The sequence below is a fragment of the Mesorhizobium sp. Mes31 genome (genome assembly GCF_024519675.1).
In the GTDB taxonomy this organism is placed as follows: Bacteria; Pseudomonadota; Alphaproteobacteria; order Rhizobiales; family Rhizobiaceae; genus Mesorhizobium.
In genome coordinates this window covers 217,460-273,668 of the sequence record NZ_JALJRL010000007.1, presented here as the reverse complement: position 1 = coordinate 273,668, position 56,209 = coordinate 217,460, and the positions used below count along the sequence as shown (strand labels likewise).

The 56,209-nt window shown below is 64.1% G+C and carries 61 protein-coding genes (2 of these 61 cut by a window edge); 42 read left to right on the top strand and 19 right to left on the bottom strand.

Annotated features, from left to right (window positions below; genetic code table 11):
* From NR193_RS14915 to NR193_RS14880, 8 genes are all read right to left on the bottom strand, one after another.
* Positions 1-80: the 5' portion of a Tex family protein gene (locus NR193_RS14915; RefSeq protein WP_256751610.1), read on the bottom strand. 2,245 nt of this gene lie to the left of the window's left edge; 80 of the gene's 2,325 nt are visible here — the first part of the coding sequence; the start codon lies at positions 78-80; the stop codon falls past the left edge of the window.
* Positions 81-206: 126 nt separating this feature from the next.
* Positions 207-1,388 (bottom strand): serine hydrolase, encoded by a 1,182-nt coding sequence (locus NR193_RS14910; protein ID WP_256751563.1) that lies wholly within the window; start codon positions 1,386-1,388, stop codon positions 207-209.
* Between the two features lie 32 nt (positions 1,389-1,420).
* Positions 1,421-2,617: a serine hydrolase gene (locus tag NR193_RS14905; RefSeq protein ID WP_256751562.1), complete on the bottom strand. Its 1,197-nt coding sequence runs from the start codon at positions 2,615-2,617 to the stop codon at positions 1,421-1,423.
* A gap of 68 nt (positions 2,618-2,685) precedes the next feature.
* Entirely contained in the window at positions 2,686-3,720 is a 1,035-nt protein-coding gene (locus NR193_RS14900) for an extracellular solute-binding protein (protein ID WP_256751561.1), read from the bottom strand.
* A 23-nt stretch (positions 3,721-3,743) separates the two neighbouring features.
* Complete coding sequence (locus tag NR193_RS14895) at positions 3,744-4,544, bottom strand: ABC transporter permease (RefSeq protein ID WP_256751560.1); 801 nt, start codon at positions 4,542-4,544, stop codon at positions 3,744-3,746.
* Positions 4,537-5,457, bottom strand: a complete 921-nt coding sequence (locus tag NR193_RS14890) for an ABC transporter permease (RefSeq protein ID WP_256751559.1) — start codon at positions 5,455-5,457, stop codon at positions 4,537-4,539. Before NR193_RS14890 ends, NR193_RS14895 begins: the two co-directional genes overlap by 8 nt.
* 2 nt (positions 5,458-5,459) lie before the next feature.
* Positions 5,460-6,560 (bottom strand): ABC transporter ATP-binding protein, encoded by a 1,101-nt coding sequence (locus NR193_RS14885; protein ID WP_256751558.1) that lies wholly within the window; start codon positions 6,558-6,560, stop codon positions 5,460-5,462.
* A 141-nt stretch (positions 6,561-6,701) separates the two neighbouring features.
* Positions 6,702-8,381, bottom strand: a complete 1,680-nt coding sequence (locus NR193_RS14880) for an amidohydrolase (protein WP_256751557.1) — start codon at positions 8,379-8,381, stop codon at positions 6,702-6,704.
* 90 nt (positions 8,382-8,471) lie between these two features.
* On the opposite strand from NR193_RS14880, the gene NR193_RS14875 reads away from it, so the two are divergent.
* A complete protein-coding gene (locus tag NR193_RS14875) occupies positions 8,472-9,290 on the top strand; it encodes a TetR/AcrR family transcriptional regulator (RefSeq protein WP_256751556.1) in 819 nt (272 codons plus the stop codon).
* A gap of 23 nt (positions 9,291-9,313) precedes the next feature.
* Positions 9,314-10,345, top strand: coding sequence for a histone deacetylase family protein (locus tag NR193_RS14870; protein ID WP_256751555.1), 1,032 nt, complete (start codon positions 9,314-9,316; stop codon positions 10,343-10,345).
* A 36-nt stretch (positions 10,346-10,381) separates the two neighbouring features.
* Here the strand turns inward: NR193_RS14870 and NR193_RS14865 are convergent, their stop codons facing one another.
* Complete coding sequence (locus NR193_RS14865) at positions 10,382-11,575, bottom strand: TMEM43 family protein (protein ID WP_256751554.1); 1,194 nt, start codon at positions 11,573-11,575, stop codon at positions 10,382-10,384.
* Between the two features lie 518 nt (positions 11,576-12,093).
* On the opposite strand from NR193_RS14865, the gene NR193_RS14860 reads away from it, so the two are divergent.
* Entirely contained in the window at positions 12,094-12,804 is a 711-nt protein-coding gene (locus NR193_RS14860; protein ID WP_256751553.1) for a LuxR family transcriptional regulator, read from the top strand.
* The gene (locus NR193_RS14855) at positions 12,801-13,571 is read left to right on the top strand and encodes a helix-turn-helix transcriptional regulator (RefSeq protein ID WP_256751552.1); all 771 of its coding nucleotides are present in this window, start codon (positions 12,801-12,803) and stop codon (positions 13,569-13,571) included. Before NR193_RS14860 ends, NR193_RS14855 begins: the two co-directional genes overlap by 4 nt.
* A 45-nt stretch (positions 13,572-13,616) precedes the next feature.
* Here the strand turns inward: NR193_RS14855 and NR193_RS14850 are convergent, their stop codons facing one another.
* From NR193_RS14850 to motA, 6 genes are read right to left on the bottom strand one after another with little or no spacing between them, the layout of a single operon-like run.
* A complete protein-coding gene (locus NR193_RS14850; RefSeq protein WP_256751551.1) occupies positions 13,617-14,054 on the bottom strand; it encodes a hypothetical protein in 438 nt (145 codons plus the stop codon).
* Positions 14,051-15,133 (bottom strand): flagellar biosynthesis protein FlhB, encoded by a 1,083-nt coding sequence (gene flhB / locus NR193_RS14845; RefSeq protein ID WP_256751550.1) that lies wholly within the window; start codon positions 15,131-15,133, stop codon positions 14,051-14,053. The genes NR193_RS14850 and flhB overlap by 4 nt, the downstream gene beginning before the upstream one ends.
* Before the next feature lie 9 nt (positions 15,134-15,142).
* On the bottom strand, positions 15,143-16,153 hold the full coding sequence (locus tag NR193_RS14840; protein ID WP_256751549.1) for a flagellar motor switch protein FliG: 1,011 nt from the start codon (positions 16,151-16,153) through the stop codon (positions 15,143-15,145).
* A gap of 39 nt (positions 16,154-16,192) precedes the next feature.
* Complete coding sequence (fliN, locus tag NR193_RS14835) at positions 16,193-16,579, bottom strand: flagellar motor switch protein FliN (RefSeq protein WP_256751548.1); 387 nt, start codon at positions 16,577-16,579, stop codon at positions 16,193-16,195.
* A gap of 17 nt (positions 16,580-16,596) precedes the next feature.
* Positions 16,597-17,544: a FliM/FliN family flagellar motor switch protein gene (locus NR193_RS14830; RefSeq protein ID WP_256751547.1), complete on the bottom strand. Its 948-nt coding sequence runs from the start codon at positions 17,542-17,544 to the stop codon at positions 16,597-16,599.
* A gap of 32 nt (positions 17,545-17,576) precedes the next feature.
* Positions 17,577-18,452, bottom strand: a complete 876-nt coding sequence (gene motA / locus NR193_RS14825; protein ID WP_256751546.1) for a flagellar motor stator protein MotA — start codon at positions 18,450-18,452, stop codon at positions 17,577-17,579.
* 148 nt (positions 18,453-18,600) lie between these two features.
* Between motA and NR193_RS14820 the strand changes: the two genes are divergently transcribed.
* The 31 genes from NR193_RS14820 to NR193_RS14670 all read left to right on the top strand — a co-directional run bounded on the left by NR193_RS14820 (position 18,601) and on the right by NR193_RS14670 (position 46,980).
* Entirely contained in the window at positions 18,601-19,722 is a 1,122-nt protein-coding gene (locus NR193_RS14820; protein WP_256751545.1) for a DUF1217 domain-containing protein, read from the top strand.
* A gap of 7 nt (positions 19,723-19,729) precedes the next feature.
* Positions 19,730-20,452, top strand: coding sequence for a flagellar basal-body rod protein FlgF (gene flgF / locus NR193_RS14815; RefSeq protein ID WP_256751544.1), 723 nt, complete (start codon positions 19,730-19,732; stop codon positions 20,450-20,452).
* Between the two features lie 3 nt (positions 20,453-20,455).
* Positions 20,456-21,859, top strand: a complete 1,404-nt coding sequence (gene fliI / locus NR193_RS14810; protein ID WP_256751543.1) for a flagellar protein export ATPase FliI — start codon at positions 20,456-20,458, stop codon at positions 21,857-21,859.
* Positions 21,846-22,709: a hypothetical protein gene (locus tag NR193_RS14805; RefSeq protein WP_256751542.1), complete on the top strand. Its 864-nt coding sequence runs from the start codon at positions 21,846-21,848 to the stop codon at positions 22,707-22,709. Before fliI ends, NR193_RS14805 begins: the two co-directional genes overlap by 14 nt.
* Positions 22,710-22,794: 85 nt before the next feature.
* Complete coding sequence (flgB, locus tag NR193_RS14800; protein ID WP_256751541.1) at positions 22,795-23,175, top strand: flagellar basal body rod protein FlgB; 381 nt, start codon at positions 22,795-22,797, stop codon at positions 23,173-23,175.
* Between the two features lie 2 nt (positions 23,176-23,177).
* On the top strand, positions 23,178-23,594 hold the full coding sequence (gene flgC / locus NR193_RS14795; protein ID WP_091577769.1) for a flagellar basal body rod protein FlgC: 417 nt from the start codon (positions 23,178-23,180) through the stop codon (positions 23,592-23,594).
* The gene (locus NR193_RS14790; RefSeq protein WP_256751540.1) at positions 23,591-23,914 is read left to right on the top strand and encodes a flagellar hook-basal body complex protein FliE; all 324 of its coding nucleotides are present in this window, start codon (positions 23,591-23,593) and stop codon (positions 23,912-23,914) included. Before flgC ends, NR193_RS14790 begins: the two co-directional genes overlap by 4 nt.
* An 11-nt stretch (positions 23,915-23,925) precedes the next feature.
* On the top strand, positions 23,926-24,714 hold the full coding sequence (gene flgG, locus NR193_RS14785) for a flagellar basal-body rod protein FlgG (RefSeq protein ID WP_256751539.1): 789 nt from the start codon (positions 23,926-23,928) through the stop codon (positions 24,712-24,714).
* A 6-nt stretch (positions 24,715-24,720) separates the two neighbouring features.
* Positions 24,721-25,257: a flagellar basal body P-ring formation chaperone FlgA gene (flgA, locus tag NR193_RS14780; protein WP_256751538.1), complete on the top strand. Its 537-nt coding sequence runs from the start codon at positions 24,721-24,723 to the stop codon at positions 25,255-25,257.
* Positions 25,254-26,495 (top strand): flagellar basal body P-ring protein FlgI, encoded by a 1,242-nt coding sequence (locus tag NR193_RS14775; protein WP_256751537.1) that lies wholly within the window; start codon positions 25,254-25,256, stop codon positions 26,493-26,495. Before flgA ends, NR193_RS14775 begins: the two co-directional genes overlap by 4 nt.
* Positions 26,496-26,498: 3 nt before the next feature.
* A complete protein-coding gene (locus NR193_RS14770; RefSeq protein WP_256751536.1) occupies positions 26,499-27,086 on the top strand; it encodes a MotE family protein in 588 nt (195 codons plus the stop codon).
* Positions 27,083-27,790, top strand: coding sequence for a flagellar basal body L-ring protein FlgH (gene flgH / locus NR193_RS14765; protein WP_256751535.1), 708 nt, complete (start codon positions 27,083-27,085; stop codon positions 27,788-27,790). Before NR193_RS14770 ends, flgH begins: the two co-directional genes overlap by 4 nt.
* A 19-nt stretch (positions 27,791-27,809) precedes the next feature.
* Positions 27,810-28,304 carry a flagellar basal body-associated FliL family protein gene (locus NR193_RS14760; protein WP_256751534.1) on the top strand — a complete coding sequence of 165 codons (495 nt, stop codon included), beginning with the start codon at positions 27,810-27,812 and terminating at the stop codon, positions 28,302-28,304.
* A complete protein-coding gene (gene fliP, locus NR193_RS14755; protein ID WP_256751533.1) occupies positions 28,301-29,032 on the top strand; it encodes a flagellar type III secretion system pore protein FliP in 732 nt (243 codons plus the stop codon). Before NR193_RS14760 ends, fliP begins: the two co-directional genes overlap by 4 nt.
* A gap of 246 nt (positions 29,033-29,278) precedes the next feature.
* The gene (locus tag NR193_RS14750; protein WP_256751532.1) at positions 29,279-30,274 is read left to right on the top strand and encodes a flagellin; all 996 of its coding nucleotides are present in this window, start codon (positions 29,279-29,281) and stop codon (positions 30,272-30,274) included.
* Between the two features lie 284 nt (positions 30,275-30,558).
* Positions 30,559-31,626 carry a flagellin gene (locus tag NR193_RS14745; protein ID WP_256751531.1) on the top strand — a complete coding sequence of 356 codons (1,068 nt, stop codon included), beginning with the start codon at positions 30,559-30,561 and terminating at the stop codon, positions 31,624-31,626.
* A gap of 129 nt (positions 31,627-31,755) precedes the next feature.
* Positions 31,756-33,402, top strand: a complete 1,647-nt coding sequence (gene fliF, locus NR193_RS14740) for a flagellar basal-body MS-ring/collar protein FliF (RefSeq protein ID WP_256751530.1) — start codon at positions 31,756-31,758, stop codon at positions 33,400-33,402.
* Positions 33,403-33,405: 3 nt separating this feature from the next.
* Positions 33,406-34,032 carry a hypothetical protein gene (locus NR193_RS14735; protein WP_256751529.1) on the top strand — a complete coding sequence of 209 codons (627 nt, stop codon included), beginning with the start codon at positions 33,406-33,408 and terminating at the stop codon, positions 34,030-34,032.
* Positions 34,029-35,438, top strand: coding sequence for a MotB family protein (locus NR193_RS14730; protein WP_256751528.1), 1,410 nt, complete (start codon positions 34,029-34,031; stop codon positions 35,436-35,438). Before NR193_RS14735 ends, NR193_RS14730 begins: the two co-directional genes overlap by 4 nt.
* Positions 35,435-36,817 (top strand): chemotaxis protein MotC, encoded by a 1,383-nt coding sequence (locus NR193_RS14725; protein WP_256751527.1) that lies wholly within the window; start codon positions 35,435-35,437, stop codon positions 36,815-36,817. The genes NR193_RS14730 and NR193_RS14725 overlap by 4 nt, the downstream gene beginning before the upstream one ends.
* Positions 36,814-38,205: a flagellar hook-length control protein FliK gene (locus NR193_RS14720; RefSeq protein WP_256751526.1), complete on the top strand. Its 1,392-nt coding sequence runs from the start codon at positions 36,814-36,816 to the stop codon at positions 38,203-38,205. The genes NR193_RS14725 and NR193_RS14720 overlap by 4 nt, the downstream gene beginning before the upstream one ends.
* Positions 38,135-38,722 carry a transglycosylase SLT domain-containing protein gene (locus NR193_RS14715; RefSeq protein ID WP_256751525.1) on the top strand — a complete coding sequence of 196 codons (588 nt, stop codon included), beginning with the start codon at positions 38,135-38,137 and terminating at the stop codon, positions 38,720-38,722. Before NR193_RS14720 ends, NR193_RS14715 begins: the two co-directional genes overlap by 71 nt.
* A gap of 222 nt (positions 38,723-38,944) precedes the next feature.
* On the top strand, positions 38,945-39,613 hold the full coding sequence (locus NR193_RS14710; protein ID WP_256751524.1) for a response regulator transcription factor: 669 nt from the start codon (positions 38,945-38,947) through the stop codon (positions 39,611-39,613).
* Between the two features lie 79 nt (positions 39,614-39,692).
* The gene (locus NR193_RS14705; protein ID WP_256751523.1) at positions 39,693-40,949 is read left to right on the top strand and encodes a flagellar hook protein FlgE; all 1,257 of its coding nucleotides are present in this window, start codon (positions 39,693-39,695) and stop codon (positions 40,947-40,949) included.
* Positions 40,950-40,976: 27 nt separating this feature from the next.
* On the top strand, positions 40,977-42,431 hold the full coding sequence (flgK, locus tag NR193_RS14700) for a flagellar hook-associated protein FlgK (protein WP_256751522.1): 1,455 nt from the start codon (positions 40,977-40,979) through the stop codon (positions 42,429-42,431).
* Between the two features lie 3 nt (positions 42,432-42,434).
* Positions 42,435-43,478: a flagellar hook-associated family protein gene (locus NR193_RS14695; protein WP_256751521.1), complete on the top strand. Its 1,044-nt coding sequence runs from the start codon at positions 42,435-42,437 to the stop codon at positions 43,476-43,478.
* A gap of 28 nt (positions 43,479-43,506) precedes the next feature.
* The gene (flaF, locus tag NR193_RS14690; RefSeq protein WP_256751520.1) at positions 43,507-43,854 is read left to right on the top strand and encodes a flagellar biosynthesis regulator FlaF; all 348 of its coding nucleotides are present in this window, start codon (positions 43,507-43,509) and stop codon (positions 43,852-43,854) included.
* Positions 43,851-44,291 carry a flagellar biosynthesis repressor FlbT gene (gene flbT, locus NR193_RS14685; RefSeq protein ID WP_256751519.1) on the top strand — a complete coding sequence of 147 codons (441 nt, stop codon included), beginning with the start codon at positions 43,851-43,853 and terminating at the stop codon, positions 44,289-44,291. Before flaF ends, flbT begins: the two co-directional genes overlap by 4 nt.
* Entirely contained in the window at positions 44,291-44,698 is a 408-nt protein-coding gene (flgD, locus tag NR193_RS14680; RefSeq protein ID WP_256751518.1) for a flagellar hook assembly protein FlgD, read from the top strand. The genes flbT and flgD overlap by 1 nt, the downstream gene beginning before the upstream one ends.
* 13 nt (positions 44,699-44,711) lie before the next feature.
* Complete coding sequence (gene fliQ / locus NR193_RS14675) at positions 44,712-44,978, top strand: flagellar biosynthesis protein FliQ (RefSeq protein ID WP_023761707.1); 267 nt, start codon at positions 44,712-44,714, stop codon at positions 44,976-44,978.
* Positions 44,979-45,336: 358 nt separating this feature from the next.
* Entirely contained in the window at positions 45,337-46,980 is a 1,644-nt protein-coding gene (locus tag NR193_RS14670) for an MFS transporter (RefSeq protein WP_256751517.1), read from the top strand.
* Positions 46,981-47,001: 21 nt separating this feature from the next.
* Here NR193_RS14670 and NR193_RS14665 read toward each other — a convergent pair whose 3' ends face one another.
* From NR193_RS14665 to NR193_RS14655, 3 genes are all read right to left on the bottom strand, one after another.
* A complete protein-coding gene (locus tag NR193_RS14665; protein WP_256751516.1) occupies positions 47,002-48,783 on the bottom strand; it encodes a chloride channel protein in 1,782 nt (593 codons plus the stop codon).
* A gap of 163 nt (positions 48,784-48,946) precedes the next feature.
* Positions 48,947-49,456 carry a cupin domain-containing protein gene (locus NR193_RS14660; protein WP_256751515.1) on the bottom strand — a complete coding sequence of 170 codons (510 nt, stop codon included), beginning with the start codon at positions 49,454-49,456 and terminating at the stop codon, positions 48,947-48,949.
* Positions 49,457-49,485: 29 nt separating this feature from the next.
* Positions 49,486-50,214, bottom strand: a complete 729-nt coding sequence (locus NR193_RS14655; protein WP_256751514.1) for an NAD(P)-dependent oxidoreductase — start codon at positions 50,212-50,214, stop codon at positions 49,486-49,488.
* Between the two features lie 62 nt (positions 50,215-50,276).
* Between NR193_RS14655 and NR193_RS14650 the strand changes: the two genes are divergently transcribed.
* The gene (locus tag NR193_RS14650) at positions 50,277-50,756 is read left to right on the top strand and encodes a MarR family winged helix-turn-helix transcriptional regulator (RefSeq protein ID WP_256751513.1); all 480 of its coding nucleotides are present in this window, start codon (positions 50,277-50,279) and stop codon (positions 50,754-50,756) included.
* 40 nt (positions 50,757-50,796) lie between these two features.
* Here the strand turns inward: NR193_RS14650 and NR193_RS14645 are convergent, their stop codons facing one another.
* Positions 50,797-51,096 carry a putative quinol monooxygenase gene (locus NR193_RS14645; RefSeq protein ID WP_256751512.1) on the bottom strand — a complete coding sequence of 100 codons (300 nt, stop codon included), beginning with the start codon at positions 51,094-51,096 and terminating at the stop codon, positions 50,797-50,799.
* 116 nt (positions 51,097-51,212) lie between these two features.
* Here NR193_RS14645 and flhA point away from each other — a divergent pair, with 116 nt between their 5' ends.
* The 6 genes from flhA to NR193_RS14615 all read left to right on the top strand — a co-directional run.
* Complete coding sequence (flhA, locus tag NR193_RS14640; protein ID WP_256751511.1) at positions 51,213-53,300, top strand: flagellar biosynthesis protein FlhA; 2,088 nt, start codon at positions 51,213-51,215, stop codon at positions 53,298-53,300.
* Positions 53,297-54,049, top strand: a complete 753-nt coding sequence (gene fliR, locus NR193_RS14635; RefSeq protein ID WP_256751510.1) for a flagellar biosynthetic protein FliR — start codon at positions 53,297-53,299, stop codon at positions 54,047-54,049. Before flhA ends, fliR begins: the two co-directional genes overlap by 4 nt.
* A 2-nt stretch (positions 54,050-54,051) precedes the next feature.
* Entirely contained in the window at positions 54,052-54,444 is a 393-nt protein-coding gene (locus tag NR193_RS14630; protein WP_256751509.1) for a hypothetical protein, read from the top strand.
* 211 nt (positions 54,445-54,655) lie between these two features.
* Entirely contained in the window at positions 54,656-55,198 is a 543-nt protein-coding gene (locus NR193_RS14625; RefSeq protein WP_256751508.1) for a rod-binding protein, read from the top strand.
* A 100-nt stretch (positions 55,199-55,298) separates the two neighbouring features.
* Positions 55,299-55,724 carry a hypothetical protein gene (locus NR193_RS14620; protein ID WP_256751507.1) on the top strand — a complete coding sequence of 142 codons (426 nt, stop codon included), beginning with the start codon at positions 55,299-55,301 and terminating at the stop codon, positions 55,722-55,724.
* A gap of 85 nt (positions 55,725-55,809) precedes the next feature.
* Positions 55,810-56,209, top strand: the 5' portion of a protein-coding gene (locus NR193_RS14615; protein ID WP_256751506.1) for a hypothetical protein. It continues 116 nt past the right edge of the window; the window shows 400 of its 516 coding nt (coding positions 1-400); it begins with the start codon at positions 55,810-55,812; its stop codon lies off the right edge, out of view.

The window sequence follows — 56,209 nt, the reverse complement described above, 5'->3', positions numbered from 1 at the left end:
ATCGCCGCGGCTGCCTGTTCTGGCCGCGCGGCGATCTCGGCCGCGATGATGGCTGCGATGCGCTTGATGTCGGATGCCATGTCGTTCCTGCTCTCGTCGAAAAGAGCGGCGACCATAGGCGCAGACTTCCAGTCCGCCAACCGCCGCGTTTCCAGCAGCCCGGCGGTCCACAGGAAAGCGCGGGCTGATTGGCGGCTTGGGGAGGATCAGACCATCCGGCTCAGCGCCTCGAAGAACGCGACGATCTCGACATCGAGCGGATCGTCGACCGGCTCCGGCTGCGACGACATCTTGGCGATCACCACTTCGGCCTTCGGATCGACATAGAGCCATTGGCCATGGATGCCAAGGCCGAAGAAGGCACCGCTTGTCCCACCGGTCTGGTACCATTTGTTGCGGTAGCGTCCTTGCGGCAGAAGGAAGGCCATCGTGCCGCGCTGCCAGGCTTCGGAACTGCCGCCAGAGCTGGTCGTATCGCGCACCCAGGTCTCCGGCACGATGCGCTGGCCATTGGCGATGCCGCCTTGTCGCATCATTTCGCCGACACGGGCCAGATCGCGCGGCGTCACCGAAATGCCGCCGGCGGTACGCGCCGTGCCTTCCATGTCGACGCCGATCGAGGCTTCGCTGATGGCGCCGAGCGGCAGCCACAGCTTCTCGCGCATCAGGTCGCTGAAGCGCTGGCCGGACGCCCGCTCGAGCAGGATGCCGAGCAGGTCGGAATTGGGCGAGCGGTAGCGGAAGGTCTGGCCATGCGGCTCGGCCAGCCGCTGCAGCGTCAGGATGAATTCGCGCAGGCTTTCCGTGCCGCCGCCTGGATTCCACAGCGTGGCGCGGCGATAGCGGGCAAAGGCGCTTTCCGGGTCCAGATAGGCTTCCTCGAAATCGAGGCTGACGCTCATGTCGAGCACATGCCGCACGCTCGCATCGCCATAGGCGTAGCCGGCTGCTTCAGGAATGTAGGCCGTAACCGGCGCTTCCGGGTCGAACACCCCCTCGCCCTCCAGTATGCCGGCGACGATGGCGGTCAGCGATTTGCTGATCGAAAAGATGATGTGGCGTGCGCCGAAATCCATATGCGGCGCGAACCAGTCGCCGACGATCTTGCCGCCCTTCATCACCGTCAGCGCGTCGGTGCTCGATCGTACGAGGAACGCGGCCACCGTCTCGGCGGCGCTTGCCACCGTGACCTTGTCGCCAAGCAGGCCACCCAGATCCCGCACCGGCGCCTCGACAACACCCGGCGCTGCCGCCACGCGTGCTGTCGGCACCAGTTCGCCCAGATTCTGGAACGACCAGCGGTTGAACGGATTTTCACGCCAGTTGGCGAGCAGCACCTCGTTGCGGCGGAAGCCATAGCGGGTCTCGAACGCGGTCTTGCCGGTCATGGCGTTTCCTTCCAGGTCGTTTCTTTTGGGATTCAGCTCAGTGCGGCGGCGATGGCGTGCACGGCCTTCAGCGTCGCCATGGAATAGGCGATATTGCTGAAATCCGGATAGGTCGAAAGCTTGACCACGACCATTCCGGTGTTCCAGTCGATATGGATCATCTGCCCGAACACGCCCCGGCACATCAGCGCGCGCGAGCTGGGATCCTCGATCCAGAACTGGTTGCGATAGCTGCCTTCCGGCAGGCTGGGGCTGAAATCCGGCCCGTGCCTGCCATTGCGCGTCGCCTCGATCCAGTCGGCCGGCACGATGCCGCCGCCATTGTCGAGGATCAGCTGGCCAAAGCGGCCATAGTCGCGCAGCGTCGCGTTGAAGCCGCCATCGGCCACCGCATAGCCGGCGCTGTCGACGGTGAAGCAGGCGCTCTCATCGGTGCCGAGCTTTTGCCAGAGTTCTTCCGAAACCAGCTGCGGCAGACGCTTGCCCGTCACCCGTTCCATGATGAAGGCGAGCACATCGGTTTCGATCGAGCGGTACTCGAACGCGGCACCGTGCGGGCGGATCGTTTCCTTCAAACCCAGGATCAGCTCGAATATGTGCGAAGGCCAGCGGAAGGCCGGATCGCTGCCCGGCGGCACCGGCTTCCAGCCGGTGGCGACATCGACCTGGCCGATGTCGGAATAGCGGTCGGTATACTCCTCGGAGAAACGCACGCCGCTCGTCATGTCGAGCACGTGCTGGACGCTGGCGCCGGCCCAGCCCGTTTCCGCCAGCTCCGGCAGATAGGTCGTCACCGGCTGGGTCGGATCGATCAGGCCGCGGCCGACCAATATGCCGAACACCGAGCCGGTGACGGACTTCGCCATCGACTGCGACAAGTGGAGCGTGCGCTCGCCCATGCCGTTGAAATAGCGCTCATAGGCGACCTTGCCGTGCTTGAGCACCAGGAAGCCGTCGGTGTAGGTCTCGTCGAGCAGCCCGGCGAGTGTCGTTGGCGCGCCTTCACTATCGCTCACCGCCAGCCCGTCGAGATCGACCTCGGCGCGTTCCAAACGGTGGCGATGGCCGTTGCCGCGCCAGACTTCGGCGGTCGGCAGGATTTCGCGGATATGCTGGAACGCCCAGCGGTTCCAGGGCGGCCGGTCCCAGTCGAGCTTCGGCAGCACCATGACGGGCGGCGAGCCCTGCATGATCGGCGGCCGCGGATCGGAATTGCGGTAAGAGTCCATGAAGCCGAGCCCCGGTGAACATGAAAACGGACCCGGCGGCGTCTACCGCCGGGTCCGTCGAAATGCAGTTACTTCTGCAGTTCGGTCCAGATCTTGGTGTAGATGTCCTGGATTTCCGGAGCACACATCTGCTGCAACTCGGCATGCGGCTTGTCGGCTGCCGGAATGACGACTTCCGGTGCGTCCTTCATGTCGGCAGGCATGTACTTGTCCGAGCCGACGATGGCGTTAGCGTAGCGGTGGAAAGCCGAGAGACCTGCTGCGTTTTCCGGATCCATGATGAAGTTCTGGAACAGCTTGGCGTTCTCGACATTCTTGGCTTCCTTGAGAACGACCACATTGTCGCTCCACAGGCCAAAGCCTTCTTTCGGATAATTGTAGTGGATGGCCGGGTTGGCCAGCCGCTGACGCAGCGCCGAGCCGTTCCAGTCGCTGGTCGCCTTGAAATCGCCGGCGCCCATCTTCTCGATGGTGTTGTACTCCATCGCGATCCAGTTCGGCTTGGCCGCGACAAGCGTGTCGCGTACCTTCTTCAGCACGTCCTTGTCGGTGGTGCACTGCTGGCCGCCGACATACTTGATCGCCGCGAAGATAACGTCGTTCATTTCGGGAACGACGTTGACCTTGCCCTTCAACTCATCCGGGGTGTTGAAGATGATGCCCCAGCTGTCGGCCGGTCCCTTGTAGGCGTCGGTGTTGACGACGACACCGACAGTGCCCAGGGCCCACGGCACCGAATATTTGCGGCCCGGGTCGAAATCGGGATTGGCCCATTCCGGCGCCACGTTCTTGAAGTTCTCCATCTTGCCCGGATCTGTCTCCTGGACGAGGCCTTCCTTGATCCAGATCGGCACGTAGGTCTGTGACGGAACCGCGATGTCGAAACCGGTGCCGCCCTGGCGAACCTTGGCGAGTGCGGTGTCGTTGGAATCGTAGTCGGTGATGGTCACCTTGACGTTGTATTTCGCTTCGAACTTCTTGATCACGTCGGGGCTGGTGTAGTTGCCCCAATTGTAGATGTTCAGTTCGCCATCGGCGCGAGCCAGGCTCGTCGATGCGAGCAGCGCCAACCCCATGGCGGTCGCTGTTGTCTTCCAGTTCATGGTGTTAACTCCCATTTTCAGATTTAGTCTCGTTTCCTGCTGATGAAGAAGAACAACGTCACGATAGCGACCGACAAGAGCAGGAACACGGTCGATATCGCGTTTATCTCAGGTGTTATGCCGCGGCGTATCTGGCCGAGCATGTAGGTGGGCAGCGTATCCTGGCCTCCCGACTTGACGAATTCGGTGATGACAACATCGTCGAGCGAAATAACGAAAGCCAGCATCAGGCCGGCCAGAATACCGGGCCACAGCAGTGGCAGCGTGATGCGCCTGAAGGTCCGCCACGGCGTCGCGTAGAGGTCGGCGGCGGCACGCTCCAGCGTCAGGTCCATGTTTTCAAGACGCGCCCGGATCGGCAGATAGGCGAACGGGATGCAAAAAGCCGTGTGCGCAGCGATCAGGTAGCCGAGGCCGGAATAGCCGGTGAAGATCTTGATGCGCGAGAAGAAGATCAGCAGCGCCACGCCGGTGACGATCTCGGGCACCATCAGCGGTTGGTTGATCGCCGCGTATTTGAACGTCAGGCCCGGATAGGGCGCCGTACGTGTCGTGGCGAGCGCGGCCATGGTGGCGAAAATGGTGGAGAATATCGCCGCGATGGCACCGATCTGGAAGGAACGCAGGGTCGCATCGATGACCTGCGTGTTCTGCCACGCCGACTGGAACCATTTGAGCGAGAAGCCACCCCATTCCGATGTCGATGTCGCTGCGTTGAAGGCGTAGACGACCAGCACTATGATCGGCAGATAGAGCACGATAAAGCAGGTCGCGGCGATCGCGGTGAATCCCGGCTGATGCTTGATGGAAAAGCGATTAGCCATGACGCACCCCCGACTTGCCAGCGTTGCGCACATAGGCAAGCAGCGCCACCATGACGATGATCATGACCGCGATCGACAGCGCCGAGCCAAGCGGCCAGTTGCGGCCTTGCCCGAACTGCAATTCGATCAGGTTGGAAAGCATCATGTTCTTGCCGCCGCCAAGCACGCTTGGCGTCACATAGGCGCCAAGTGCTGGAATGAAGACCAGGATGGATCCGGCGATGACGCCGGGTTTGACGAGCGGGAAAATGATCTTCCGAAGCACCTTGAAGCGTGTCGCGTAGAGATCATAACCCGCCTCGACCAGACGGAAATCGAGCTTTTCCATGCTGGCATAGATCGGCAGCACCATCAGCGGCAGATAGACATAGGCCATGCCGATCAGGATCGCCGTGTCGGTGTAGAGGATCTGGATCGGCGACGAGATGATGCCGAGCTTGAGCAGCACCGTGTTGATGATGCCTTCGTTGCGGATGATCTGCAGCACCGCGAAGGTGCGGATCAGAAGGTTGGTCCAGAACGGTATCGTGATCAGGAACAGCCAGAGATCGCGTGTCTTTTCGCTGCGCGTCGCCATGAAATAGGCGGTCGGGAAGCCAAGCGCCAAGGTGGCGATGGTTGTCACCACCGACAGCTTGATCGAGCGCAGGAAGATGGTGACGTGGGCTGCGGCAACGGAAAGCGTATCGTCAAAGATATCGCGTTCCAGAAACACCGCTATCCAGGCCTCCGGTGAGAATTGCCACTTCACGTCGCCATAGGAACCTGGCGTCAGGAACGAATAGACGAGCACGATCAGCAACGGGCCGGTCGCGGCGAGAAAAATGATCAGCAGCGCTGGCGCCGACAAAAGCCAGCGGTCACGAATATCGCGCCGCTCCGCTGCCTTGGCGATTTCCTCTGCGGTCGCCATCGTCAGTCCTTCAAGACCTGAGCGGCATCGCCGCCAATCAGGATGCCGACCTTGCCGCCCTGCACGATCCCATCGCCGGCGCCACGGCTGTTCTGGCGCCGCACGATGAAGTGCTCGCCATCGGCAAGGCGCAGATGGAAATGCGTATCCGTGCCGAGATAGACGATGTTCTCGACCGTGCCCAACAGGGAAGCGTTGGGGCTGGCTGCACTCAATTGCGCATGTTCGGGGCGCACGACGATGGTGACCTTGCCCTTGGGAACGAGGCCATCCGGTAGCGAGGCCGGGATTTCCGCGCCCGATGACAGCTTCACTGTCGCCCGGCTCCCGGACACGCCAACCACATCGGCCTTGAGGAAATTCGACTCGCCGATGAAATCGGCGACGAAGCGTTCGGATGGCCGGTCATAGATGTCGCGCGGCGAGCCGACCTGCAGGATCTTGCCCGACGACATCACCGCGATGCGGTCCGACATCGTCAGCGCTTCTTCCTGGTCATGGGTGACGAAGATGAAGGTGATGCCGGTCTCGTGCTGCAGCCGCTTCAGTTCGATCTGCATCTCCTTGCGCAGCTTGTAGTCGAGCGCCGACAGCGGTTCGTCGAGCAGCAGCACCTTGGGCTGCGGCGCCAGCGCCCGGGCCAGCGCCACACGCTGCTGCTGGCCACCGGAAATCTGGCTGGTACGACGGGACGCCAGCGCCTCCATCTGGACCAGCTTCAGCATCTCGGCGACGCGCGCCTTGATCTCGGCCTTCGGCTTGCCCAGCATTTCCAGGCCAAAGCCGATATTGTCGGCGACGGTCATGTGCGGAAACAGCGCGTAGGACTGGAAGACGGTGTTGACCGGCCGCTTGAAGGGCGGCAGCGGCGCGATGTCCTGGCCGTAGAGCAGGATCTCGCCAGCGGTTGGAAAGTCGAAACCGGCGATCAGCCGCAGCAATGTCGTCTTTCCGCAGCCGGAGGGGCCCAGCAGCGTGAAGAACTCGTTCTCGCGGATAGATACCGAGACCGTGTCGAGGGCGGCAACCTGCCCCTCACCTGATCCGAAAATTTTGCTGACTTTTACTACTTCAATCGCATTCCGATCCGGTTTGTCCGGCACGATTACGCCTCACTGTTGACCCCGCTCTTGCTGGCGGAGCTCTTCCCCTGTTGGATGTGAACACAAGGCCGGTATGTTGGCAAGCCCGGCATTGAATCACAGTTCAGTCAGTCATTTCGGCTGGCAAGCCGCATGCCATTGTCAGGCCTGATAGGTAACCTTGCCGCCGCAGATCGTCGTTACCGGCCGCACCGTGTGCAGTGCCTCCGGCGCGGTCGCTTCCAGATCGGCCGAAAGCACCACCAGATCGGCCATATAGCCCGGCTTCAGCGAGCCCTTGCGGTGCTCGGCGAATTCGGCATAGGCGCCTTCGACCGTATAACCGGCGAGCGCCTCATGCAGCGAGAAGCTCTGGTCCGGGTCGCTGTCTGCCCACCGTTTGCGCAACACTGCCGCCTGAATGCCCAGGATCGGATCGATCGGCGACACCGGCCAGTCCGACGCGAAGACGACATGCGCGCCGGCATCCTTCAAGGTCCGCCATGCATAGCTCAGCGGCCAACGCGCCGGCCCGATGCGCGATACTGTCGGCTCCAGTGGAAAATCCATGGCGCCAGGCGGATGCGGCGGTTGCATTGACGCGACGACGCCGAGTTCGGCGAAACGCGGCACGTCGGTGGTCGTGATGACCTCGATGTGCTCGATCCGGTGGCGGCCGTCGCGCTTGCCGTTCGCCTTCCGCGCAGCCTCATAACCGTCGAGCACCGCGCGCACCGCGCCATCGCCGATCGAATGCACGGCGATCTGCAGCCCGCGTCTGTCGACGGCAACGGCCAGATCGATGAATTGTTGCGGTGTAAAGAGCGGCTCACCCACCCAGTCGGGACGGTCCGCGTAAGGCTCGACCATGACAGCGGTCCAGGAATCGAGCACCCCGTCGTAGAACACCTTGACCATACCCGACGACAGCCATTCGCTGTCGTAGCGCTTGGCCATGTCAGACGCCTTGTCGAGCATGTCGAGTGTCATGAAATTCTTGTAGTGGAAGGGTATCTGCACCCGGCACGGCAACCCTTCCTCGGCCTCGATCTCGGCCAGCAATTCGAGCTGATAGAGGTTGCCGTCCATGTTCTGGATCGAGGTGATGCCGTGGCGAGCGCACCAGGCGAGCCCGCGCCGCATGATGTCACGGTCGGCGGCCCGCTCGGCCGCTGTCGGCATCGGGTCCGGCTCGCCGCCGGTCGCCAGGCCCAGCCGCACCCGGCTTTCGCCGGCAAGGTCGAGCACCGGGCCGAAGGCTTCGCCCTCGCGCAATTCGCCCGCGGCGAGGCCATCATCGCCCATGACGATTTCGTTGCCCGGACCAAGCGTGCGCCCATGCAGGATGCCGGCCATTTCCAGCGCTCTGGTGTTGGCCCACATGGTGTGATGATCGGGCGCGGCCATGACGAAAGGCCGGTCCGGCAGGATCGCGTCGAGATGGTGGCGCGTCACCCTCTCGCTGCCGAGCACGGTGTAGTCGACGCCCTGCCCGACCAGCATTTTCGCATCCGGCCGTGTCGATGCATAGTCGCGGATCGCCTCTTGCAGCGCCTCGAACCCGTGAACGCCCGACAGCTGCAGATGGGCAAGCTCGGCGGCGCCCGAGAAAAGATGCATGTGGGCTTCGATGAAGCCCGGGATCACCGAACCGCCCTCGGCGTCGATGACCTTGGTGCCCGGCCCCTTGAGCACTTCGATTGCAGCACGGCTGCCGATGGCGATGATGGCGCCGTCCTTGACGGCAACGGCCTCGGCGGCGGGATTGTCATCGTCCATGGTCAGCACACGACCATTGATGACGATCAGATCCGCACTACGACCCGCACCCGTGACAGACATCGCGACTCCGCGCTTTTGATGACCGGCTGAGACCGGCAATCCTCTTGTCCGGCTAGCTGCCACCGCCGCGGCGCTATCGGACGAAAAGTGATGCCGGTGCGCTGTTTTGAAATTCCCCTTGTGATCTCCGAAAACAGCGTGGATAAAAGAATGCGACTAATTATTCGCGTTTGTCAACGTGCCGAATTTCGAATGTATTGTGGACAGCACCCTGCTCCTGTGTCCGGACCCAGCGGGGAACGAGGGCATCAATCCGTGAAGCGCAGTCTCAGCCGCAAAACCAGGATAGCGCTCGAACCACGCAAGCAGCCGCGGCAACAACGGTCGAGCAAGGTGGTCGACCGGATTCTCGACGCGGCGCTGATCTTGACGCGGGAGCAAGGAACCAGGACGCCGACGACGCTCGCCATTGCCCAGCGCGCAGGCTTGTCGGTCGGTTCGGTCTACCAATACTTTCCCAACAAGGAAGCCATTCTTCTGGACCTCGCCCGGCGCTGGCTGTCATCCTTTCCCGAGGTGATCGCGAAGCGCATCAAGGTCGCCCCGCCCACCAACCGCGAAGAGTTTCGGCGGGAAGTGCGCAAGCTCTTCATCGACACGTCCAGGCTCTATCTCGAGAACGCCACCCTGATGCCGGTGATCGAGGCTATTTCAGGCAATGCCGACCTCAGGCCGATCCAGAACGAATATGACGACCAGATCATCGCCCTCTACGCCGCATGGCTGCAGCATGTGAACCCGGCTCTTGAAGACAAGATCGCCAGCCGGCTCGGCGTGGTGATGATGGAGGTCGGACACGTCTGCCGGCTTGTGGGGCTGAAAAAAGATCGCAAGACGTTCGACCTCATCGAGGACGACGTGGAAACCATGTGGCTCGCCCTGGTGAGCCCCTATCTCAATCTTGACTGATTTCGCACTTCGAGAGGAAATTTATGAAGACTGTCTATTCACCGCTTCATGCCGGCCATGCCGGGCAGATGGAACTGGTCACGAGCGCCATCGTGCCGGGTTTCGAAAAACCCTCGCGGGCCGAATTCATCAAGGCGCGGGTCGAAAGCGAGAAACTCGGTCCAATCGTCCTGCCGCTCGAGCATGATCTTGCCGCCGCCAGGCGTGTCCACAGGGCCGACTACATCGACTTCCTGCCGACGGTCTGGCCGCAATGGACGGAAGCCGGCTTCAAGGGCTCGGCGATGCCCTTCACCTGGCCGACGCGCGGCCTGCGCGGCGACGTGCCGCCGAAGCGCATCGACGCCCTGCTCGGCTATTACTCCTTCGATGGCGGCGCCACGTTCGTCGAAGGCACCTGGACCGCGATCAAGTCGTCCTATGACGTGGCGCTCACCGCCGCTGGCCTGGTCAAGGGTGGCGAGGCCTCCGCCTTCGCGCTCTGCCGCCCACCCGGCCATCACGCCGGTGCCGGCTTCATGGGCGGCTATTGCTACATCAACAACGCCGCCGTCGCCGCGCAATGGTTCCGCGACCAGGGCGCGGCCCGTGTCTCCATCCTCGATGTCGACTATCACCACGGCAACGGCACGCAGGAAATCTTCTATGACCGCGCCGACGTGCAGGTCATCAACCTGCATGGCGACCCGATGACAGAGTATCCGTTCTTTCTCGGCCATGCCGACGAACACGGCGCCGGCGCGGGTGAAGGCTTCAACATCAACTATCCGATGCCGTTCGGCACCGATTGGGACGCCTGGAACGCCTCGCTGGAGGACGCCTGCGTCAGGCTTGCCGCCTATGCGCCGGACATCGTCGTCGTTTCGCTGGGTGTCGACACCTTCGAAAAGGATCCGATCAGCCAGTTCAAGCTGAAGACATCGGACTATCCCAAGATCGGCCGCCGCATCGCCAAACTTGGGCTGCCGACGCTGTTCGTCATGGAAGGCGGCTATGCCGTCGAGGAGATCGGCATCAACGCCGTCGGCGTGCTGACCGGTTTCGAGGACAAGTAGGAAGCGCCGGGGGCGCAAGCGCCCCCTCGTTTCCAATTAGGCGGCAGCACCTGCGCTCGGCGTGGCCATCGGTGCGGGCGCCTTGCGTGAGCGGCCGAGATAATAGACCGCCGCCGCCGCGATCACACCAGCGGCCAGAATGCCCGCCGCCAGAACCGGCCGATACCAGAACCAGGCAATCGCAATCGTCGTCGTGCCAACCAGGATCGACAGGAAGAAGGCGATGATGCCGGTTCCCATCCGCGCCATGCTGCCAAGGAACGGTATGACGTCGAGGATCACGCCGATCGGGCCGAGGAACAGGGCAAAGCCGATGGTCAGCAGCAGCAGGCCGGCGGCGCGCAGCAGCCACGTGATCAACGTGTTTGCACTGACCGCCTCGGCAAACATCTTGTCGGCCGGGACAGTGCCGGTGTCTACCATCAGCAATTGGTCCCCGGCCACCGTCTGGTAAGGCTCGAACCGGCTACCGGCCTGGCGCGCGACGATGCTGACCACGCCGAGCGGCGCCAGTTCATAACCGATGCGATAGTCGCCCAGCGCCGGCCTTGTCGTGTCAGCCCCGAGATAGATCTTGCCGTCAACGACACTGAGCGGCTTGGTTCCGGTATAGGCGGCCTTTATCGCGGCCGATTTGTCAGGCGACAACGAATACTCCTTGTCGCCCTCGATGCGATCAAGCACCGGCGTATCGAGATCGAAGGCGACGAGCTTGCCCTGTGGAATCTGAAAGGTGCGGCCGTGGATCGTCATCGGCGGATTCTCGTGGCCGTCCGGCTTCTTGAAATCCGACGAATTGATCTGGCTGTCGTCCCACACCTTCGAATAGCTGTAGGTCGTCACCGTGTCTTCGCCGCCGCCCAGCTTCGTGGTGGTCTCCGATTTGGATTCCTCCTTCCACTGATACATCTCGACGCTGCGCGACAGGCGCAGGCCCTGCGCCGCGATGCCGAAATCCGGATCGGACAGGCCGCTGTCCGCCGTCACCGGCCCGCTGACATGCACCAGCTTGCCGTCATTGGCAGCGTCGACGCTGTCGACGCCCACCGAGATCACGGTACCCGCGCCCTCGGCCAGCGAGCGCGCCGTCTGCACCGCGCGGCCCTCGTTCCAGAACAGCCCGATCACCATCAGCACGGTCAGCAGCAGGCCGAAGATGACCCCGCCGACCGCGCGCTTGATCCGCCCGAACCACGAGACGGATGTAACTTCCCGAAATGAATCGCTCATCGTTTCCCCCGAAACCAAAAACTGCCGCCGCTGTGCGCGCCGCCGCCGCGCCACGATCGCGCCGGTCTTGTCGCCCGCGGGCACGGCTGCAAGAGGCGCCCACCTCTTCAGTCGCTCCCGAACCTACCGGAATCGATCAGCCGCCGATATGGCTGGCTTGCAACCAGTACCGGCTTTTCGAGTCCCGGTCTTCGAAAGGCTCGAAAATGGGCCTCTGAGTCGCATGCGAGTCGACGCGATTCGATTTTGTCAAATCGCATTTGATGTCGGATTCATCTGCGGATAGATTAGACCCGAATCAGCCGGTCCTCGGGGGGACGGCGACCACCCAAAGTCTAACGTTCCGGAGTTTTCCGGCGCCAGACGCGGACGGCTTCGCGTTCCCTGAATGGATTCGGATCTGGTTGGCGCAACTCTGCGCCACGAGTGTGTCTTCGTCAAAGTAGTGCGTATTCGGGTTCGGCGGCTGGCCTCCAGCATCCGGACAGCAGAAACGATTCCGGCCAAAAGCAACAAGAATGAGCAGTCCCGCCGCGCAACTTCAATCCGACACATTGGGCTCGCGCCTGGCGTCGCGCGGTGATCTGACCAGCTTTTTCATGCAACTGACCGCCGAGATAGGCGCCGACAGCTACATGCTGGTCGCCATCGTCCACGACCAGGACCGCAACGACGCGCGCATCGTCTCGTCCAACTGGATTTTCGACGCCATCGAACTGATCGGCAAACGGCTGATAGCCGGCCTTGCGCAAGGGGCACTCACCGTCGCGCCAGGCGTCCGTCCCAAGCCGCTGGTGGCAGCCCAGGCACCGGACGCCGGCGGGCTGGTCACAGGCGAGGAGGCCCACCTTCTCGACGTACTTGGCCATGCCGAAATCTATTCGCTGCGCCTCAATGTCGGCCGTCAGCGCCTGTTCGCCTTGTTCTCGGCGGCGACCGCCGGCAGCATCGACCCGCCGGCGCTGATGAAGGCCCAGTTGAAGTGCTGCTACGCGCTCTCGAACATCCCGCAACTGATCGCCGCCGCCGCCATGCAGGATCCGCTGTCGGATCGCGAGCGCGAATGCCTGTTCTGGGTCTCCGAAGGCAAGACCACCGACGAGGTCGCCGTCATCCTTGGCGTCTCTTCCAACACCGTCAACAGCTACATCACCCACGCCATCCAGAAATTCGCGGCCAGCAACCGCGCGATGGCCATCGCCACGGCGATCAGGAGCGGCATCATTTGAAACACGCCGACATCAAGGAGGCTGCCGAAGCCCTTTTCAACGAGCAGCGCAATCCGTTCGGCGCCTTTTCGCTCGGTTCCGAAACTCATCACGCCGTCACCATTCCCGATGCCGTGCGCCGATGCCGCTGGATCGCCGTCGACATCAACGCGGCGGCCTTCGGCCTGTTCTTCGTCAGCCCGTCGCCGGAGCGGGCACGGCTCGTCCCTTGCCTCGATTCCGACTATCCCGGTGTTGGGGTAGCGACGAAATTCATTTCAGGCGCCAATGGCGAGGAGATCGTGCGCCACACCCGCATCTCGACCGAGCCGCGCTGGTGGACCGACGACGGCGTGGCCGCCGCGGCGGAGACGTTCCGCAATCTTGCCTGGACCGAGCAGATGGCGCCGCTGGCGCCAGGGACCAGCGGCATCGCATTCCCCGTCCACGCCGACCGCGGGCAATGCGGCCTCGTCGTTTTCCTCGGTTCGGAGATCATCTTGTCGCAGGACGCGCTCTACGAAATCCATGCCCGCTGCTTTTCATTGTTCGCCGCTGTCGCCCGCATCCGTCCAAGCGACACAGGTCGGACGCGCTCGATCTCCAAGCGCGAGCTCGAATGCCTGAAGCTGACCGCCAATGGCAACACCAGCGAGGAGATCGCGCGCCTCCTGAAGCTGTCGGTGCACACCGCCAACCAGTACCTGACCCAGTCGACCCAGAAGCTCAACGCCGTCAACCGCAACCAGGCCGTGGCCAAGGCGCTGCGGCTGGGCTTGATCGAATAGGGCAGTTCGAGGACCGGCTGGCGGTCGCCGGGAACCGATCGTTTCTCAGCGAAAGGCCAGGGGTTCGACCTTGCGAATACGCGCCTGTTCGATCACCGCCTCCAGCAGGGCCGTGTTGTGCTCGGGGTTCTCGCCCGGCTTCTCGAACGAAACATAATTAACCGACACCGAGGTGCCACGCTCGCTCAGCGTCAGCTGGAAATAGACCGTGACGCCGGGCGGCCTCAGCTCCAGATCGAGCACGATGCGCGGACTGCCGCTCCAGTCGACATGCGCCTCGCCGCCATGGCCGAGCCTCAGCGTGCCCGGCATGAAGAACAGCTCGGCCGCTGAATCGACCAGATCCGACAGGCAAGCGAAATGCTCGAGCCGGATGAAGGCGATGTAGTCGGCGACGTCGATCAGCCTGAGTTCCCCCACCACCTGTTCGATGGCGTCGGCGACGATGATCTCGCGGGAGTTTGCGTGCGGTTGGCGGTTCATGAAGTCTGTCTGCGCTCAGCCTTTTTCGAGTAGACGATCCGCACCAGTTCGGCGACGGCCTGGTAGAATTGCGATGGGATCACATTATCGACCGAAACTTGCTTGTACATGGAGCGGGCGAGCGCCACGTCCTCGAAGATCGGAATGTTGTTTTCCCGCGCGATCTCGCGAATCTTGAGCGCCATCAGATCCTGTCCCTTGGCCAGCACCAGCGGTGCCGCGTCCTCGTCGCGCACATATTTCAGCGCGATCGAGAAGTGCGTCGGGTTGGCGATGATCAGCGTCGCGCGCGGCACCGCCGTCATCATCCGCTTGCGCGCGCGGTCGCGCGCCAGCGAACGCAGCCGCGACTTGACGATCGGGTCGCCCTCGGACTGCTTGAACTCGTCCTTGACCTCCTGCTTGCTCATGCGCAGGTCCTGCTTCCAGTGGAAGCGCGACCAGACGATGTCTACCGCCGCGATCAGCCCCATCACGAAGACGATCGCCACCAGGATGTCGACGGCGATGCCGCGGATGACAAGGCCGAAGGCGACGGGATTGGTGATCATTCCGGCGAGCAGCTTGCGATGGTCTTCCGACAGCGTGAAGGCGAGCACGGCAATGGCGAAGCCGACCTTGCCAAGCGACTTCAGGAACTCGACCCAGCCCTGAATGCCGAACAGCCTGCTCCAGCCCTTGGCGATCGAGATGCGCGAGAGTTGCGGCCGCACCCGATCGCCGACGAATTGCGGCATGTTCTGGAACACCGACGCGCCGACACCCGCAACGGTCAGCAGCACCAGCAGGCTGACGAGCGCGCGGCCCACTTCGAGGAGGACGATCTTGTAGAGCGCGATGACGTCGGTCTCGGTGTCCATCGGCCAGGCTTCCGGCTTCTCCAGGAACATCGACAGGAACATGCCGAGATCGACAATGGCTTCCTTGGCGTAGAAGACGGTGAACACCAGGATCGCGACAAAGGATGCGAGGAGCGCTGTTTCCCGCGAATGGGGCAGCTTGCCCTGTTCGATGGTGTCGCGGATCTTCTTTTCCGTCGCCTCTTCGGTTTTCGAATCCTTGTCGACCGCGTCAGCCATGCCGCGGTCTTAGGCGGCGTTCTGGGTCGAGGGCAGCTCGAACGCGCCTTCGCGCGACAGCCGGATCGTCGTCGACACGATCGTCTTGCGGGCCGCCATGATGTCGGCAAGGGGAATCCCTTCCGAGCCCTGTCCGAGTTCGGACTCGATCATGCGCCGCGACCGCGCGCCGATCGCCGACAGCGCCGCCTCGGCGAGTGCGGCCGAAGCGCCGCGCAAGGCCAGCGTGACCAGTTCGGTCGACAGCCCGTCGAACAACAGCACCCGCGCTTTCTGTGTCAGCAGCGGCAGGTCGTCGAAGGCGAACAGGCGCGCCCTGACGCCGTCGAGATCGGGCGTGCCGGCGGCCTCGAGATCCTGCATGACCTCTTCGAGCAGCGGCTTGTCCAGTTCGTTGAGCACGCTGGCGACGCGGGCCTGTCCGGCCGAAGTGTCCTTGGTCGAGGTTTCCGTCAGCACGCTGGAGCGTAAGCGGTCCTCGACGATCCTGCTGGCGGCATCCGGAACATTCGCCATCGTCACCATGCGCTTGATGATTTCGCCGCGCATCGGCTTCGTCATGGTCAACAGAACGCTCGCGGCCGCCTGCGGCGCCAGCTTCGACAGCACCATGGCCGCGGTCTGCGGGTGTTCGCCAGCCAGGAAAGCGCCGAGCCGTGCCGGCTCGAGCTTCTCGAGTTCGGGCCAGATCGGCGGCGGGCTTTCCGGCGCGGCCTCGAACCTCTTGTCGCCCATGATGGCGCTCATCTCTTCGGGCGAGAGCGATTCATTGAGGATGGTGTCCATCCTGTCGGCCGAATCGAGCAATCCCGCCCCTTCGGTGAACTCGGCCTCGAATTCGGCGACGATGCGCTCGAGATCGCTTTGCGGGATCGTCCGCAGCAGGCGCGCGCCCTCGATCAATGCCTTCAATTCTTCCTGCTTGAAGAATTTCAGCAGACGGCTGGCCGACGGTTTGCCCATCGCCACCAGTATGGCGGCCGCCTTCTGCGCGCGCGTCAGCGTCGCTGCCGTCGTCATGCCTCCCGCCTCCGCTGCCGGCAAGCCCCGCAACCCATGCTAGGCGCCCTTCGAGCCGGCGATGATTTCGGTCAGCCTGATGCCGAAGCGCGACGGATCGCTTTCCAGCACGGTGATCTCGCCGCGGGCGATCTTGCGACCGTTGACCACGACGTCGACCGGCTCGCCGATACGGCGATTGAGCGCCACCGTCGACCCCTTCTGCAGCGCCATCAAATCGGACACCGGCATCTCGGTACTGCCAAGGATGATCTGGACATCGACGGGGATGTTCATGATGACGTTCGAATTGGCGCCGGAGGCGGCCCTGAACGCCGCATCGGGGCGTTTATCCTCTTCATTCAGGACACCGCGCAACTCTTCGATGGCACGGTCGAGCTGCTCGTCCGGCTGGTCGAGGTCGGCTTCCACCTTGGTCATGGCCATGCGTCGTCTCCAAATGCTCAGGCACTGCCGGCGGCAGCCGGCATCAGCCCATCGATGAAGTCCTGCCCGGCATCATAGGGATGCCGGATTCGAACGGTGTAATTCTGCCCCAGCTTGCCGAACTCGCATACGAACAACGTCTGGCCGCGGGCGCTGAGGCGCGCCCGCGACTGCGCCGTCTCCTCGAATTCGATAACCTGGCCAATTTCGAGATCGGCGAGGTCGCCGAGCGTCAGCCGGGCCAGCGGCATGGTCGCCTCGAGCGCGACCGTGGAGCGCATCACCTCTTCCGAAAAGCGCGCGCGCCAGCTGGCGCTGAGATCGCCCTCGCCGGCCGTGGCAGCGCCGTCGCGGCTGGCCAGCACGATGCGCTGCGGCATCGTCACGGTGACGGTGCCGGTTTCGGCCGGGGTCGAAATGCCAAGGACGATGCGCACTGCCGCGCCGTCGCGCAACACGTGCCGTTTCGCCTCGGTGCCCGACATCGCCCGCGGCACGGGCAGGCGCAGGTCAAGCGAGCGCCGTCCCGATCCGTTGAGCGCCTGCGCGACCTGCTGGAACACCATGGTCGAGACATCGACTTCGATCTGCGACAGATCGCGCTCGATCGGCGACACCGGCAGGTCCGGGTCGCCGCCGAACAGCGTGCAGACCATGATCGCGATCGCCGGAGCATCGATCACCAGGGTCATGGCGTCGGAGGAGGTGGATGATGCGACGATTGTCATGGCAAACGTGTCGCCGGCACGCGAGCGCGCCTCCGACACGCGGCTGACCTCGACGGCCCTGAGGTCGACGGTAACCGGGACGCCAATCTCACCTGTCAGGCTCTTCTGCAGCAGCGGCGCGGCGCGCTCGGCCATGGCCCGGCCGGTACCGATGACCTGGGCGGCCTCGCCACTGTCGCCGATCAGGCGTTCGATGATCAGCGAGCGGACTTCCGCTGGGCTTCCGGGACTGGTCATGACAGGGCTTGGACCAATCTGTCGCGCATCGTTCAGGCGGCCTTCTTCTCGGCGGAGCCGGTGGCCATCGTGCTCTGCTCGACAGCGTCGATCGTCGGCCGCTCATAGGACGATATGGTCTTGCGGCCGAACTCGATCGCCACCTGCGGCAGCGCGCCGTTCATGTAGGCCAGCAGCGTCTGCTTGACGATGATGTAGAGGCGGTTCTTCTTCTCGCGCACCGTCTTGATCTTGGTGGCGATAGGCCCGACCACCGCGTAGGACAGGAAGATGCCGAGGAAGGTGCCGACCAGGGCCGCGCCGATCAGGCCACCGAGGATTTCCGGCGACTGGTCGAGCGCCCCCATGGCCTTGACCACGCCAAGCACGGCGGCGACGATGCCGAGCGCCGGCAAGCCGTCGCCGACCGCCACCAGTGCGTGATAGGCCTTCATCTTGTCGGACTTGATGGTCTGGATTTCCTCGTCCATCAGCGCCTCTATCTCATGCGAGCGGGCATTGCCGATGATGATGATGCGGCAATAGTCGCAGATGAAGGCCATCAAGTCGTGGTTCTTGAGCACGGTCGGAAAGGCCTGGAAGATCGCCGACTCCTCGGGGTTGTCGATATGCGCCTCGACCTCGCTGCGCGACTTCGAGCGCAGCTCGCGCATCAGGCTGTGCAGCACGCCGAGCGTTTCCAGATAGTCCTGTTCCTTCGGCACCGCTTGCTTGAACGCCTCTATGATGCCCTTGCCCGTATCCTTGACCGTCTTCATCGGATTGGCGACCAGGAAGGTGCCCAACGCCGCGCCGCAGATGACCACGGCTTCCCACGGCTGGACCAGCACGTGCAGATGGCCACCCATGGCCATGAAGCCGCCAAGGACGCAGCCGAGCGTAACCACCAGTCCAATCAGAATGCCCACGGCAGGTCCTTCGCATTTCACGTCAGGAGCAACGGATAGTCCCCGTGCCTTGTGTGAGGCTTGAATCGAGGCGTGTCGGAGACGATTCAGTTTCGCGCAAGGAAGTGAGGCTATTGTGCTGGCATAAGCTTCGGCCGGAGGCGCGTTCTTGCTCAATACCTTTACCAGCTACCAGCTCATCACCAAGGACATCAGCAAGTCGCTCGACAGGATCGAGCAGCAGCCCGTGGTCGACCGCGATACCAAATATTATCTGGACAACATCACCAAGGTGAAATCGATCGACGATTTCGTCAACAATGACCGGTTGTTCAAATATGCGATGAAGGCCTATGGGCTGGAGGACATGGACTACGCCAAGGCCTTCATGGTCAAGGCGCTCAAGGAAGGCGTTTCCGCTTCCGACAGTTTCGCCAACAAGCTCACCGACAAGCGCTATGCCGAGTTTGTCAGCGCCTTCAACTTCGCCGCCAATGGCGCCGATGCGACCATCTACAACAAGGCGCAGCAGCTGGTGACGAAGAACTACGCCGCGCAGGCGGAAATCGCCGGCGTCGATCCGAATTCGGACTATGTAAAGGGCGAGACGACATACTATCTCGCCAACATCACCAAGGTGAAGTCCATCGATGATCTGATGGGCAACGGCCGGCTTTACACCTATGCGCTGGCCGCGTTCGGCCTCGATTCGGCGACGGAGGACAAGGACCTCATCAAGCAGGTCCTGCAAGGTGGCGTGAGCGACCCCGACAGCGTCGCCAACAAGCAGACGAATCCGGCTTACGCGGCATTGGCCTCCGCCTTCAATTTCCAGGCCTATGGCGAGAACGCCACAACTTACAATCCCGCGCAGCAGCCGACCGTCGACAAGTACATGCGCCAGACCCTCGAAGAGGATGCCGGCAACACAAACCAGGGCGTGCGGCTGGCGCTCTATTTCGATCGCAAGGCGCCAACCATCACCAGCTGGTACGACGTGCTTGCCGACACCGCCCTTGCAAGCGTCGTGCGCACCGCGCTCGGTCTCCCCGATTCCTTCGCTACCGCCGACATCGACAAGCAGGCGCAGCTGTTCGAGCAGAAACTCGACATCTCGGATTTCTCCGACCCCGAGAAGCTCGGCAAGTTCCTGACCCGTTTCACCAGCATGTGGGAGATCAACAACCCGACCTCATCGGCCGTCACCTCCGTCAGCGTGCTGTTTGCCCAGCCGCTCACTGTGGGCATCTCCACCGACCTTATGATGGCCATGCAGAAGCTGAGGTTCTGAAACCATCATGCGGGACAGCCTGTACGTCGCCCTTTCCTCGCAGATCGCGCTCGAGCGCCGCCTCGACACGATCGCCGACAACGTCGCCAACGCCTCGACGATCGGCTTTCGCGCCACCGGTGTGAAATTCGAGGACGTCGTCTCCGGCAGCGGGTCGAAATCGGTATCCTTCGCGTCCTCGGGCAAGACCTATCTTTCCGGCGCCCATGGTGCCTTGACCGAGACCGGAAACCCGTTCGATTTCGCCGTCCAGGGCGATGCCTGGTTCGCCATCGACACACCGGTGGGCACCGTCATGACCCGCGACGGTCGCTTTTCGATGAACGAAAATGGCGAGCTGATGTCGATCGAGGGCCACCCGGTGCTCGATGCCGGTGGCGCGCCGATCCAGCTCGACCCACGCAACGGTCCGCCCAAGGCCGGAGCCGACGGTTCGCTGCGCCAGAACGATCAGCTTGTCGGCTCCATCGGCCTCTACGATTTCGATCCGGGCGAGAATTTCGTCCGCTATGGCAATTCCGGCGTCGTTCCGGCACGCCCGCCAGAGCCGGTCACCGATCGTTCCGATGTCGGGATCGCCCAGGGATTTCTCGAAGAGTCCAATGTCAATCCGGTGCTGGAAATCACCCGGCTGATCATGGTTCAGCGCGCCTTCGAGAACACCGCCGCCCTGATGCGGCAGACGGACGCTTCCACCGACGAGGCGATCAAGACGCTCGGCTCGAAGTAACCCATGTCGCTCGACCTGCCATCCATACGCGCACCCGAACGACAGCTACAGACGGCGCCGGAAGACAGGCTTGCCGCACTGGAACGGGTATGGCGGCGTTTCGTCGACACCGAGGCGCTGCTCAAGCGCGGCGGCCGCGTCGCCGAAGTCACGCCCACGCACTACAAGGTTCGTGGCCTTTCCGACTTCGCCAGGCTGGGCGACATCGTCGAGCAGCGCGGCCAGGCCGGCACGCGCCGCGGCGAGATCGTCAAGATCAGCCGTGACGAAATCGTTGTCGCGCCTTTCGAACGCAGCGCCGATGCCGGTATCGGTGATGCCGTGTTCCGCCGCGGTCCGCTCGCGGTGGCGCCGCATGCCTCGTGGCGTGGCCGTACCATCGACGCGCTCACCAGGGCGATCGACGGCGGCCCGCCGCTGATCAGGGGAGACGACGCGTCAAGCGCCGCCCTGACGACGCCCGGTGCCATGGCGCGGCAGCGCGTCGGCACCGCCTTCATGACCGGCGTCAAGGTCATCGACATCTTCACCCCGCTTTGTTTCGGCCAGCGCCTCGGCGTCTTTGCCGGCTCCGGCGTCGGCAAGTCGACGCTGCTCGCCATGCTCGCCGGCGCCGACGCGTTCGACACCGTCGTCGTCGCGCTGATCGGCGAACGCGGCCGCGAAGTCCGTGAATTCCTGGAGGATACGATCGGCGACAGCATGGCCAAGACCGTCGCCATCGTCGCCACCAGCGACGAGAGCGCCATGATGCGCCGGCGCGCGCCGGACACCGCCATGCGCGTCGCCGAGCATTTTCGCGACCAGGGACAACGTGTGCTCCTGGTGCTGGACTCGATCACCCGCTTCGCCCACGCCTTGCGCGAGGTGGCTACGGGAACCGGTGAGCCTCCGGTCGCCCGCGGCTATCCCGCCTCGGTCTTCACCGAACTGCCCAAACTGCTCGAGCGCGCCGGGCCCGGCGCCGAAGGCAAGGGATCGATCACCGCCATCATTTCCGTGCTGGTCGACGGCGACGACCACAACGATCCGGTCGCCGACTCCGTGCGCGGCATCCTCGACGGCCATGTCGTGCTCGACCGCGCGATCGCCGAACAGGGCCGCTATCCGCCGGTCAATCCGCTGTCGTCCATATCGCGACTGGCCGGCAAGGCCTGGAGCGCCGAACAGCGCGCGCTGGTGACACGGCTGAAGTCGATGATCTCCCGGTTCGAGGACACCCGCGACATCCGCTTGCTGGGCGCCTACCAGGGCGGCGCCGACGCCGAGCTCGATATCGCTGTGCGTCAGGTGCCGCTGATCTACGAGGCGCTCACGCAATCGCCGAAGGACCGCCCATCCGCCGATCCGTTCTCCGATCTCGCCCGTCACCTCAAGAGCAAGATGAACGCCGATGCAGGAGACTGAACGCCAGTACACCGAGCGCATCCTGCGCGAAATGATCGACGAGGCCAGGGCCGCGGAGAAAGCCAGGGCTGACGAAACGCGAGTTGCCAAGGCAAAGGCTGCCCGCGCCATGGCTGCCAAAGCCGAGGCTGTCCTGGCCAGAGCTCTCAGGCCAGCCCTGCCCAGGGCCGCCAAGGCCGAGCCTGTCCTGCCCAGGGCTGCCAAGGCTGAGCCTGTCCTGGTCAGGGCAACCGAGCTCGCGCTGCCCACGGTTCCCCAGGCAGAGGCTGCCGAGATGACGCAGGCCAGCCGCGACTCGCTGATCGACGGCCTGTTCCCGCTCACCGAATGGCCGCAGCCACCAAAGGCGCCGTTTCCCAGGCTGAAGAAGGAGTCCAGCCGGCGCAGCGACTTCGTCGTCGCCGCGCTCGGCATCACGCTCGGGCTGATCTGCGCCCTGTTTCCCTGGTATATTTTCTTCAACCAGGAACAGTTTGGCGTGCAGGCGATCAAGTTCGGCGGCACCGGCACCAATTCAGGGCGGGCCGGCGGCGGCGTGGTCGCCGAACGCAGCGCGCCGCTGACGGCAAAGGACGTTCCGGCCGCCAATCTGGATCTGCTCGCCACCGGAACGGTGCAGGACGACCCCAATCCCGCCCCCGCTGAGCAGCCCTTTCCGGCCGACGCCACGAAATTCCGCATGGTTCATGTCGCCAATGGCCGCGCCATGATCGAGGACGATGCCGGCCTCTGGATCGTCCAGCGCGGATCGATATTGCCGGACTCCAGTCAGGTGTCTTCCATCGAGCAGCGCAACGGCAAATGGATCATGGTCACCAGCACGGACCAGGTGATCGAGCTTTCCAGGTAGACCCCACGCGTTTCAGGGCCCTGCCATCCGCAAGGTCCACGCAAGACTGACGGCCTAGTCTGCGGGAACCTGCCCGGAGATTCCCATGGAGCCCGTTTCCCTTTTCGACCTCGCTGCCAAGCAAGCGCAATGGCTGGCCGTGCGCCAGTCCGCGATTGCCGGCAACATCGCCAACGCCAACACGCCGGGCTACACGGCGAACGATGTCGAGCCGTTCGAAAAGGTGCTCGACCGCACCGCCGTGTCGCTGCAGGCCACCCAGGCCGGCCATCTTGGCAACGCCGCGACCAATGCCGGCTTCACCATCAAGCCGCAGGAAGACGACGGCGTCGTCATGCCGTCCAAGAACTCGGTCGTGCTGGAAGACCAGCTGATGAAGGCCGGCGAGGTGCGCCGCTCCTTCGAGCTCAACACGGCGATCGTCAAGGCGTTCCATTCGATGATGATGATGGCGGTGAAGAGCTGACCATGGACGCACTGACCGCAGCCCTCAAAGTCGCGGCATCCGGCCTCGGCGCCCAGTCGGAACGCCTGCGCGTGGTGTCGGAAAACCTGGCCAACGCCCAGTCGACCGGCACGACACCGGGTTCCGATCCCTATCGCCGCAAGACCATCAGCTTCGTCTCGGAGCTCGACCGGACCTCCGGCAGCTCAACGGTCGCGGTGAACTCGATCGACCGTGACCCCAGCGACTTTCCGGTCGAGTTCCAGCCCGGAAACGAGGCCGCCGACGACAAGGGCTACGTCAAGATGCCCAACGTCAACGTGCTCATCGAAATGGCCGACATGACCGAGGCCAACCGCTCCTATGAGGCCAACCTTCAGGTCGTCAAGCAGGCGCGCGATCTCATTTCAATGACCATCGACCTGATGAGGAACCAATGATCGTGAGTGGCATCGGCGCGCTTAACCTGAAGCCTGGGTTGAGCGACATGGCGACGGACCTGCTTCAGGGTGGCGTTGCGCCAGCGACCGGCGGCAACCTCGGCACCTCCTTCGCCGAAGCGCTGAGCCAGGCGGCCTCCAAGACCGTCAACACGCTGCAGAATGCCGAGCAGGTGTCGATGCAGGCGCTCAAGGGCGACGCCGATACCCGTCAGGTGGTCGACGCCGTGATGAGCGCGCAGCAGGCGCTTCAGACCGCCGTCGCCATCCGCGACAAGGTGGTTTCCGCCTATCTCGAAGTCAGTCGAATGGGCATCTGAGGAGTTCCGCCATGAAAGCACTCGCCATCGCCGCCACCGGCATGAACGCCCAGCAGACAAACCTGGAAGTCATCGCCAACAACATCGCCAACATCAACACCACCGGCTACAAGCGCGCCCGCGCCGAATTCTCCGACCTGCTCTACCAGGTCGATCGCACCCAGGGCGTGCCCAACCGCTCCAACGCCTCGCTGGTGCCGGAGGGCGTCTCGATCGGCCTCGGCGTCAAGACGACGGCCGTGCGCAACGTGCACACCCAGGGTGAACTGACCAGCACCGGCAACAGTTTCGACCTGGCGCTCACCGGCAGGGGCTGGTTCCAGATCGAGGGCGCCGACGGCGGCACGCTCTACAGCCGCGCCGGCGCCCTCAACACCAACGCCACCGGCCAGCTGGTGACGGTCGACGGTGCCAGTGTCATTCCGGCGATCACCGTTCCCGTCGATGCCGTCGAGGTCATCGTCAACAAGACCGGCCAGGTCTTCGCCCGCATCGACGGCCAGACCGACCTGCAGAATCTTGGCCAGATTCAGATCGCCAATTTCGCCAACGAAGCAGGCCTTGCGCCGCTCGGCGACAACCTGTTCAAGGAAACCACCGCGTCCGGCCCGGCCAATGTCGGCGTGCCGGGCGACCCTGGCTTCGCCACCATCCAGCAGGGCTATCTCGAGGCTTCCAACGTCGACCCGGTCAAGGAAATCACCGAGCTGATCTCGGCGCAGCGCGCCTATGAGATGAACTCCAAGGTCATCCAGGCCGCCGACGACATGGCCTCGGTCGTCTCCAAGAACATCAGGTAACGGATGATGGTCATGCCGTTCTCCTGCTCCGCATTTCGCCGCACCGCGCTCGTCCTTGCGTTGGTGACCGGCGCCATGCCGGCTTTTGCCCAGGAATCGGCCAACCAATCGGCTGACCAATCGGCCACCAAGATCGCCAGCAGCCACCCTGCCGGCGAGGTTGTGCTGATCCCCAGCCGGGTCATCTATCCCGGCGAGACCATCGAACCCGCTGCCCTGAAGCAGGTGACCCTGATGGCGGGCAAGCACAAGCCCGATGCGGTGGCGACCCGGGCCGAGGAACTCAACGGCAAGATCGCCAAGCGCACGCTGCTGCCCGGCCGCTACATTCCCGCCACCGCCATCCGCGAGGCCTGGCTGGTCGAACAGGGTGCGGCCGTGCAGGTCTTCTTCATTGCCGGCGGACTCACCATTTCGGCGACGGCGGTGACGCTGCAGCCGGGTGCCGCTGGCGATCTCGTCAAGGTTCGCAACATCGACAGCGGCAAGATCCTGTCCGGCACGGTGATGGCAGACGGCTCCATCAGGGTCAGCGCTTCATGATGCGCCCGCTTGCCTTTCTGCTCGCCGCGGCCCTTGGTCTTCAGCCGGCGCTGGCCGACGGCCTGACGCCCAAGGCCAAGCGCGAACTCGCCGCCAAGAATGGCGGCGTCTACGACGATCCGGAATATGATCCGGCCACCACCAACCGCATGTTCCGGGTTTCGTCCGGGCCGAGTTCGCTGCCGCCGGGCCAGGTCGCCTCGCGCATCAAGGACATCGCCCAGTTGCAGAGTTCGCGCGACAACCAGCTCGTCGGCTACGGCCTGGTCATTGGACTTGCGGGATCGGGCGACAGCCTGCGCAATTCGCCGTTCACCGAACAGTCGATCCGCGCCATGCTCGAAAATCTCGGCATTGCCACCGAGGGCGGCAGCGCACGCGCCAAGAACGTCGCCGCCGTCATCGTCACCGCCAACATGCCGCCCTATGTGCAGTCGGGCGCCCGCATCGACATCGACGTCTCCTCGATGGGCGACGCGACCTCGCTCGCCGGCGGCACGCTGATCATGACGCCGCTGAAGGCGGCGGACGGCGAGATTTACGCCGTCGGCCAGGGCTCGGTCATCGTTTCCGGCTTCACCGCCAAGGGTCAGGCCGAGCAGTTGACGCAAGGCGTGCCAACCGCCGGCCGTGTGCCCAACGGCGCCATCGTCGAGCGCGCGGTCCAGTCCGAATTCGACGATCAGGCGACGCTGACGCTGCAATTGCGCAACCCCGATTTCTCGACCGCCATCCGCATCGCCGATGCCATCAACGACTATACCAGCCAGCGCTTCGGCATGCGCGTGGCGGCCGAACGCGATTCCCGCACCGTTCAGATCAGAAGGCCCAAGGGTGTTTCAGCGGCGCGCTTCTACGCCGAGATCGAGAACCTGGTGGTCGAATCCGATACGCCGGCCCGTGTCGTCATCGACGAGCGCACCGGCACCATCGTCATCGGCAACGACGTCAAGATCTCCCGCGTCGCCATCAGCCACGGCACACTGACGGTGCGCATCACGGAAGCGCCACGCGTCGTGCAGCCCGAACCCTTCTCCAAGGGCGAAACCGCCGTCGAACCGTTCACCGCCATCGACGCCAGCCGGCCCGATGCCCGCGTCGCCGTGCTTGACGGACCCGATCTCGAAACGCTCGTCTCCGGCCTCAACCGTCTCGGCGTCAAGCCGGACGGCATCATTGCCATTCTGCAGGGAATCAAGTCGGCCGGCGCCCTGCAGGCCGACCTGGTTCTCCAATAGGCGATGCCGATGACACGCTCCCTCTCGCCCACTGACAGACGCGGCCCCGCCGGGACCCTGCTCGCGGCCGCCATCCTTGTCGCCATGCCTCTTGCCGTCGGCACCGCGCGTGGTGAGGAAAAGGTTCGCCAGGTCCTGCCGGGAGCACCGGCCGCGGAAGCGCCGCAGCAATTGGCGCGGGAAAAGGCACCAGACCAAAGCGAGATCGAGCGCTTCTGCTCCAACATAGCCGACGCCGCTCGCGACCGTCGCTACGCCTTGCAGGCCGAGGAACTGAAGCAGCTCCAGATCGGCATCGACCAGCGCATGAAGGCACTGGACGAAAAGAAGGCCGAATACGAGACCTGGCTGAAGCGGCGCGAGGTTTTCCTGGCCCGGGCCGAGGACGGCGTCGTCCAGATCTATGCCGGCATGAAACCCGACGCCGCCGCCGAGCGGCTGGCAATCGTCAACGCCGATCTGGCGGCGGCCATACTGATGAAGCTCGATTCACGCAAGGCCGGCGTCATCCTCAACGAAATGGACCAGAAGGCGGCGGCGACGCTCACCGGCATCATGGCCAGCGCAGCCCGAAGGGTAGATCCGTCATGATCCGCAAGATGCTTGTGCTGTGCGCGGTCGCGGCCCTGTCCGGCTGCGGCACCAACCTCAAGGAGGTCGGCAAGGAACCGGCGTTGTCTCCGGTCGGCTCAGGCATCGACGGCGGCAACACGTCTTCCCTCTATAAATATCCGGAGACACCGCCGGCGGCGCCGAAGAAGTTCTCGCTGTGGGACGACCGCCAGAGCCGGCTGTTCACCGATCCGCGAGCGCTGTCCCAGGGCGACATCCTGACCGTTAACATCAAGATCAACGACCGCGCCAACTTCAAGAACCAGAACGACAGGAGCCGCACCGCCAACCGCAAGCTCGGCTTCGACATCAGCGCGCAATGGGACAAGCTGAGCACCGCCGGCAAGGGCGCCGGCACTCTCAATTCCGCCACGGACACCACCGCGGACGGTGAGATCAAGCGTTCGGAAACACTGGAGCTCAACGTTGCCGCCGTCGTCACCGACGTGCTGCCCAACGGCAATCTGATGATCAGGGGTTCGCAGGAAGTGCGCGTCAACGCCGAACTCAGGGTGCTGACCATCGCCGGCATCGTGCGGCCGGCCGATATCGGCGCCGAGAACACGATCCCCTACGAACGCATCGCCGAAGCGCGCATCTCTTACGGCGGGCGCGGCCGCATAACCGAGATCCAGCAACCTGCCTATGGCCAGCAGGTTCTCGATCAGGTTCTTCCGTTCTAGGATTGGGGAACACGGCACCGTGGCGAATGTCGAACAGGTACAGCCGCGCAAGGGTCCCTCCCTTGCCATCCAGGCCGCCATGCTGCTGTTTGTGACGGTCGCCGCCATCGGCATGGGCTGGCTGTCCGGCGGCTACCTCAAGGGTGTCGGGGGACCGGTGCCCGTGCCGGTCGCGCCCGAGAATGAAGGCAAAGTCATGGAGCCCGCCGCGGCCGAGTCGCTGGGCGCGGGGCCGACGCTCGTCGCGCTGGCGCCGATCACCACCAACATCGCCTCGCCGGCGGACACCTGGATCAGAATGGAACTATCGGTGGTCTATGACGGGCCGCAGCCGCCGGCAATGTCGGAGGACATCCATCAGGACCTGCTCGCCCTGGTGCGCACCTTGAAGATGCATCAGATGGAGGGCGCCAGCGGCTACCAGCACCTGAAGGCTGATCTCGAGGAGCGCGCATCGATCCGCAGCCAGGGGCACGCCAAGCAGATTCTCATCAGGACATTGCTGGTCGAATGAAGAAGTTCCTTCTCGCCGCGGCGCTGATCGCCGCCGCCACCTCCGTCGCGGCGGCCCAGCAACTCGACCTCGGCGGCATCGGCAAGGCCGACGGTACCACCGTCGGCTATATCATCCAGATGTTCGGCCTGCTGACAGTGCTGTCGGTGGCGCCGGGCCTGCTGATCATGGTGACGAGCTTCACCCGCTTCGTGATCGCCTTTTCGATCCTGCGCGCCGGCATCGGCCTGCAATCGACGCCGGCAAACCTCATCCTCATTTCGCTGTCGCTGTTCATGACCTTCTATGTCATGGCACCGACTTTCGATCAGGCCTGGAATACTGGCGTCAAGCCGCTGATGGACAACCAGATCAGCCAGACCGAGGCCTTCGAGAAGATCTCCGATCCGTTCCGCACCTTCATGTTGCGCAATGTGCGCGACAAGGATTTCGACCTGTTCGCCGACCTCGCCCGCGAACGTGGCCAAGTCGTTGCAAAAGAGACCGTCGACCTGCGCATCCTGGTGCCGGCCTTCATGATCTCGGAAATCCGCCGCGGCTTCGAGATCGGCTTCCTGATCGTGCTGCCATTCCTGGTCATCGACCTGATCGTCGCCACCATCACCATGGCGATGGGCATGATGATGCTGCCGCCGACAGTGGTGTCGCTGCCGTTCAAAATCCTGTTCTTCGTCCTCATCGACGGCTGGAATCTACTTGTCGGCAGCCTGGTGCGCTCCTTCAACTGATCGCCCCTGCCCGCCACCTTGACACTGTCCTCCCGGAAGGGCTGGCGGCGGCCGAGGCATCGCCGAATTTTCCAAGATTATTTTCGGTTAACCGTCCGGTTTAGCCCTTTGGTAGGGACTTGCCGCCATAGTCACTCGCAGATGGCGGGTGATCTATCGCAACGATCATTGGCATGATGCCGCTCCGTCATACCGGGAAAGCCGGTATGCAAAAAAACACCGTGTAAAAACAAGGTACGAGTAGCCATGGCCAGTATCATGACCAACGCTTCGGCGTTGACCGCTCTGCAGAGCTTGAGCGCCACCCAGAAGAACCTCGACACCACCCAGGCCCGCATCTCGACGGGTTATCGCGTTTCCCAGGCTTCGGACAACGCCGCCTACTGGTCGATCGCCACCACGATGCGCTCCGACAACCAGGCCATGTCCACCGTTTCGGACGCACTCGGCCTCGGCGCGTCGAAAGTCGACACCGCCTACACCGGCATGAACAGCGCGATCGACACCATCAACCAGATCAAGACCAAGCTGGTCGCTTCCTACGGCCAGACGGATGCCGACAAAGAAAAGACGCAGACCGAAATTGCCGCCCTTCAGAAGCAGTTGAAGGCCTACGCCGATGGCGCCACCTTCTCCGGCACCAACATGCTGTCCGTCGACAGCGGCACGGCTACGGCTGCAGCCGACGTCAAGATCGTTTCGGCCTTCAATCGCGACGCTTCCGGCAGCTCTTCGATCAGCACGATCGACGTCAACGTGGAAAGCACGAAGCTTTATGAAGCCGGCACCACCGCAGGCACGGCGAAGGGCATCCTCGACGCCAATCGCCTCGGCACCACCGGTGCGATCACCACCACGACGCAGGCCCCGACGGCGGGCGCCGCTTCAGCGGCCGGCGACACCTATTCGGTCGCCACGCTGAAGGTCTACGACTCGACCACCGGCAAGGGCTTCAGCGACTCGCAGATCGCCGACCAGATGAAGGTCGTCGACGCCGCGCTGAAGGACATGACGAACGCCGCCACCACGCTTGGCGCCGCCAAGAGCTCCATCGACCTGCAGAAGACCTTCACGCAGAGCCTGATGGACTCCATCGACCGCGGTGTCGGCCAGCTCGTCGATGCCGACATGAACAAGGAATCGACCCGCCTCCAGGCCCTGCAGGTTCAGCAGCAGCTCGGCGTCCAGGCGCTGTCGATCGCCAACGGTTCCTCGCAGTCGATCCTGTCGCTCTTCCGCTAATCGACTTCGCTCAACCGAAGTTCGCACCAAACATCGGGCCGCGCCAAAAGCGCGGTCCGATTTGCGTTTGTTCAAGGCTTACGCAATCCTCGTTCCTTAACTCTCGAAAGCAGGCCTTTAACAGGCCGTTAACCATAACGCGCTAGTCATGGTTAACCAATAGCTTACAACGGTTGGCGAATCGGCCGTATCGGGCACGATGACAACCGATGCACAGGCCGATCCGGCCTGCGAGGGCAACGCTGGTTCTTCGAGGGGCCAGCCTTAGAAAAGGAGCGAGTTTCTTGGCGAGCATCATGACAAACGCTGCGGCGTTGACAGCACTTCAAAGCCTCAACGCCACCAACAAATCGCTCGAACAGACGCAGGCTCGGATTTCCACGGGCTACCGGGTCTCCGAAGCCTCCGACAACGCCGCCTATTGGTCGATCGCCACCACGATGCGCTCCGACAACCAGGCGCTCTCGACCGTGCAGGACGCGCTCGGCCTCGGCGCCTCGAAAGTCGACACCGCCTACACCGGCATGAACAATGTGCTGACGACGATCGGCCAGATCAAAACCAAGCTGCTTTCGACCGTCGGCCAGACGGATGCCGCCAAGGCAAAGACGCAGACCGAAATCACGGCACTGCAGGCGCAGATGAAGTCCTTCGCCGATGCCGCGACCTTCTCAGGCTCGAACTTCCTGTCGGTGACCTCCAAGCAGGTCGCGGCGGCCAATGATGGCGTCCAGCCGGACGCCAAGATCGTCTCCTCGTTCAATCGCTCTTCGTCGGGCGCCATCTCGCTCGGAACGATCGACATCAATGTCGAGAGCACCAAGCTGTTCGATTCCGGCCTTGCCACCGACGTCAAGAACCAAGGCACTCTCGATCGCCAGACTTCCGTCTATTCGACGGCGGCAGCCCAGAACCTGTATGACACCGCCTATGCGGCCGCGCTCGCCGGCGGCGCCACCGACATCGCCGCCAACACCGCTGGCCAGACCGCGGCGGGGGCGGTTACCAAGATCGACAACGTCTCCGCCTACAATCTCGACATCACGGCATCAGGCGTGACCGACGACATCATCACCCAGATGATCGGCAAGATCGACAAGGTCATGAGCCAGTTGACCGACCAGGCCACCATCCTCGGTTCGGCCAAGAGCAGCATCGACCTGCAGAAGACCTTCACGCAGAGCCTGATGGACTCCATCGACCGCGGCGTCGGCCAGCTCGTCGATGCCGACATGAACAAGGAATCGACCCGCCTCCAGGCGCTGCAGGTTCAGCAGCAGCTCGGCATCCAGTCGCTGTCGATCGCCAACAGCTCCTCGCAGTCGATCCTGTCGCTGTTCAAGAACGGCTAGTTCCTCCCTGGCTGGGATACTCCCGCTTCCGATTGACGGGCCGCGCCACAAGCGCGGCCCGATTTCATTTTCGCACAAGCTTCGAGGGCTAGTGTTCCGGCGGACAGTCATGCTGGGAGTCGCTGAATCGTGCCGGAACAGATCCAGAGCATCATCTCGAATCTCCGCGGGTTTGGCGTGAAGCGCCTCGCTATGCTGGCGGGTATCGCCGTTCTGGTGATGGGCGTCATCGGCGTCGCCTCGGTCTATCTCAACCGCCCGGCCTACGACACGCTCTATGTCGGGCTCGATCGTGCCGACGTGAACCAGATCGGCCTGGTGCTGGGCGAGGCTGGCATCGGCTTCGATGTCGGCGCCGACGGAACCTCCGTGCTGGTGCCGGCCGGCACCACCGCGCAGGCGCGCATGCTGCTTGCCGAAAAGGGCCTGCCGACCAGCGCCAATGCCGGCTACGAACTGTTCGACAATGTCGGCTCGCTCGGCCTCACCTCCTTCATGCAGCAGATCACCCGCGTGCGCGCGCTGGAAGGGGAGATAGCCCGCACCATCCAGTCGATCGCAGGCATCAAGGCGGCACGGGTCCATATCGTCATGTCCGAACGCGCCAATTTCCGCCGCGACGAGCAGCAGCCTTCCGCATCGGTGGTCATCCGCTACTCCGGCATTGACGCCGAGAAGAGCGCCATGTCGATCCGCCATCTCGTCGCCGCCGCCGTCCCCGGCCTGTCGGCCGACAAGGTGACGGTGCTCGATTCCAATGGCAACCTGCTGGCCGCCGGCGACGATCCTTCCAACACCAGCGCCGCCCGCACGCTCGGCGTCGAGCAGACGGTGGAGGCGCAGATCGGCGACAACATCCGCCGGGCGCTGACAGCCTATCTCGGTCCCGACAATTTCCGCGCCAGCGTCAAGGCCGAGGTCAACACCGACACCCGCCAGACCGAAGAAACCATTTTCGATCCGAATTCCCGCGTCGAACGCTCGGTGCAGTCGGTGCGCGCCAACGAAAACAACAACCAGAAGCAGGCCTCCACCCCGGCCAGCGTCGAGCAGAACCTGCCCGAGACCCAGGCGACCGCCAACGAGGGTCCGCAATCCTCCTCGCAGAACGACCGCAAGGAAGAGATCACCAATTACGAGATCAATTCGAAGAAGATCGCCACCGTCTCCAACGGCTACACCGTCACCAAGATGTCGATTGCGGTCGTCGTCAACCAGCAGCGGCTGATGACCATTCTCGGCAAGGACGCCACGCCCGAGCAGATTGCCAAGCGCGTCGCCGACATCCAGAAGATGGTGACCTCCGCCACCGGCTTTGACGACAAGCGCGGCGACGTCATCGACGTCTCGGCGGTCGAATTCATCGACGGGCTGGATGGCGAAGCGATCCCGCAAGCTGGAATGCTCGATTCCATCGGCCAGCACGCCGGCACCCTGATCAACGCCGGCGCCTTCATTGTCGTGGTGTTCATGGTCGCCTTCTTCGGCCTGAGGCCGATGGCGGCCGCGCTGACGGCAAAGGCCACCCCGGCAATAGCCGGCCCCAACTTCGATGAGGTCCAGCGCTCGCTGCCCACGCCGGAAGCCACCGCGAACGCAGAAAGCGCTGCCGTTGGCGCCTTGCCCAGCTCACGCCCAAGTCCCGCTCCGCTCGACGATCTTCGCCAGAGGATCAGGCCCGCGCCACAGGATCGGCTTGCCCGAATGGTCGACCTCAACGAGGAGCGCACCGCGCAAATCCTGCGCAAATGGGCTGCCCAGGAAGTCGCGGTGTAAACCATGCCTTCCGCTGCACTTTTCGATCTTCTGCCCGATTTCGGCACGCGCACGCCACGTGCCGACCAGCCGCGGGCCGCGGTCGATCCCGAACACAAGCCCGAGGCACCGGCACCCCGGGCCGATATCGGCACGCTGATCGCGGAGGCGGTCGCCCAGGCCGAAGCCGCGCTCGAGGCGCGCCTGTCGATTGCTCACGCAGCGGCGCTCGAAGCCGAACGCCAGGCCAATGCCGAGGAAGCAAGGCTGTTTCTCGAAAGCCTCGGCGACGATGTCGGCAAAGCGGTCTCGTCGCGCATCGACGCCATGGAGGCACGCGTGACCGGGCTCGTCGCCGCCACGGTCGCCCGCATCATCGGCGGCATCGTCAGTGACGACCTGCAGAAACGCTCGCTCGAGGCACTTGCCGGTGCGATCCGCGAAGCGGTCGGCGATGCCGAAGCGGTGCGCATCGCGGTGCGCGGGCCGCTCTCGCTGTTCGAGACACTGAAGGCATCGCTCGGCCCCCGCGCCGCCAATCTCGACTTCGTCGAGACACCAGGCTTCGACCTCACGGTCGCGATCGACGAGGCGGTGTTCGAGACGCGCATGGCTGAATGGTCGACGACGCTTTCCGAGGTTCTGGCATGAGCGTCGCCGATGCCGGACACGCCCACCAGGAAATCATCATCGTGCGTCGTGGTCATGACGACCACGACGAAGCCCACCATGGCGGCGTCTGGAAGATCGCCTTCGCCGACTTCATGACGGCCATGATGTGCTTCTTCCTTGTCATGTGGCTGATCAACGCCGCCAACGAGCAGACCAAGGCAGCCGTCGCCAGCTACTTCAACCCGGTGAAGCTGGTCGACCGCAATTCGAGCCGCAAGGGCCTGGAGGATCTCGGCGACGGTCCGAACGCGATCGGCTCGACGGCCAACAACCCGCAACAGGCGACAGCCAAGACCGGGCAGGAGGGCAGCGGCGGCGCCGGCTCGTCCGAACGCAAGCAGGACAAGCAGGAGCAGCAGCAGTCGGAACGTTCCGACGAGCATCTCTTCGCCGACCCCTATGCGGTGCTTTCGGAAATCGCTACCGACACCGGTGTCATGCAGAATGTCAGCCAGAAGGGCGATGGCGGCGCGCAGACTGCCGGCCCGGCGACGGGCGCCTCCGGTGGCGCCTCCTATCGCGATCCTTTCGAGCCGGATTTCTGGTCGCAACAGGTCGCCGCGCCCGGCGCCGAGGCAAGCGCCCAGCGCGCCAGGATCGAGGGCGACCCGCTCAAGCCCGGCGACAAGGCCGCCGAGACGCAGGTCGCCAAGGTCAAGGCCGTGCCGCCAGCCCCGCCCGTCACAAACGCACCGCTCGAGCCTCTGGCAAAGGATGGCAAGGACGCCGCCGCCACGACGATGGCCAAGGCCGGCGAAACCAAGGCCGGCGACATCAAGGCCAACGATGCCAAGGCCAGCGATGCCAAGCCCGGAGACACCAAGCCCGACGGCACCAAGGCCACGGATGCGGCCAAGGCGGACGCCGCCGCGGCGCAAGAAGCCGCCAAGCCAGACGCTGCGGAAAAAGCGCCGACCGCCGCCGCCCTCAAGGCCGCGGCTGACGTCAAGCAACAGTTGGCCGCTGCATTCAAGCCCGGCGACAAGCTGCATGACGGCGTCTCGGTCGAAGCCACCGACAAGGGCGTCGTCATCTCGATCACCGACCAGCTCGACTTCGGCATGTTCGAGGTGGGCTCGGCGCTGCCGAGCCGCGAACTGGTGCTGGCGATGGAGAAGATCGGTCGCATCGTCAACGGCCAGAAAGGCACCATCAGCATCAATGGCCACACCGACGCACGGCCGTTCCGCAGCGACAGCTACGACAATTGGCGATTGTCGACGGCGCGCGCGCATTCAGCCTACTACATGCTCGTGCGCGGCGGCGTCGACGAACGTCGCATAACCGAGGTCGCCGGCTTCGCCGACCGACAGCCGAAGGATCCCGCCGATCCTATGGCGGCCGTGAACCGCCGCATCGAAATCCTGATGGCGACCGGCGGATGAGACGGGCGACCGTCATCAGCCGATCTATTGGCTTGCTGCTGCTGGCCGGCGGATATCCGTCGGCGGGCTTCGCCCAGGACACGCTGCAGCCGTATCAGCTGGTGCGCTCGTTGCAACTCATCCAGGACCGTATCGCTGCCGGCGATCATGCCGCACTGCCGATGCAGGCCAAGTTGCTTGAGATGACGGATGCGCGCCTGCGCGCGGCGAATGCCGAGGATTTCAAGGATCCCAAGAATTTTCGCGCCCTGCTTGTCTACGGCATGAGCGGCGGCAACCCGGTGACCGTCGAGGCAGCCACATCGCGCGCCACGAGCGACCCGCGGGACCTTGCCATTGCCAAAGGCGTGATAGATTACCTCAACGGCCGGCCCGGTGAGGCTATCGAAGCCTTGAAGCCGATCGATCCGATGGCGCTGCCGCCTGATCTCGGCGCCTTCCTTGCCCTGGTCAAGGGCTCGCTGCTCGCCGGCGACCAGCCGGTGGCGGCGCTCAAGCTGCTCGACGAAGCAAAATTGCTCAGCCCCGGCACGCTGGTCGAGGAAGCAGCACTTCGCCGTTCGATTGGCATTGCCGCCACGCAAGGTGACGCGGCACACTTCGCGCTTGCCTCCACCCAGTATGTCGAGCGCTACCTCTATTCGCCCTATGCCAGCCAGTTCGCCGACTCCTTCGTCACCGGCGTCATCACGCTGCATATGTCGATCAGCCAGGACAAGCTGGCCGACATCACCTCGATGATGGATCCGGAGCGCGAGAAGGTGATCTACCTGCGCATCGCCCGCCGTGCCGCGATCGACGGCCTGAATGACCTGTCGGCCTTCGCCTCGGCGCGGGCCGAGCAAGGACGCGACGGCATCACCAACCAGGACGACCCACGCGCCCTGCTCTACGCCAGCCTGTCCACCGTCACCTCCGGCACCATCGAGGACGTGCGTGCCAGGCTGGGCAAGATCGACCGCAGCCGGTTGTCGGAAGGCGACCGCGCCCTGCTCGACGCCGCCCAGGCCATTGCCGGCGAAGTCGTCGCGCCGCCCGCCGCCCATCCCGAGGAAACCCCCGCACCTGCCGCGGCCGGGCAACCTCCGGCTCCCCAGACCGCCGCGGCGCAAGGCGCCGATGCGAGCGGGCTGCCACCGGTCGAAGGCGCGATCTCGGAGCAACCCGCGGTCGCCGCGGTCTCGAGCGGACCAGCCACCCATGCGCCGGACACTCCGGCTGTCGCGGCCGCGCCGGCCGAAGCGGCCACTGTCACGCCGGCATCGGCGCCATCGCCGGCGGCCGCTCCCGAACCCGCCGATCCGACCGACGCCGCCATGGCCAGAACACGTCGACAGCTCGACCTGATCGACCAGATGCTTGGAGCCGCCCCAAAATGACCACCAGCCTCGGTTCGGCCTTGCCAGGATTTGCCCCTGTGCGCGCGACGCCGGAACAACCGGCAGCGAACGGCAAGACGGACGACGCCGGCTTCGGCAAGATGCTGGGCGGCGACACAGGTCCTGCCCGCCCGGAACGGCGGCCGACGACGGAGGCGGGGTCGCGCGAGCAGCGCTGGGGCAAGCTCGCCGCCGGCCTTGCCGCACATGGCGACAAGGCCGAGCCGACATCGGCCGATCCCGGAAAGATCGTGTCGGCCAAAGTGTTGGTCACAAAGGCCGCCAAGGATGCAGCGGACACCGGGTCCGGCACGGACGACGCCACCGACGCCGAAGCGACGGCGGACGACACCGCAACGACACCGCTCCAGGACCATCTGCCGCTGCTGATGGCGTTTCACGACCTGCGCCATTTCTCGACATCGGCCAAGGCAGCCGACGCAAGCGAAACCGGCCAGGACCCGGCGCTCGCCGGGCAATTGCCAAAGGCTCCTCGGTCGCATTCAGCTGCCGGGCGCGACGACCTCGAAACCATGTCGAAATCCGAGCGGGCGTCGGTCGTCGACGGGCCTTTGACCGAGCTCGACGTCCAGGATGCACCCGTCGCCGGCTTGGCCTCCGGGGCGCCGAAGCGCGACACCGCGATCGCCGCCCGTCCTCTGCCGGACGCGCCAGCGGCCGATGTGCCGGGCGTGCAGCCGAAACAGACCGCGCCGGCGATGAAGACCATTGCGGACGTCCAGTCCTCGATGCGGTCCGACCCCGGAAAGCAGCCCTCGCCGGCTGGCCGCATCGATGTGGTTTCCGAGCAGAGCTTCCCGGCGCCGCCGCAGACCACGATGAGCCAGGCAGCCATCAATGTGATCGGCGCCATAACCGCCGATGGCGGCGCGCAACAGGCGTTCTCGGCGTCGTCCGCGACCTCACAGTTGGCCAGCTCTGTTGCGGTTCCGACACATGTGTTGAAGATCGAACTTCACCCCGCCGAGCTCGGCATGGTTACAGCCAGCCTTCGCCTCTCCGGAGAACAACTCTCGATTGAATTGAAGCCCGAAACACACGACGCCTATCACCGGCTTTCCACCGACAGCGAGGCGATCGTCAAGTCACTGCGCGGACTCGGCTTTGAGGTTGATAAGGTCACCATCCTGCAACCTTCGGTAGCGGTCCCGGCTGCAACCCGCACTGATGCCACCGCTTCCCTGACCGCGGCGCCAGGCCGAGACCCGTCATCCTTTCAACCCGGAAATCCAGGCGGCGGCAACGGCGGGGCCGGCGGCCAGCAACCAGGTCAGCAATCAGCGGGGAAACGCAACGATGACGCGCAGGACTATGGCCGCGGCGCTTCGCCTTCTCGCGAGCGCGCTGGCGGCGATATGTTTATCTAGCGTCGCAAGCGCCGCCGCTGCCGCCACCAACCCTTGCGAGCCGGAGATCCTGCGCGCCGCCGATCGCTATGGCGTGCCCGCCGGCATCCTCTATGCCGTCGGCCTGACCGAAACCGGGAAGAAAGGCAGCCTTCAACCCAACGCATTGAATATAGAAGGAAAAGCGGTCTTTCCGAGAAGCCGCGCTGAAGCCCTTGCCACCTTCGCCAATGCCCAGCGCGAGGGCAAGACGCTGATCGATCTGGGCTGCATGCAGATCAACCATCACTACCACGCGTCGCATTTTCGCAGCGTCGAAGACATGCTCGACCCGCGCCAGAACGTCGACTATGCGGCGCGCTTCCTGGCCAGTCTCCATGCCCGTCACGAGACATGGTCGATGGCCGTCGCCCGCTACCACGCCGGTCCCGACAACGATCCGGCGCAGAAGGTCTATGTCTGCCGCGTCATCGCCAACATGGTCGCCACCGGGTTTGGAAAATGGACCGCCAACGCCCGCACCTTCTGCAACCCATAGGCGTATTTCCGCTTCCAGGACACCAATCGCACAGTCCTTGGTTTGCCGCTTCGACTTGGCCAAGACTTGCCACCGCAAGCATATCTGGTTGCACGCTAATACAACCGCCACGATTCCAGACTCCCAAGAAACTAGTTACAAGAAATGACGGTTGTTCAGGATTCTCGCCAACGGCTACGCCTCTCCTCACGGGGCAAATAGTTTGATTCGGAGGCGGGGCCGATGATTGTAATCGTTGACGAGCGCGAGCTCGTAACAGAGGGATACAACTCACTTTTTGACCGCGAGGGCGTCGCCTGTGCAGGCTTCGCGCCCGGCGAGTTCGGCGAGTGGGTAAACTCGGCGGCCGACACCGATCTACGCTCGGTCAGGGCCTTCCTCATCGGCGACTGCCGCGAGGGCGTCATCTCGCCACGGCAGATCCGCGACCGCACCGGCGCACCGGTCATTGCGCTCAGCGAGCAGCATTCCCTGGAGAACACGCTGCGGTTGTTCGAGAGCGGCGTCGACGATGTCATTCGCAAGCCCGTTCACATCCGCGAGATCCTGGCCCGCATCACCGCCATCCGCCGTCGTGCCCACGAAGACGTCGCCTACACCGAGATCGGCGCCATGCGCATCTTCATGGATGGACGTGACCCCGAGATCGACGGTCAGCCGCTGCCCTTGCCGCGTCGCGAACGCCGCATCCTCGAATATCTGGCAAGCAATCGCGGGCGTCGCGTCACCAAGACCCAGGTCTTCAACGCCATCTACGGCATCTTCGATGAAGAGGTCGAGGAGAACGTGGTGGAAAGCCACATCAGCAAGTTGCGCAAGAAGCTGCGCGAGAAGCTGGGTTCCGACCCGATCGATTCCAAGCGCTTCCTCGGCTACCGGCTGGTCTTCTGATGCCGCACCGCGCCAGCCTCGCGCAAGACAGGACGCGTAGCCTCCCAGCCAGTGGCATGGACATAGCGGAGACGTTTCGATGAGCCTCTACGGAATGATGCGGACCGGCGTTTCCGGCATGAATGCGCAGGCAAATCGGCTGTCCACCGTGGCCGACAACATCGCCAATTCCGACACCACCGGCTACAAGCGATCCTCCGCCGAATTTTCGACGCTGGTCATGCCGAACACGGGCGGCGCCTACAATTCCGGCGGTGTCACCACGACGATCCGATCGGCGGTCAGCTCCCAGGGCGTGCTTCAATATACCACCTCGGTCTCCGATCTTGCCGTCAGTGGCGATGGTTTCTTTGTCGTCCAGGATCCGAGCGGAACCCCATTCCTGACCCGTGCCGGCGCCTTCGTTCCCGATGCGCAGGGCAGGCTGGTCAACGCGGCCGGCTTCCAACTGATGGGCTACAGCTACGCCAATGGCGTGCCGGCAGCGACGGTGAACGGCTTCGAGGGGCTGGTCCCGGTGGTCATCTCCGATCAGGAAATGACGGCAACGCCGAGCACGGAGGGTACATTCAACGGAAACCTGCCCGCGGGTGCCACGCCGGTCGCGGCTGGCAGCCTGCCCAGCGCCAACGCCGCGGGCGCGCAGTACACGTCGAAATCCTCGATGGTCGCCTACGACAATCTCGGCAACAAGGTGCTGCTCGACGTCTATTTCACCAACACCGGCGCCGGCACCTGGGAAGTGTCGGTCTTCGACCAGTCGAAAGCGACGGCTGGAACATCGTTCCCCTACACAGGCGGAGCACTGGGCACGGCCAACCTCACCTTCGACACCACCACCGGCAAGCTCACCGGCGCCGTCACCAGCGTCGGCCTGACGGTGCCCAACGGCAGTGCCTTCTCGCTTGACCTTTCCAAGCTGACCCAGCTCGGCACCGGCTTCACGGTTTCCGACGCAGAGGTCAACGGTAACGCGCCGAGCACCATCGACAAGGTCCAGATCAGCAAGGACGGCACCATCTACGCACAATACAAGGACGGCTCCACCAAGCCACTCTACAAGATTCCGCTGGCCGACGTGCAGAGCCCGGACCAGCTCATGGCGCTGCCCGGCAACGTCTACGCGCAGGGCACCGAATCCGGCGCGGTCCGTGTCGGCTTTGCCAATGAGGGCAAGCTCGGATCCATCGTCTCCGGCGCGCTCGAGAATTCCAACGTCGATATCGCCGAGGAACTGACCAACATGATCGCGGCGCAGCGCAGCTACACCGCCAATTCGAAAGTCTTCCAGACCGGATCCGATCTGATGGACGTCCTTGTCAACCTGAAGAGATAAAACGGGCGTCGCCCGTGAAAGACCCGCATGTCGCTATCCACCGCATTGAGTATCGCCCAATCGGCGCTTATGAACACCGCGCGGCAGACAAGCGTTGTCTCGCGCAACGTCTCCGACGCTTCCAACCCGGATTACACGCGCCGCATTGCCGTCGTCACCAGCACGGCCCCGGGCGCGCGTTCGGTCGACATACAGCGGACCACCAACGACCTGCTGTTCCGTCAGAACCTCAGCGCTCTGTCGGCGTATAGCGGCCAGAATGCGCTCTACAGCGGCATGGATCAGCTCGACGTTTCGGTCAATGGCGTCGATAATGCATCCTCGCCGTCGACCGCGATCGGCAATCTGCAGCAGGCGCTGCAGCTCTATGCCACCTCCCCGTCCAACCAGAATCTCGGCGTCAGCGTCATCGACGCAGCCAAGCAGGTCGTGCGTTCGCTGAATGACGGCTCCAAGGCCATTCAGGATTTCCGCACCCAGACCGACGGCCAGATCGCCACGGCCGTCGACGACCTCAACTCGCTGTTGAGCCAGTTCCAGGATGCCAACACGGCGGTCATTTCCGGAACCCGTTCCGGCACCGATGTTTCCGATGCGCTCGACCAGCGCGACGCGCTTTTGAAGAAGATCGCGGACTATGTTCCGGTATCGACCTTCACGCGCGGCGACAACGACATGGTCATCACCACGGGTGACGGCACGACGCTGTTCGAAACCATCCCGCGCTCGGTCAGCTTCGCGCCGTCGTCCGGCTACACCGCCGGAGCCGCCGGCAATGCCGTCTATATCGACAACGTGCCGATCTCGGCGGGAACCGGCGGCAACACCAGCGCCAGCGGCAAGCTTGCCGGCCTGCTGCAATTGCGCGACGGCGTCGCCTCGACCATGCAGAGCCAGCTCGACGAAACCGCGCGCGGCCTGATTTCCGCCTTTGCCGAGACGGCACCGTCGATGCCTGATGCCGCCGGCCTGTTCACCTGGTCCGGCGCGCCGGCCGTTCCCGCCGCCGGCACGCTGGTCAACGGCCTCGCCGCCTCGATCAGCATCAACGCGGCGATGGATCCTGGCACCGGCGGCAATCCGACGCTGTTGCGCGACGGTGGCGCCAACGGCGCGGCCTATGTCGCCAACACCAGCGGCGGCGCTTCCTATTCCAGCCTCCTGGTTGCCTATGGCGACCGTCTCGACCAGCCGACGACCTTCGATCCCGCCGCCGGGATTTCGGTAACGTCCAGCGTCTCCGACTACGCCGCCAATTCGATCGGCTGGCTTCAGGGCGTGCGCCAGCAGGCTTCGACCGCCGCCGACGCCAAGGAAGCGCTGGCGTCGCGCAGCGCCGAGGCGCTGTCCAACGCAACCGGCGTCAATGTCGATCAGGAGATGTCGCTGATGCTCGACCTCGAGCACACCTATCAGGCATCGGCCCGGATGATGAAGACCGTCGACGACATGATGACGGCCTTGTTGAGCGCGGTGGGATAAGCCATGACTTCAGTCTCCTCGGCCGCCCTCTCCAACGCCATGCGCTACCAGCAGATGCGCATGCAGGCCGACCTCGTCAAGGCCACCAAAGAGTCCTCGACCGGCAAGGTCGCCGATGTCGGGCTGGCGCTGGGCGGGCGCACGGCCCAGTCCGTTACCTTCTCGCGCGATCTCGACCGGCTCAACGTCATCATCGATTCCAACGGGCTGGTCGCCGCCCGGCTTTCGTCGACGCAAACTTCGCTCGGCCAGCTCTCCAGCGTGGCGCAGACCTTCCTGTCCAGCCTGACCACCGCGACATCAGGCGATTCCTCCGACAGCCTCACCCAATCGACGGCCAACACGACCATCCAGCAGCTTGGCTCGATCCTCAACACCAGCGTCAACGGCGAATATCTGTTCGCCGGCACCAACACCGACGTCAAGCCGATCAACGATTTCACGGCAGCCGGCTCAACCGCCAAGGCCGCCTTCGACGCCTCCTTCGTCTCCCATTTCGGTTTCACGCCCAGTGACCCGGCCGCTGCCAACATCACCGCTGCCCAGATGGACGACTACATCACCAACGACGTCGCGCCGCAGTTCCTCGGCTCTGGCTGGCAGACCAACTGGTCGAATGCCACCGACCAGCAGATCGTCAGCCGCATCGCGCTCAACGAAACCACCGCGACCTCGACCAGCGCCAACAGCGACGGCATCCGCAAGCTCGCCATGGCGGCGGCCATGGTCTCCACCCTGATGACCAGCAACATCAGCCAGGCGGCCAAGGACACGATCGTCGGCCGCTCCCAGTCCCTGGTCGGCGAAGCGCTGAGCGGCATCGGCCAGGTTCAGTCCGAGACCGGCATCGTCCAGAAACGCGTGTCCGACGCCAGCGACCGCATGAAGACGCAGGTCGATCTGTTCGAACGGCACATCCTCGATCTCGAAGCCGTCGACCCGGCCGAAGCCGCGACCCGGGTCGCCAATCTGACCCAGCATATCGAGACGTCCTTCGCGCTGACAGCACGCCTGCAGCAGCTCAGCCTGCTGAATTACCTGACCTGATACCTCACAACGGAACGGTAGCCCCACGATGTACCAATTCTCCTACGCCGACATCCAGAGCAACTCCGTTGCCGACGCGAAGGACCGTGAGCGGCAGCTCCTGACCCGCTCGATCGACATGCTGGCGGCGGCGGCGGCCGTTGGCCACGACTCGATGGAGGCGATCGAGGCGTTGCATTTCACCAACCGTGTCTGGACCGCGTTCGTGGAGGATCTCGGCTCCAGCGACAACGCCCTGCCCAAGGAACTGCGCGCCAACCTCATCTCCATCGGCCTGTGGCTGCTGCGCGAGGCTGAGGAGATTCGCCAGGGCCGCACCAACAATTTCGAAGGGCTGATCGAGGTGTCCCAGATCATCCGGGACGGCATTCAATGACCAACACGCTGAAGATATCGCTGAAGCCGAACGAGAAGATCTACATCAACGGTGCCGTCATACGCGTCGACCGCAAGGTCACCGTCGAGCTGATGAACGACGTGCAATTCCTGCTCGAGAGCCATGTGATCCAGGCCGAAGACGCCTCGACGCCACTCAAGCAGCTGTATTTCATCCTGCAGGTCATGCTGATCAATCCGGCCGGCGCGGCCGAGGCGCGCGACATGTTCAGACGGTCGCTGCCGCTCCTGCTGGTAAGCTTCGAGGACGCCCAGATCTGTGCCGCGCTCAAGCAGATCGACCGCATGGTCAGCGAGGATCACATCTACGAGGCGCTGAAGGCGATCCGATCGCTCTATCCGCTCGAACGCCGCGCGCTTGGCGGCAATGACGACGTTCCGGGCGCGCGCCCGCTGGCTGTGGGAGCACGATACTGATGAACGTGGACATGACGACGACGATACCGACTGGCGCCAACCAGACCAGCCAGCAGACCTCCAAGACCGCGGTCGACTACCAGTCCTTCCTGAAGCTTCTGATCGCCGAGATGAAGAACCAGGATCCGACCAAACCGATGGACTCGACGCAGTATGTCGCCCAGCTCGCCACCTTCTCGCAGGTCGAGCAATCGGTGCAGACCAACACCAAGCTCGACCAGATCATGCAGTCGTCGGCGTTGTCGCAGGCCGACGCGATTATCGGCCGCTCGATCACGTCGGCCGACGGCAAGACCACAGGAATAGTGGCTTCGGTGACGCTCGCCAGCAGCGGACTGATCGCAGTGCTGCAGGATGGCACCCAGGTCCCCGTCGGCGCAGGCGTGTCGATCAAGCCGGCAAGCTAGGCCAACCTCCCGCATGAACGAGGCCGACGCTCTCGACATCGTCCAGTACGCGGTGTGGACGGTGCTCACCGCGTCCGCCCCGGTGGTGCTGGTCGCCATGGTCGTCGGCATCGGCATCGCCCTGATCCAGGCGCTGACGCAGGTCCAGGAGATCACCTTGACCTTCGTGCCGAAGATCGTCGCCATCATGCTGGTGGTGGCGTTGACCGGACCGTTCATCGGCAGCCAGATATCGGCCTTCACCAACGTCATCTTCGAGCGCATCCAGAACGGGTTCTGAGCAATTCAGGATAGGCGCGGCGGCTCTCTGTCCACAATTGCGTGAAAGCGGCCGCCGCGCTTGCCGGTAGCGGGTTCGGCCAGATTGCTTCCGTGCCACCCGGCAAGGCGGTCGCCGGCCTGATGTCACCGTATGCGCCTCGATGTCTTTGCGCACGCTGCATGCCGCCGTCGGTGGCGCGCGCTGATTTCACATGCCCTCGGCCGGAGATAACGGCGTGGACCGCAGCTATCCCATTGTTGGACCATGATCCTTTTTGAAAGGCGTTCGCCCTTTGCGGTGCGATGCCCTACTTTCGGCAAATGATCTTTGCAAACGGATCATCTGACGAATTCGCACGACATGGCAGGAACTCCCGATGATTGACGAAAAGCCGGAAAGCGATGGCGCCTCGGCGCTGGCGCCCTTCCGGCATGGCATTTTCCGCGCCGTATGGGCCGCAAGTCTTGTCTCGAATTTCGGCGGCTTGATCCAGGGCGTAGGCGCGGCCTGGATGATGACCACGATCGCCACCTCGTCCTACCAGGTGGCCCTGGTCCAGGCTTCGACCACCCTGCCGATCATGCTGTTTGCGCTCGTCGCCGGTGCCATCGCCGACAGTTTCGACCGGCGCAAGGTGATGCTGGTCGCCCAGACCTTCATGCTGGTCGTTTCGGTGCTCCTGACCCTGTTCACCTATTCTGGCCTGATCACACCGTGGACGCTGCTTGCCTTCACCTTCCTGATCGACAGCGGCACGGCGCTGAACAGCCCGTCATGGCAGGCCTCGGTCGGCGACATCGTTCCCCGCAACAAGGTACCGGCCGCCGTCGCGCTCAATTCGATGGGCTTCAACCTGACCCGCAGCGTCGGCCCGGCGATCGGCGGCATCATCGTCGCCGCGGCCGGTGCGGCGGCGGCCTTCGCGGCCAACGCCGTGAGTTATATCGGCCTGATCGTCGTGCTGGCGCGCTGGAAGCCGGACGTGCCGGTATCGACCTTGCCGCGCGAATCGCTGGGGGCTGCCATGGGCGCCGGCCTGCGCTATGTCGCCATGTCGCCAAACATCGGCAAGGTGCTGGTCAGGGGCGCCGCCTTCGGCTTCAGCGCCGGCGCGGTGCTGGCGCTGCTGCCGCTGGTGGCACGCGACGTCGTCAAGGGCGACGCCCTGACCTACGGCATCATGCTTGGCGCCTTCGGCATCGGCGCCGTCGGTGGTGCACTGATCAGCGTGCGGCTGCGCCAGTTGCTGTCCAGCGAGACGATGGTGCGCTCGGCCTTCGCCGGCTTCGCCGTCTGCGCCTTCAATGCCGCCGTCAGCCACCATGCCTGGCAGACGTCGCTTGGCCTGCTTGTCGGCGGCGCCTGCTGGGTGATCGCCCTTTCGCATTTCAACGTGACGGTGCAGATGGCGACACCACGCTGGGTGGTCGGCCGGGTGCTGTCGGTCTATCAGACCGCGACCTTCGGCGGCATCGCGCTCGGCAGCTGGATCTGGGGCGTCGTCGCCGACGCGCATGGCGCCGAGACCGCGCTGATCGCGGCCAGCATCGCCATGCTGGCCGGCGGCGCCATCGGCTTGCTGTTGCCGCTGCCGCAACATCAGGTACTCAACCTCGACCCGCTCAACCGCTTCAAGGAACCGCATCTGGCACTCGACCTGAAGCCCCGCAGCGGCCCCATCGCCATCATGATCGAATACATCATCCGCGATGAGGACGTGCCGGAGTTCCTCGCCACCATGGCTGAACGCGGCCGCATCCGCCGCCGTGACGGCGCCCGCAACTGGACGCTGGCGCGCGACCTTGAAAACCCGGCGATCTGGATCGAGCACTATCACACGCCGACCTGGCTCGAATATGTGCGCCACAATGGACGCATCACCCATGCCGACGCTGTCGTCGGCGAGCGCTTGCGCGCCTTGCACAGCGGCGACGAGCCGCCCCGCGTGCGCCGCATGATCGAGCGCCCGACGACTGCGGGCACGACTCTCGTCATGGCCAAGGGGCCGATCGAGCACTGACACCGGGGGGCTTTTGCGCGGCTAACCTTCGCCCGACAGGTCCCTGCGGGCCTTGTCGAGTTCCTCGGCATAGCGCCGCATCAGATGGCCCTCGGTCAGAAGCCCGAGCACGATGCGGTCGGTGAAATCCTCGACGACGGCCAGTTCTTCGGCGCCGGCACGCTGGAACGTCTCTGCGGCCGACTGCACGTTCATGCTGGGCACCAGCACGGCGTCCTGGAACTGGGCGAGCGAGCGCACCGGCACCTCGCCGTCGGATGGATCGCTGTGCAGTTCGGCCACGATCAGCACGCCGACATAATGATCGCCTGCGTCGACGGCGATGACGCGCTGGGCCGAACCGAGCGGCACTTCCTTGCGGAAGGTGGCAAGCGTCGTTGCGGCGTCGATGGTCTTGATATCCTTGCGCATCATCGAGCCGACGGTGAGGCTGCGCATCCAGCCGACATCGTGGGCGCTGCGGATCGTTTCGCCGCGCAGGTGGAAGCGCCATGTCGAGAACGAATAGCCGAAGGTTTCACGCACCAGGATCGCCGCCATGATCGAGGCGGCCAGGACAACGCCGGTCAGCGTCAGGTCGCGGGTCGATTCCAGCGCCAGGAACGTCATCGTCAGCGGGCCGCCGACGACACCGACGGCCAGCGACGTCATGCCGACGACGGCGGCGACGGAGGGGTCGATGCCGGTCGCCGGCGAAACGAAGGCCATCACGCCGGCGAATGCCTTGCCGAGCAACGCGCCGAGGAACAGCGAGGCGAAGAACAGGCCGCCGCGGAAACCCGACCCCAGCGAGATCGCCGACGCCGCCAGTTTCAGCACGAAGACGCTCGCCACCACGCCCAGCCCATAATTCATGGCGAATTCGCGATGCAGCGCGCCATGGCCGCTGGACAGGACCTGCGGCGTGATCAGTCCCAGCAGCCCGACGATGACGCCGCCGACGACGGGACGCAGCGACGCATCGACCGACAGCCTGGCAAAGGCGCGTTCAATCAGCGTCACCAGATGCATGATGGCGATCGAGGCCGCGCCGCCGAGCAGGCCGAGCAGCAGGAACGGCACGTACTGGCTGGCGGTGAGCGCCGGCAGGCCCGAAAGCTCGAGCGGAAACGGCACGCTGCCAAACATTTCGGCGGTCAGCGAGGCCGAGATCGCCGCCGTCATCACCGGCGCGACATTGGCGACCGAATAGATGCCGATGACCAGTTCGAAACCATAGAAGGCGCCGGTCAGCGGCGCATCGAAGGCGGCGGCGATGGCGCCGGCCGCACCGCAGCCAACCAGGATGCGGACATCGTTGCGGCGCAACCTGAACACGCGCGCCAACCGCGACGCTAGGCCGGACCCGACCTGCGTATAGCCGGCTTCCAGCCCGACCGAAGCACCGAAGCCGCTGGAAATCATCGTCTGGCCGGCAATGATGAAGGTGTCGGTCAGCGACATGCGCCCGCCATAGAGCGCGTTGGCCTCGATCGGGTCGACCGGGGTACGGAACTTCCGCTTTCTCAGCCAGATCACCGAAAGCCCGAGCAGGATGCCGCCGATCGCCGGTATCAGCGCCTGCAACGGGTTGGCGAGCGAGAACATGCCGGAAAGCCGGCCGCCGGGCTGGACGCCGAACAGCAGCCCGTGCAGGTCCTGCACGATCTGGCTCATCGCGGTGACCAATATGCCCGCCATGACGCCGACGACGCCCGCCAGGATGACCACGGCGATGCCGCGCGCCTCGAGCAGCGGCAGCGACCTGATCAGCACCGCGCGCAGCCGGCGGGCGTAGACTTGTGGTTGGTTTCTGGAAAGCACCGGGGCGGCTCGCCGATATCAGAAAGGCAATGGAAGGCTCGCCTGATACGCCCGGCGACACGGCGTGGCAACCACAATGGCGACATGCAAGGCGCCATTGTGGCGCTGGGCCGGCTGGTTGCAGCCTTTTACTGCCTTGGCTAGAGCGCGGGCGGCGCTGCCTTCAGTCCGGGATGGTCAGCGCGCCGCAATCGTCGTCGGCGATGAAGGTCGCCAGCAACGCCGCCGGCTCCGTCGTGCTGGCGTTCTCGGCGAACAGATGGATCGCACCGGGCGGCTCGAACCAGGCCTGTCCCTTGGTGTAGGTGCCGGCGGGGCTGCCTTCCAATTGCGAGCGCAGCGTGCCTTGCAGGACGAAGGCACTCACCGAACCCGGATGGCGGTGCCGAGCTGTGTACGCGTTTGGCGGGAACTCCACGATCACCGTGGTGACCGATTTGCCCGGCATATCGGGCAGCTTTTCACAGGAAACCGGTGTGACGACCGTCTTCGGCCGTGCCGCGGCGGGGCTGCCCGCATCCTCGCTTTGCATGTGCATGTGCCCTTCCATGCCGTCAGGCGTGACGTTGATGAGGCCCTGCCCGGCCCATCTTGCCGCGAGCGCGAGCAGAACCGCGGCAGTGGCGGCGGCAAGACATTGGCCGGTGCGCAAGCGGGATTGATTGCCGATCATGTTGATGTCTCCGAACAGGAATGGCCGCCTCAGGCCGGCAAGCGAAAATCGGCGCGCCAGCCCAGCTCCTCGACCGCCTTTTGCGTCGAAACGGCCTGGTTGGGCTCAGCCACGTTGAAGATGCCGGGCGCACCCTTGTCGAGCGCGAGCAGCGCGGCGTAAGCGGCGGCGTCGACATGCAGCGGTGAAGCGCCGGCAGGCGCGTCGGCCCCCGTCCCCGGGCCATAAAGCTGGCCGTATCGCAGCACGATGCCGGCGAACGGCGCGTGCAGCACGGACGTTTCGAGCGCGATGACGCCACCGACGCTGATGCCGCGGTTACCGCTCGCGGCGCTGTCCAGCGGATCGGCCTCGCTATGCGGTTCGGGACCGGGCGCGTAGGCCCAGGCGATGCTTTGCGCGACCATGCGCCGGACGCCGGATGCGGTGGCGGCCGCGACCAGATTGCGGGTGCCTTCGTCGCGGACGCGCGCATTGCGCACGATCGCCTCGCCCATCCGGCTCGGATCCAGGCCTGGCGGCAGGTCGGTCAACTGGTGGATGACGACATCGGCGCGGGCAGCAAGCATTGCACGCGACAGGGCCTCGGCATCAAAGACATCCACCACCGCTGGCTCGACGCCAAGGGCGCGCAACATGACGGCCTTGTCCGCATTGCGCGTGGTGCCCGTCACATGATGGCCGGCCGCCAGAAGCTGCGGGATCAACCGCTGCCCGATGGCGCCCGAGGCGCCGGCAAGAAAAATGCGATGACCCATCGCCACGAACTCCCAGTCGTTATAATGTCAGCATTCGAATAACATATAAGAGCTCTTATATCATGCGCAAGCCAAATCAACGTCCGTCGATTCCGGCTCCGGGCGAAGGCAAACGCGGCGAGGAAGGCTATCTCGGCTATCTCTTGCGGCAGGCGGCCGGCGCCCATCGGCTCAGGGTGGAAAGGGCGCTGGCCGATCTCGGCGTGACGCAACCGCAATTTGTGACGTTGACCATGCTTGCCGCCTATCCCGGCCTCTCCAACGCCGATCTCGCCCGGCTGGCGCTGCTCACGCCGCAGACGCTCAGCGTCATCGTCGCCAACCTGGAACGGGCCGGCGCGCTGGTCCGCAAGCCGCATGCCGTCCACGGCCGCATCCAGCATATCGATCTCAGCGACAGCGGACGGGCGCTGCTGCGGACATGCCGCGAGCGGGTGCATGCGATCGAGAGCGAACTGACCGAGGGCCTGTCGGCGCCGGAAGAACGAGCCGTCAGGCGCTGGCTGGTTGGCGTCGCGACGGCTGGCACCAGCAAATCCTGAGTGCTCGACAGCGGCGGACGGGATCCGGTCTGCGGATCGATCAGGTCGGCTTGGGCTCCCCGGCTTCATAGAGCACGAGGTTGCGTTCGCCGATGCCGAGTGCCGGCCAGCTCGCACGCCAGTCCGCAAGGTGCGGCGCGCGGAAATGCGCGTCGAGCGCGGCCCTGTCGCTCCAGACTTCCGTGACCCGGATGAGCCCGGCGTCGAAGACATCCTGCGCATAGGAATATTCGAGGCAGCCGGGCTCGGCACGGCTGGCGCGAACCATGCGCTCCATTGCCGGCATTGCCTCCCCGAGCTTGTCGGGCGGCAAGCGTATCGTGCCGATGATCAGAAGCATCCGGTTTCCCTTCTTGCGAGACGTTCGAACCAGCCAGTCTCCCACCCTCGCGCAAGCTTGGCCAGCTACCCTCACCGGGCTGTCGCACGTTCGGCAGCCTATGGTTTGGGGACGACATGGCGATCAGCGAAAGCATAGCGGCAGGCGCAGTAGCCAAGAACGGCCGTGACGTCTTCTTTGCCATCGGCATCGTCATCATCCTGGCCGTGCTGTTCCTGCCGATCCCGGCCTTTCTCATCGACATCGGCCTCGCCTTCTCGATCGCGCTTTCGGTGCTGATCCTGATGGTGGCGCTGTGGATCCAGCGGCCGCTCGATTTCTCGTCGTTCCCGACGGTGCTGCTCATCGCCACCATGCTGCGCCTGTCGCTCAACATCGCCACCACGCGCATGATCCTGTCGCATGGCAATGAGGGCACGCATGCCGCCGGCTACGTCATCGCCGGCTTCTCCAAGCTGGTCATGGCCAGCGACTTCGTAATCGGCCTCATCGTCTTCATGATCCTGATCGTGGTGAACTTCATCGTCATCACCAAGGGCGCCACCCGTATCGCCGAGGTTGGCGCCCGCTTCACCCTCGACGCCATCCCCGGCAAGCAGATGTCGATCGACGCCGACCTCTCCGCCGGCATGATCGACGACAAGACGGCGCAGCTGCGCCGCCGCGAACTGGAAGAGGAATCCTCCTTCTTCGGCTCGATGGACGGCGCCTCGAAATTCGTCCGCGGCGACGCCATCGCCGGCCTCATCATCACCGCCATCAACATCGTCGGCGGCATCGCCATCGGCTATATCAGGCACGGCATGGGCATGGGCGAGGCAGCCGACGTGTTCATCAAGCTGTCGGTCGGCGACGGCCTCGTCACCCAGATCCCGGCGCTGATCGTCTCGCTCGCCGCCGGCCTGCTGGTTTCCAAGGGCGGCACCCGCGGTTCGACCAACCAGGCGGTGTTCGGCCAGCTCGGCGCCCATCCGCGCGCCCTCTATGTGGCGGCATCGCTGCTGGTGCTGCTCGGCTTGATGCCCGGCCTGCCGCTGTTTCCGTTCTTTGCGCTGGCCGGCGGCATGGCCGGGCTCGGCTACGTCATCCCGATGCGCGCCAACCGGGTCCTCGCCGAGGCCGAAGCGGTGAAGAACCTGGAGAAGGCGACCAAGGCGGAGGAGGAGGAGAACTCGGTCAAGGCCTCGCTCGCCACCGCCGAGATCGAGCTGCTGATCGGCAAGCAGCTTTCGACCCGGCTCCTGGTTTCGCATCAGGAACTGATTTTCCGCATGTCCAAGATGCGCAAGAAATTCGCCACCCAGTACGGCTTCGTCGTGCCGGAGGTGCGCGTCGCCGACGATTTCGCCATCCCGCCGAAGAGCTACCAGATCAAGGTGCACGGCACCGTGGTGGCCGAATACCAGATGCGCGTCGGCGAGATCATGGTGTTGCTTGGCAATCGCGACCTGCCCGAAATACCGGGCGAGGAAATCCGCGAGCCGGCCTTCGGTATGCGCGCCTACTCCGTGCTCGAAACCTTCGCCGAGGATTTGAAGCGCGAGAACTACACCTTCGCCGACAACATGTCGGTGCTGCTCACCCATCTCTCCGAGGTCATCCGCAACAACCTGCCGCAGCTTCTGTCCTACAAGGACATGAAGGCGCTGCTCGAACGGCAGGACCAGGAATACCGCAAGCTCGCCGACGATATCTGCACCACGCACATCTCCTATCCCGGCCTGCAGGCGGTGCTGAAGCTGCTGCTCGCCGAGCGGGTCTCGATCCGCAACCTGCATCTGATCATCGAGGCGATCGCCGAGATCGCGCCGCATGTGCGCCGCACCGAGCAGATCGTCGAACATGTCCGCATCCGCATGGCCCAGCAGATCTGCGGCGACCTCTCCGAGGGCGGCGTGCTGAAGGTGCTGCGGCTTGGCAACCGCTGGGACCTCGCCTTTCACCAGAGCCTCAAGCGCGACGCCAAGGGCGAGGTGCGCGAGTTCGACATCGATCCGCGCCAGCTCGAGGAGTTCGGCCAGGACGCGACCAAGGCGATCAAGAAATATCTGGAAGCCGGCGAGCGTTTCGTGCTGGTCACCGCGCCCGATGCCCGCCCCTATGTGCGCATGATCATCGAGCGGCTGTTCACCACGCTGCCGGTGCTCAGCCATGTCGAAATCGCCAAGGGCGTCGAGATCAGGGTGCTCGGGACCATATCGTGAGCGTCCTTTCGCAGAGCGTCGTCATCGCGGCGTTCCTCGCCTTCTGCCGCATCGGCGCCTGCTTCATGCTGATGCCTGGCCTGTCCAGCGCCCGCGTTCCGGTCCAGGTCAGGCTGTTCGTGGCGGTCGCCGCCACCGGCGGCCTGCTCGCCTTCCTGTGGGACCGCATCATTCCTTTCGTCGACCCGCGCCCGCAGATCCTGGTGCCGATGATCATCTCGGAACTCTTGGTCGGCGGACTGATCGGAGCCATGACCAGGCTCTACATGGAAGCCTTGCGCTTCATGGGCTCGGCCATCGCCATGCTGATCGGCTATGGCGGCACCGGCGGACCGGCGATCGAGGAGCCGGAACCACAGGCGGCGCTCGCCGCCATCATCTCGTTCTCGGCGCTGTTGATGCTCTTCGTCTTCGATTTCGACCACGAGATCGTGCGGGCGCTGGTCGCGTCCTACACGGTCGCGCCGGTCAACATCTTCTTCAATCCGCAGGCCGCACTCGTCGATGTCACCGACACGGTGTCGGACACCTTCTTCCTTGTCATCCGGCTCGGCAGCCCGTTTGTCGCCTATGCCATCCTGGTCAATCTGACGATCGGCTTCGTCAACAAGCTGACCCCGCAGATCCCGATCTATTTCATCTCCCAGCCCTTCGTCATCGCCGGTGGCATGATCATCTTCTATTTCGCCGTCGGCACCATGCTGTCGCTGTTCGTCAACGGCTTTGTCGACCTGACGCTGGCGAGATGACGATGAGCGCACGCAGGGACCGCCTGAAGAAACTGGTCAAGGTGCAGGAGCAACTGAAGGCGCTGCACGAAACCCGTCATGCCACCTTCCTTGCCGCGGCAAGCGCCGCCGAGGCCGAGGCCAGGGATCTGGTCGGACATTTCGACCAGGCCAATTCCCTCTCGGGCCTGTTTCCCGACCTTTACCATCGCCGCATCGCCAGCGCGGTCGGGCGCCAGGAAGCTAACCTCGAAAGCGCCAGGCAAGAGGCCGGCCTCATCGCCGCGGCAACCGCGCGCACCAACATGGTCGAGCGCACCTACAAGGATGTGCGCAGCCGTGACGAACGCCAACGCTCTGACCGCGAGCGCCTCGACCTGATCGCGCAGAAGCGGCACCCGGAAAGTGACGACTAGTGCATGTCGTCCAAAAGTGGGTCCGGTCTTGGGACAACGACATGCATGAAAACAAGGACTTGAAGCGCGTCGCAGGATTCCGTTTCGAGGCGATGCGCGTCAGCCAGCGACCGCGCAAGCCTGCCACAAGCTTGTTGAGGCATTGTCCTAACCACGGAAAACCGACAAAAGGCGGACTTTCTTGGCGATCTCTCCACCCAGCGACATCGTTATGGATGTTGCCCGAGCCGTCGACCCGACGGATATCGAGGCTGCCCGCGCCGCGCTGACAAAGCGGGCCAGTGGCGCCGCCGGGACGTTTTCGGTCGACACCGCCGCGTCGGTCGATGCCGGCTCGATCCTGTCGCGCGCCACCGCCGACAAGGCGGCCGCGTCAACCGACCCCGCCAAGAAGTTCAAGAAGTTCGAGGCGATGGTACTGCAGACCTTCATCCAGAACATGCTGCCCAAGGACACCGAAGGCGTCTACGGCAAGGGCCTGGCCGGCGACATGTGGAAATCGCAGCTTGCCGAGCGGGTGGCCGACGTCATGGCCGAGCGCGGCGGCATCGGCATCGCCAAGTCGATGCTTGCCGACCACTATCTCGAAGGCAAACGCGTTGTGCCGGTCGGCCCGGTTTCGGGCGGGCCCGAAAAGACCGAGATCGATCAGCAGAACAGCCTGTCAACCTCGTTGGTCCACGAATTGCAGCGCAAGGCTGCGCGGTCGATCACCGGTGACGACACGACCATCAAGACCGACATCAAGATCTAGGGCACGATCCTCAAAATCGGAACCGGTTTTGGGGAAAAGATCATGCTCAAGCACTGAGATAGCGCGTATCCGAGTTCAATCTAACTAGACCAGGATTCTCATGGCCGACTTTTCGGAATTCACCGCCAACCTGCCCGCGCGCACGAACGCGTCGGAAGCGCCGATCCCGTTCGCGCGGCCTGGCAATCTCGCCGCCATCATCGGCCGCATCGAGGAAGTGGTCGAGGAAGAGACCGCCGGCATCCGCAGCGACACCAGCTATGACCTCAAGGCATCGAACGCCCGCAAGAGCCGCTATCTCTATGAACTGACCCGCGCCATGAAGGGCGGCGGTGAAGCCGAGTTCCTCGAACAGCATCGCGAAGGCCTGACCCGGCTGCGCCAGAAGCTGGCGAAGAACGAGGCTGCGATCCTGGCTCACCTCAGCGCGGTCAACGAGGTCGCCAGCCTGTTGCGGAGCGCCATCCAGCGCTCGGAAGCCGACGGCACCTACTCCGCCGGCGAGTTCGGCTGGGCGAAGGCATGATGCCGAGCCGAAGGACCGCATCGGCAATCATGATCGTGCAAATGGGAAGCGCCGCGTTTCCATCGCCAGGGAATGACAAGGCCCGATGATCAAGGTCATCGCCATCGCCATCTGGATCTGCGCCGCCACGCTCGGCGCCGTGTTCTATTCGTTCCAGGCCGCGGGCGAAAAAGGCGTCGGCGAAACCCCGAAGCCGATGCTGGGCGGGCTCGACTACGTCAAGACCGACATCATTTCAGTGCCGCTGATCCGCGATTCCAGGATCGACGGCTATTTCCTGACCAAGCTTGTCTACACCGTGGAACCCGAGCAGATAAAGAAGCTGTCGATCCCGGCCGAAGCGCTCATTACGGACCAGGTCTATTCCTACCTCTATTCCAATCCGCAGGTCGACTTCACCAAGAAGGAGACGATCGACCTCGATGCATTCCGCGCCGCGATCCGCGACACCGTCAACAAGCGTGTCGGCGCCACCCTGGTGCATG

Excerpts from the sequence above, each read along its gene's own strand:
- NR193_RS14910 (WP_256751563.1), bottom strand. The coding sequence starts at position 1,388 with ATGACCGGCAAGACCGCGTTCGAGACCCGCTATGGCTTCCGCCGCAAC.
- NR193_RS14905 (WP_256751562.1), bottom strand. The coding sequence starts at position 2,617 with ATGGACTCTTACCGCAATTCCGATCCGCGGCCGCCGATCATGCAGGGC.
- NR193_RS14900 (WP_256751561.1), bottom strand. The coding sequence starts at position 3,720 with ATGAACTGGAAGACAACAGCGACCGCCATGGGGTTGGCGCTGCTCGCA.
- NR193_RS14895 (WP_256751560.1), bottom strand. The coding sequence starts at position 4,544 with ATGGCTAATCGCTTTTCCATCAAGCATCAGCCGGGATTCACCGCGATC.
- NR193_RS14890 (WP_256751559.1), bottom strand. The coding sequence starts at position 5,457 with ATGGCGACCGCAGAGGAAATCGCCAAGGCAGCGGAGCGGCGCGATATT.
- NR193_RS14880 (WP_256751557.1), bottom strand. The coding sequence starts at position 8,381 with ATGTCTGTCACGGGTGCGGGTCGTAGTGCGGATCTGATCGTCATCAAT.
- NR193_RS14875 (WP_256751556.1), top strand. The coding sequence starts at position 8,472 with ATGCCGGTGCGCTGTTTTGAAATTCCCCTTGTGATCTCCGAAAACAGC.
- NR193_RS14870 (WP_256751555.1), top strand. The coding sequence starts at position 9,314 with ATGAAGACTGTCTATTCACCGCTTCATGCCGGCCATGCCGGGCAGATG.
- NR193_RS14865 (WP_256751554.1), bottom strand. The coding sequence starts at position 11,575 with ATGAGCGATTCATTTCGGGAAGTTACATCCGTCTCGTGGTTCGGGCGG.
- NR193_RS14860 (WP_256751553.1), top strand. The coding sequence starts at position 12,094 with ATGAGCAGTCCCGCCGCGCAACTTCAATCCGACACATTGGGCTCGCGC.
- NR193_RS14850 (WP_256751551.1), bottom strand. The coding sequence starts at position 14,054 with ATGAACCGCCAACCGCACGCAAACTCCCGCGAGATCATCGTCGCCGAC.
- flhB (WP_256751550.1), bottom strand. The coding sequence starts at position 15,133 with ATGGCTGACGCGGTCGACAAGGATTCGAAAACCGAAGAGGCGACGGAA.
- NR193_RS14840 (WP_256751549.1), bottom strand. The coding sequence starts at position 16,153 with ATGACGACGGCAGCGACGCTGACGCGCGCGCAGAAGGCGGCCGCCATA.
- fliN (WP_256751548.1), bottom strand. The coding sequence starts at position 16,579 with ATGGCCATGACCAAGGTGGAAGCCGACCTCGACCAGCCGGACGAGCAG.
- NR193_RS14830 (WP_256751547.1), bottom strand. The coding sequence starts at position 17,544 with ATGACCAGTCCCGGAAGCCCAGCGGAAGTCCGCTCGCTGATCATCGAA.
- flgF (WP_256751544.1), top strand. The coding sequence starts at position 19,730 with ATGCGGGACAGCCTGTACGTCGCCCTTTCCTCGCAGATCGCGCTCGAG.
- fliI (WP_256751543.1), top strand. The coding sequence starts at position 20,456 with ATGTCGCTCGACCTGCCATCCATACGCGCACCCGAACGACAGCTACAG.
- NR193_RS14805 (WP_256751542.1), top strand. The coding sequence starts at position 21,846 with ATGCAGGAGACTGAACGCCAGTACACCGAGCGCATCCTGCGCGAAATG.
- flgB (WP_256751541.1), top strand. The coding sequence starts at position 22,795 with ATGGAGCCCGTTTCCCTTTTCGACCTCGCTGCCAAGCAAGCGCAATGG.
- flgC (WP_091577769.1), top strand. The coding sequence starts at position 23,178 with ATGGACGCACTGACCGCAGCCCTCAAAGTCGCGGCATCCGGCCTCGGC.
- NR193_RS14790 (WP_256751540.1), top strand. The coding sequence starts at position 23,591 with ATGATCGTGAGTGGCATCGGCGCGCTTAACCTGAAGCCTGGGTTGAGC.
- flgG (WP_256751539.1), top strand. The coding sequence starts at position 23,926 with ATGAAAGCACTCGCCATCGCCGCCACCGGCATGAACGCCCAGCAGACA.
- flgA (WP_256751538.1), top strand. The coding sequence starts at position 24,721 with ATGGTCATGCCGTTCTCCTGCTCCGCATTTCGCCGCACCGCGCTCGTC.
- NR193_RS14775 (WP_256751537.1), top strand. The coding sequence starts at position 25,254 with ATGATGCGCCCGCTTGCCTTTCTGCTCGCCGCGGCCCTTGGTCTTCAG.
- NR193_RS14770 (WP_256751536.1), top strand. The coding sequence starts at position 26,499 with ATGCCGATGACACGCTCCCTCTCGCCCACTGACAGACGCGGCCCCGCC.
- flgH (WP_256751535.1), top strand. The coding sequence starts at position 27,083 with ATGATCCGCAAGATGCTTGTGCTGTGCGCGGTCGCGGCCCTGTCCGGC.
- fliP (WP_256751533.1), top strand. The coding sequence starts at position 28,301 with ATGAAGAAGTTCCTTCTCGCCGCGGCGCTGATCGCCGCCGCCACCTCC.
- NR193_RS14750 (WP_256751532.1), top strand. The coding sequence starts at position 29,279 with ATGGCCAGTATCATGACCAACGCTTCGGCGTTGACCGCTCTGCAGAGC.
- NR193_RS14735 (WP_256751529.1), top strand. The coding sequence starts at position 33,406 with ATGCCTTCCGCTGCACTTTTCGATCTTCTGCCCGATTTCGGCACGCGC.
- NR193_RS14730 (WP_256751528.1), top strand. The coding sequence starts at position 34,029 with ATGAGCGTCGCCGATGCCGGACACGCCCACCAGGAAATCATCATCGTG.
- NR193_RS14725 (WP_256751527.1), top strand. The coding sequence starts at position 35,435 with ATGAGACGGGCGACCGTCATCAGCCGATCTATTGGCTTGCTGCTGCTG.
- NR193_RS14720 (WP_256751526.1), top strand. The coding sequence starts at position 36,814 with ATGACCACCAGCCTCGGTTCGGCCTTGCCAGGATTTGCCCCTGTGCGC.
- NR193_RS14715 (WP_256751525.1), top strand. The coding sequence starts at position 38,135 with ATGACGCGCAGGACTATGGCCGCGGCGCTTCGCCTTCTCGCGAGCGCG.
- NR193_RS14710 (WP_256751524.1), top strand. The coding sequence starts at position 38,945 with ATGATTGTAATCGTTGACGAGCGCGAGCTCGTAACAGAGGGATACAAC.
- NR193_RS14705 (WP_256751523.1), top strand. The coding sequence starts at position 39,693 with ATGAGCCTCTACGGAATGATGCGGACCGGCGTTTCCGGCATGAATGCG.
- flgK (WP_256751522.1), top strand. The coding sequence starts at position 40,977 with ATGTCGCTATCCACCGCATTGAGTATCGCCCAATCGGCGCTTATGAAC.
- NR193_RS14695 (WP_256751521.1), top strand. The coding sequence starts at position 42,435 with ATGACTTCAGTCTCCTCGGCCGCCCTCTCCAACGCCATGCGCTACCAG.
- flaF (WP_256751520.1), top strand. The coding sequence starts at position 43,507 with ATGTACCAATTCTCCTACGCCGACATCCAGAGCAACTCCGTTGCCGAC.
- flbT (WP_256751519.1), top strand. The coding sequence starts at position 43,851 with ATGACCAACACGCTGAAGATATCGCTGAAGCCGAACGAGAAGATCTAC.
- flgD (WP_256751518.1), top strand. The coding sequence starts at position 44,291 with ATGAACGTGGACATGACGACGACGATACCGACTGGCGCCAACCAGACC.
- fliQ (WP_023761707.1), top strand. The coding sequence starts at position 44,712 with ATGAACGAGGCCGACGCTCTCGACATCGTCCAGTACGCGGTGTGGACG.
- NR193_RS14670 (WP_256751517.1), top strand. The coding sequence starts at position 45,337 with ATGATTGACGAAAAGCCGGAAAGCGATGGCGCCTCGGCGCTGGCGCCC.
- NR193_RS14660 (WP_256751515.1), bottom strand. The coding sequence starts at position 49,456 with ATGATCGGCAATCAATCCCGCTTGCGCACCGGCCAATGTCTTGCCGCC.
- NR193_RS14655 (WP_256751514.1), bottom strand. The coding sequence starts at position 50,214 with ATGGGTCATCGCATTTTTCTTGCCGGCGCCTCGGGCGCCATCGGGCAG.
- NR193_RS14650 (WP_256751513.1), top strand. The coding sequence starts at position 50,277 with ATGCGCAAGCCAAATCAACGTCCGTCGATTCCGGCTCCGGGCGAAGGC.
- NR193_RS14645 (WP_256751512.1), bottom strand. The coding sequence starts at position 51,096 with ATGCTTCTGATCATCGGCACGATACGCTTGCCGCCCGACAAGCTCGGG.
- flhA (WP_256751511.1), top strand. The coding sequence starts at position 51,213 with ATGGCGATCAGCGAAAGCATAGCGGCAGGCGCAGTAGCCAAGAACGGC.
- NR193_RS14630 (WP_256751509.1), top strand. The coding sequence starts at position 54,052 with ATGAGCGCACGCAGGGACCGCCTGAAGAAACTGGTCAAGGTGCAGGAG.
- NR193_RS14625 (WP_256751508.1), top strand. The coding sequence starts at position 54,656 with ATGGATGTTGCCCGAGCCGTCGACCCGACGGATATCGAGGCTGCCCGC.
- NR193_RS14620 (WP_256751507.1), top strand. The coding sequence starts at position 55,299 with ATGGCCGACTTTTCGGAATTCACCGCCAACCTGCCCGCGCGCACGAAC.